Origin of the sequence: Ruminobacter sp. RM87, assembly GCF_000701925.1 — a bacterium.
Lineage (GTDB): Bacteria > Pseudomonadota > Gammaproteobacteria > Enterobacterales > Succinivibrionaceae > Ruminobacter > Ruminobacter amylophilus.
Map to the genome: position 1 here is coordinate 1 of NZ_JNKD01000018.1, position 52,591 is coordinate 52,591.

30 protein-coding genes are annotated in these 52,591 nt (G+C 41.7%); 22 read left to right on the forward strand and 8 right to left on the reverse strand.

The annotated features are described in order from the left end of the window. The 3 genes from T489_RS0105515 to T489_RS0105525 form a co-directional block, all read left to right on the forward strand. Positions 1 to 427, forward strand: a 427-nt coding sequence (locus T489_RS0105515) for an SIS domain-containing protein (protein WP_031579053.1), incomplete at its 5' end; no start/stop codon positions are given. A gap of 53 nt (positions 428 to 480) precedes the next feature. Next, complete coding sequence (locus T489_RS14150) at positions 481 to 2,640, forward strand: glycosyltransferase family 8 protein (RefSeq protein ID WP_051621816.1); 2,160 nt, start codon at positions 481 to 483, stop codon at positions 2,638 to 2,640. A 254-nt stretch (positions 2,641 to 2,894) separates the two neighbouring features. Beyond that, positions 2,895 to 5,216, forward strand: a complete 2,322-nt coding sequence (locus T489_RS0105525; protein ID WP_031579055.1) for a class I SAM-dependent methyltransferase — start codon at positions 2,895 to 2,897, stop codon at positions 5,214 to 5,216. Between the two features lie 113 nt (positions 5,217 to 5,329). Here the strand turns inward: T489_RS0105525 and T489_RS0105530 are convergent, their stop codons facing one another. From T489_RS0105530 to minC, 4 genes are all read right to left on the reverse strand, one after another. After that, positions 5,330 to 6,073, reverse strand: a complete 744-nt coding sequence (locus T489_RS0105530; protein WP_157608071.1) for an outer membrane protein — start codon at positions 6,071 to 6,073, stop codon at positions 5,330 to 5,332. A 551-nt stretch (positions 6,074 to 6,624) separates the two neighbouring features. Next, positions 6,625 to 6,960, reverse strand: coding sequence for a cell division topological specificity factor MinE (gene minE / locus T489_RS0105535; RefSeq protein ID WP_031579057.1), 336 nt, complete (start codon positions 6,958 to 6,960; stop codon positions 6,625 to 6,627). 2 nt (positions 6,961 to 6,962) lie between these two features. Beyond that, complete coding sequence (gene minD / locus T489_RS0105540; protein WP_084155418.1) at positions 6,963 to 7,928, reverse strand: septum site-determining protein MinD; 966 nt, start codon at positions 7,926 to 7,928, stop codon at positions 6,963 to 6,965. Between the two features lie 359 nt (positions 7,929 to 8,287). Continuing rightward, the gene (gene minC, locus T489_RS14155; RefSeq protein WP_051621817.1) at positions 8,288 to 9,439 is read right to left on the reverse strand and encodes a septum site-determining protein MinC; all 1,152 of its coding nucleotides are present in this window, start codon (positions 9,437 to 9,439) and stop codon (positions 8,288 to 8,290) included. A 350-nt stretch (positions 9,440 to 9,789) separates the two neighbouring features. On the opposite strand from minC, the gene T489_RS0105550 reads away from it, so the two are divergent. Then, positions 9,790 to 10,470: an outer membrane protein gene (locus T489_RS0105550; protein WP_157608073.1), complete on the forward strand. Its 681-nt coding sequence runs from the start codon at positions 9,790 to 9,792 to the stop codon at positions 10,468 to 10,470. Between the two features lie 106 nt (positions 10,471 to 10,576). On the opposite strand, the gene galU is transcribed toward T489_RS0105550, so the two are convergent. Then, positions 10,577 to 11,491: a UTP--glucose-1-phosphate uridylyltransferase GalU gene (galU, locus tag T489_RS0105555; RefSeq protein ID WP_031579062.1), complete on the reverse strand. Its 915-nt coding sequence runs from the start codon at positions 11,489 to 11,491 to the stop codon at positions 10,577 to 10,579. A gap of 290 nt (positions 11,492 to 11,781) precedes the next feature. Here galU and T489_RS0105560 point away from each other — a divergent pair, with 290 nt between their 5' ends. The 18 genes from T489_RS0105560 (at position 11,782) to T489_RS0105650 (ending at position 49,921) form a co-directional block, all read left to right on the forward strand. Next, entirely contained in the window at positions 11,782 to 12,813 is a 1,032-nt protein-coding gene (locus T489_RS0105560) for a hypothetical protein (protein WP_031579063.1), read from the forward strand. A gap of 132 nt (positions 12,814 to 12,945) precedes the next feature. After that, positions 12,946 to 15,705 carry a glycosyltransferase gene (locus tag T489_RS14160; RefSeq protein WP_051621818.1) on the forward strand — a complete coding sequence of 920 codons (2,760 nt, stop codon included), beginning with the start codon at positions 12,946 to 12,948 and terminating at the stop codon, positions 15,703 to 15,705. Between the two features lie 111 nt (positions 15,706 to 15,816). Continuing rightward, positions 15,817 to 19,833, forward strand: a complete 4,017-nt coding sequence (locus tag T489_RS0105570; RefSeq protein WP_031579066.1) for a glycosyltransferase — start codon at positions 15,817 to 15,819, stop codon at positions 19,831 to 19,833. 425 nt (positions 19,834 to 20,258) lie between these two features. Continuing rightward, entirely contained in the window at positions 20,259 to 21,434 is a 1,176-nt protein-coding gene (locus T489_RS0105575; RefSeq protein WP_031579067.1) for a nucleotide sugar dehydrogenase, read from the forward strand. A 294-nt stretch (positions 21,435 to 21,728) separates the two neighbouring features. After that, entirely contained in the window at positions 21,729 to 22,874 is a 1,146-nt protein-coding gene (gene wecB, locus T489_RS0105580; RefSeq protein WP_037318871.1) for a non-hydrolyzing UDP-N-acetylglucosamine 2-epimerase, read from the forward strand. Positions 22,875 to 23,005: 131 nt separating this feature from the next. Then, positions 23,006 to 24,244 (forward strand): UDP-N-acetyl-D-mannosamine dehydrogenase, encoded by a 1,239-nt coding sequence (wecC, locus tag T489_RS0105585; protein WP_031579069.1) that lies wholly within the window; start codon positions 23,006 to 23,008, stop codon positions 24,242 to 24,244. 86 nt (positions 24,245 to 24,330) lie between these two features. Continuing rightward, a complete protein-coding gene (locus tag T489_RS0105590; RefSeq protein WP_157608075.1) occupies positions 24,331 to 31,920 on the forward strand; it encodes a type I polyketide synthase in 7,590 nt (2,529 codons plus the stop codon). Further along, positions 31,920 to 33,251: an aminotransferase class I/II-fold pyridoxal phosphate-dependent enzyme gene (locus T489_RS0105595; RefSeq protein ID WP_051621819.1), complete on the forward strand. Its 1,332-nt coding sequence runs from the start codon at positions 31,920 to 31,922 to the stop codon at positions 33,249 to 33,251. Before T489_RS0105590 ends, T489_RS0105595 begins: the two co-directional genes overlap by 1 nt. Continuing rightward, on the forward strand, positions 33,252 to 34,511 hold the full coding sequence (locus T489_RS13505; RefSeq protein WP_051621820.1) for a polysaccharide biosynthesis/export family protein: 1,260 nt from the start codon (positions 33,252 to 33,254) through the stop codon (positions 34,509 to 34,511). It begins immediately after the preceding gene. Between the two features lie 16 nt (positions 34,512 to 34,527). Next, positions 34,528 to 35,304 carry an ABC transporter permease gene (locus tag T489_RS0105605; RefSeq protein ID WP_031579074.1) on the forward strand — a complete coding sequence of 259 codons (777 nt, stop codon included), beginning with the start codon at positions 34,528 to 34,530 and terminating at the stop codon, positions 35,302 to 35,304. Then, a complete protein-coding gene (locus T489_RS0105610) occupies positions 35,304 to 35,966 on the forward strand; it encodes an ABC transporter ATP-binding protein (protein WP_031579075.1) in 663 nt (220 codons plus the stop codon). Before T489_RS0105605 ends, T489_RS0105610 begins: the two co-directional genes overlap by 1 nt. After that, complete coding sequence (locus T489_RS0105615) at positions 35,963 to 37,114, forward strand: KpsE/RkpR family capsule polysaccharide export protein (protein WP_031579076.1); 1,152 nt, start codon at positions 35,963 to 35,965, stop codon at positions 37,112 to 37,114. Before T489_RS0105610 ends, T489_RS0105615 begins: the two co-directional genes overlap by 4 nt. 289 nt (positions 37,115 to 37,403) lie before the next feature. Further along, complete coding sequence (locus T489_RS14165) at positions 37,404 to 39,650, forward strand: polysaccharide deacetylase family protein (protein WP_051621821.1); 2,247 nt, start codon at positions 37,404 to 37,406, stop codon at positions 39,648 to 39,650. Between the two features lie 164 nt (positions 39,651 to 39,814). Then, on the forward strand, positions 39,815 to 43,090 hold the full coding sequence (locus T489_RS0105625) for a glycosyltransferase family protein (protein ID WP_051621822.1): 3,276 nt from the start codon (positions 39,815 to 39,817) through the stop codon (positions 43,088 to 43,090). Between the two features lie 129 nt (positions 43,091 to 43,219). Next, positions 43,220 to 44,563, forward strand: a complete 1,344-nt coding sequence (locus T489_RS0105630; protein WP_051621823.1) for a glycosyltransferase — start codon at positions 43,220 to 43,222, stop codon at positions 44,561 to 44,563. Beyond that, entirely contained in the window at positions 44,563 to 45,669 is a 1,107-nt protein-coding gene (locus tag T489_RS0105635; RefSeq protein WP_031579080.1) for a CgeB family protein, read from the forward strand. Before T489_RS0105630 ends, T489_RS0105635 begins: the two co-directional genes overlap by 1 nt. Before the next feature lie 274 nt (positions 45,670 to 45,943). After that, entirely contained in the window at positions 45,944 to 48,352 is a 2,409-nt protein-coding gene (locus tag T489_RS14575; protein ID WP_198020426.1) for an SDR family NAD(P)-dependent oxidoreductase, read from the forward strand. Then, positions 48,353 to 49,921, forward strand: a complete 1,569-nt coding sequence (locus T489_RS0105650; RefSeq protein ID WP_051621824.1) for an LTA synthase family protein — start codon at positions 48,353 to 48,355, stop codon at positions 49,919 to 49,921. It begins immediately after the preceding gene. 203 nt (positions 49,922 to 50,124) lie between these two features. Here the strand turns inward: T489_RS0105650 and T489_RS15150 are convergent, their stop codons facing one another. The 3 genes from T489_RS15150 to istA form a co-directional block, all read right to left on the reverse strand. Next, the gene (locus T489_RS15150; RefSeq protein WP_232218288.1) at positions 50,125 to 50,376 is read right to left on the reverse strand and encodes a hypothetical protein; all 252 of its coding nucleotides are present in this window, start codon (positions 50,374 to 50,376) and stop codon (positions 50,125 to 50,127) included. A 64-nt stretch (positions 50,377 to 50,440) separates the two neighbouring features. After that, positions 50,441 to 51,211 (reverse strand): IS21-like element helper ATPase IstB, encoded by a 771-nt coding sequence (gene istB / locus T489_RS0105660; RefSeq protein ID WP_031579084.1) that lies wholly within the window; start codon positions 51,209 to 51,211, stop codon positions 50,441 to 50,443. Then, the gene (gene istA, locus T489_RS0105665; protein ID WP_232218289.1) at positions 51,211 to 52,443 is read right to left on the reverse strand and encodes an IS21 family transposase; all 1,233 of its coding nucleotides are present in this window, start codon (positions 52,441 to 52,443) and stop codon (positions 51,211 to 51,213) included. Before istA ends, istB begins: the two co-directional genes overlap by 1 nt. Positions 52,444 to 52,591 lie beyond the last annotated feature (148 nt).

The window sequence follows — 52,591 nt, forward strand, 5'->3', positions numbered from 1 at the left end:
AAGAGGCATCAACTGGCCCGTTGCCATGGAAGGAGCGCTAAAGTTAAAGGAAATAAGCTACATCCATGCTGAAGCATATGCCGGAGGGGAACTGAAACACGGTCCTATAGCATTGATTGATGAGAACATGCCTACGGTAATAGTTGCTCCGTCAAACGGACTGCTGGACAAGCTTCGCTCAAACATTGAATCTGTTAAGGCCAGAAAGGGATTTGTATATCTCATCAGCGATGAGAAGTCCGCAGTTTCATTCTCAGCTTCAGGTATACCGGAAAACAGTTATTTTGTAATACCGAAGGTTGAGGAAGTGATTGAGCCGATAGTTTATACGGTACCACTGCAGCTTATAGCGTATAAGGTTGCGGTACTCAAGGGAACTGACGTGGATAAGCCTAGAAATCTGGCTAAAAGCGTAACAGTTGAATAAAACACATAATAAACATCTAATGACGATAATTTGTTATCTTTGAAGGGATTATAATGTTAAAAGGAAAGATTGATTCTTCCTCAGGAAGAAAAAATATCTACGGATATTTGCTTGATACGGATAAGAGTGAAAGTAGAAATTGTACGCTTTCAATTGACAATGGAGCTCATAGGATTGTTTGTAAATGTGATAACGATATTTTTACGAATTATACTCAGAATAAATTCGGTCACGGATATCACGGATTCAGAGCTGCTGTTCCCGATGCGTTAAAAGACGGAAAAGAACATGTAGTTGAACTGATTGATGAGGAAACCGGTTCAGTTGTTGATACTAAATCACTGGTATTCAGAAAAGACAAGGAATTGGAAGCAGTCAAAACAGTAATAAACAGTGTAAAGAAAAAGGAAGTCAGCAAACCTTATACTTCCTACAGCACTGATTTGACAAATATTCCCGACGGAGTGAATATTGCGTACATCCTGGATGATAAATACGTAATTCCTACATGCGTTTCTGCAATTTCAGCCATATCGAATAAACACAGTTCTTCCGTATATAATTTCTTTTTTATTACCAACGAAATTTCCGAGCATTGTGCATCTCTTCTGAACAGTCTTTCCAGCAGCACAGTTAATGTATATATAGTTCAAACGGAATTAAACGAGCTTAAGGATCTTCATGTTTTCAGCAGCAGGTCATACTGTGTTGCTACTGAATCCGCTCTGCTCAAATTCAAGCTTCCGAGTTATCTCTCAACACTCAGTAAGGTTTTATACCTTGACGGCGATATTATAATCAGAACTGATCTCAGTGAATTATTCAGTACTGATGTGTCTGATTATTATCTTGCAGCTGTAGAAGATTCAGGAACTCTTTATTCCCAGAATCCGATTGTTTTAAAATATGAAAGGTATTTTAACAGTGGCGTGATGCTGTTGAATCTGGATTTGCTGAGAAAGGAAAATAAACAGCAGGTTTTAATTGAAACCAAGAAAAACAGCAATGATTCAACTCTGATGGATCAGAATGTGTTTAATGAAGTTCTGCAGTCTAAAGTTAAATATCTGTCCATTAAATACAACTGTCTGTTTGTAAATTTAATCCGTGCCTGTCAAAAATTCGAGATGGAGGCACTTAACAAAAAATATAATGAGCAGTTCAGCTCGCTTCCGGAGCTTGCCGAAAAAGCCCTTCTGGTACATTACTCCTCCAAAGACAAACCATGGAAGTTTTCAAATACTCCGCTGGCAGGTGAATGGTATTCATATTATTTAAAGATGTGTCTTGAGTTGGGGCTTCCTAAAGATTCCATCAAGAGGGAATGTTCACTGTTATCTAAAAATGATACGGTATACATAGAGCCTGACAGACCTCGTATTATTGTTTCTATGACGACTTTCCCGGCAAGAATTGGAATTGTACATATTCCATTACAGGAAATTCTGTCTCAATCCGTTCGTCCCGACAAGGTTTTATTGTGGCTTGCAGAACCTCAGTTTCCAAACAGAGAGAAGGATTTGCCGGATGAGCTGCTGAAATTGCAGGAAAAGGGCGTTACCATCTGCTGGGCTAAAGAAGATATAAAGGCTCATAAAAAGTATTTTTATACAATGCAGAAGTACCCTCATGATCTGGTTATCACCGTTGATGACGATCTTCATTACTCTCATTACATGATTGAAAGACTGCTGGATTCCTACAAGCGCAACCCTCATTGCGTCTCTGCATCAAGAGTTCATTTAATGCTGGCTAATAGTGGTGAAGACTCATCACGTATGATCAGACCGTATAAAACATGGAAGCATGAGTATGATAAGTGGGTTAACCAGCCTTCCATGCAGCTGTTTCCGACATGTGGAGCAGGAACATTGTTTCCTCCGTATTCTCTGAGAAAAGAAACTTTTAATATTGAAAAAATCAAAAGAGAGTGTCTTGATGCGGATGACGTCTGGTTAAAGATGAATATGGTTTTATCCGGAACATCTGTTGTTTTGTGTGATGTGCGCCAGAGACTGAGATATGTAGAAAATTCTCAGGATGTTGCCTTATGGAAAACAAATGTGATTGAAGGCAATAATGATGTTCAGATTAATACCTTAATCAGTAACAGCGATCATGCCGACACCATCATTTCTAAGATTTTTGAATATGCTCCTTATCCTAATAAGGAGGCTAAACAGCAGGCCAAAACTTCCCGTGCCAAAAAATAGTTGAGGAAATCATATCCCGTAATCTGACGGTGATGAATTTTATATCTCATACACCTTTCTGTTTAAACAGAAAGGTGTATTCATTATCAGACACATCTCGAGAAATGTTTTATTACTGATTAAAACTGTCAGTCATTCGGTTTTATAACTGTTTTCATGTGATCAGCGTGATATGAACGTTTAAGTTTTGTATATATGTTGCGAATATACTGCTACAATCAGTATATTCCGTAAGTTCGTGTTGGATAATTATAATGGTTGATAGTAACAAAAACAGATTTATCGGTTCTGTCGAGAATGACGGGAAATATACTTTATATTTTTGCTGGGTTCCCGTATACAGATCCATTTTCAGATCGACATATAAAACCGGTGACGGCATCAATAAAATACAGTATCAGAAAAAGTCTGTTTTAGGTGTTCCCGTATATTCTGAAAACATTGAGGATTACGTAAGAACCCGAAAAATTTTAGGTCTGAGTTTTTCTGAGCATTTGGCTTTGGATAGAATTACAGATCTGATAAAACTTCAGGAACAGGGGCTGAATAATTCTTCCAGAGAACTGAAGGAACAGCTTGATTATCTTTCTAATCGCGTTACCGGAATCGAGTCTTCATTATTAAGCAGAATAGAGAAATGTGACAGTTCGTATCAGTCACTGGTTAAGCTCAATTCAGAATCTTCGGATACACTATGCCGTTATTTTAAGGAAATAAAGGATAATGTTGACAGAAGTGTCGGTGAGCTGTCAAAAAGCGTTGCTGATTCAAGAAAGGAGAGTGTTCTTTCAGGTCAGAAGACCATTGAAGAACTTGGCAGAAAAGTACATTCATGCTTCGCAGAGATGAATGATAAGCTAAAGGGAATAAATAAAACCGTAAAGAATAGCAGTGATATGGCATACGCCGATATACTGAAGGCTTTTGAGATAAAGTTTAAAGCAGTACTCGATTATCTGTCTGACAGTGTTCTTGGCACTGAATTGAAACTGTTAAAAAAAGTGGAAGAATATAACAGTAACTGTCTGTATTTTTCGAAACAAGGTTCCGAGTCTTTTGAGAAAATAACAAGGGGAGTAACTGAACTTCAGGAAGTTTTGGAAAGAAGTGTTGACGAATTGTCGGGGAGCATTGTCGATTCTAAAGTTCAGCTGGATGATCTTCACAGGAATCATTCTTCAGATATGGAAGATCTCAAAAATAAACTGAATTCAGGGTTATCTCAGGTTAAGTCCGTTTTGGATAACGTTAACAGTGGCAGGGAGTCAGTATATAAAGACCTTGTCAGCTTGTTTGAAGAAAAGGTTCAGCAGATAACATCAGAGTATTGCAAAAATACTGAAGATATCTCAGCGACTGTCAGAGATTTGGTGACCATGGTTGATGATGCCAGAAAGCAGATAGGTGACAGCAGTAAGAGTTCCTCTGAAGCGTTTGTTAAGGTCGGAGATGAACTTGTCAGGACAAAGAAACTGCTTAATAGCGTTTTTGAAGACTCTGTCAGAAAAATGGGTAACGAATTGAAGGCAGAAATTCAGGGACTAGAAAGTATCTATTCCGACAGGATTCAGACAGGTATGTCTTCCATTGACGAAAAACTTTGTTCAGCAAATAATCACAGATTAGATTTTGCTGATTCACTGCATAAAAGTCTTGATGGTATCAGCGACAGAATCAGCAGTCTGCAGTCATGGTGTGCTTCAGAACTTCATAACGCTTCAACCACCTGCATTGACAGAATAAAATCACTGGAAAGCACCTGCGGTGAATATATTGAACAGCATAAAGAGGCAGATGCCGAGGTTAAAAAAATATCAGACAGAATTGACGAGATAAATGTTGAATCCCTGAATAAGTCCAATGATATGATTGTTAATGTCATTGCAAAGAGGGTGAATGACAGTGTTGACGTGGCCAGAGAAAATGAATGGGCTGCCATATTCAATAATACCATTTATAACAGTTCATGGTTAAACGATAGAAGCTTTTCTCCCGGAAGATGGGCTGTAGGTTATCAGTTCCTGTATGTGATGTACAGAATTCTCAATGAGGTAAAACCAAAGAGTATTCTGGAAATGGGGCTGGGACAGTCTACCCGAATGATTGCGCAGTATGTCAGGGCTTCGTCTGACGTAAATCATTACGTGGTAGAGCATGATCCCGGCTGGATAGAGTTTTTCAGCAACAATTTTGCGGTACCTGAATCCACAACCATTGTTCAGCTTCCTTGGGATTTCAGACCTTATAAAGAAGCTGAAAGGGTTCGCTGCTATAAGGATTTTGCCGCCAATTTTAAAGATAAGGTTTTTGACTTCATATCAATTGACGGGCCTTTGGGCGGAGATATGCATCAGTATGCACGAATTGATACACTGTCCATTGTCCCTGAATCTCTTGCGGAGAATTTTGTGATTATGATTGATGATACTGAACGTTCCGGAGAGATAGGAATGATTGCTGAACTTCTGGCCAAACTCGATGCCGCAGGAATTAAATATAAGGTTGGCCGCTACAGAGGTGAAAAGCAGGCAACTGTTATCTGTTCACTGGCTTGGGGATTTTTATCATCAATGTAACGGATGACATCTGAATGCGGTAAAAGAAATGGCAGAAGTTTTATACTTCTGCCATTTTGGTTTAAGTGCTAACTTACCGTAAAGATAAGATGGCGGTATTATGTGATTTTCTTTTAGAAAGAAACTCTTAAACCGGCGTCCAGGTTAAATGAATTTAAAACCTGCTTATACTGGGTAGTTGGATTCTTGATAGTTCCTAAATAGTAGTAGGTGGCACCCAGATCCAGAGCAAAATGTTCATTGAAGTTGATGGCGGTACCTGCTGATGCGCTAACTGCCAGTCTGTCGGTGGTAGTTTTGCCGCTGCTAAGGGTGTACTTGCTGCCATCTTCAGTTGCATAGCTATAAAGGGAGTATTTATTTGAATGCTTTGCCCAGCCTAAACCCAGACCAACATATGGAGTAAACAGTTCGCTGGTGTAGAAATCCGCATAGGTGTTAAACATTACAGCCTGAGACTGAATCTTGTTTCTTTCATAACCTGGAGCGTATAACTGTTCTCCTGTTTCTTCATCAGTTCCGGCAGGAATCAAAACATCGTTAACAAATTTTGCACGATTAGTATTGTACCATTCAACTTCAACTCTGCCTCCGACATAACTTTCACCGGCAAACTGTAAACCAATGGCTGGTCTCATGTTAAAGACGGTTTCATGATCAAGGCCGCAATCGTATACGGTTTTGGTTGTTCCGGAAATTTCATCATGGCATCTGGCATCAAGATCCTGGAAACCGGCACCTGCCTTAAAGCTTATATATGGTCTAACGCCAACAACCTTTGAATCTGCTGCAGATGCGGTTGATGATAAGACAGTTGCAGTTAAAACGGCTAAACCGATAAGACTTTTTTTAATCATTATATTTTCTCTCAAAATCAGTATTCTTATTTCTGAATAAGAATTGTTTTTATTTATGAAAAGCAATTTGATTCTGCGTAACAAAAATGCTCAGCGTTTTATTTTGGTCTCTGAGCGAAAAGTTATTGCCAACATACAGAACTTTAAAAGTAATAGTAAGTTATAATAAGTGCGATTGAATGTCAAGAAATATTAAGCATTATGTTATAAAAAAGTTATAAAAATAGCAATTTTGTTGTATTGACGTATTGAATGAATGCTGATGAAATTATGGAGGAAAAGAGATGAAAATTAAGTCAAACCTAGTGTGTTTAATGTATTTAAATCTGATGAAATTTCTGTCACATCAGGTGAACCATATTTGGGGGCGTAAAAGTTCGGCTTCGTATATTCTTCAATAAGTACCTGTTTTGGCTGCAGGGACAGAATAACAGAAGGCTGAATCAACTGATTCTGCCTTCTGATTTTGTTTATATGTTTATACGCGGATTTAATCCGTCATGACATAACTTCCTTTATTCAAGGGAAGAGGTAATCAGTCTGGATTTTTTTTACCTGTCATCAACGCTCTTGATATCGTTGATATCATTTTCGTCTGAATAACGTTCATGATATTCAGGAATCTTATCATCGTACTTAGGATCCAGAGATACGGAAACCTCCATCATTGAGGTATCATTCTTCTGAGATACGTTTACGTGAACCTGTTCATCATTGATTTGTACGTACTTCTTTATAGCATTGATGATATCAAGCTTCAGCTGAGGCAGAAAATCAGGACCGTCACGGTTTTCACGATCGTGAATGAGTACCAGCTGTAATCTGCTTTTGGCACTGCTGCTGGCGGTTTCTTTTTTTCTGTAAATAAGATCAGTTAACCATGACATAGTTATTTCTTCCCTAATAAACGTTTGAAAATGCCAACCTTCTGGGTGAATCTGAAGTCAACGTGCTGACCGAGAATACGCTTAACGGTATCCATGTAGGCCATGCCTGCGTCAGAACCCTTGATGTAAACGGTAGGCTTACCGAGGTTGGATGCTTCGAGTACGGACTTGGATTCAGGAATTACACCGATAAGTTCGATGCTTAGCAATTCAATTACTTCGTCCATGCTGAGCATGTGTCCGCCGTCAACTCTGTTAGGGTCGTAACGGGTGAGCAGCAGGTAAGGCTTGATTGGTTCAAGACCATATTCGGCTCTGCGGCTCTTTGAGTCAAGAATACCGATGATTCTGTCAGAGTCTCTTACTGATGAAACTTCCGGATTGGTGGTCACAATGGCGATGTCTGCAAAGTAGAGAGCCATGAGAGCACCGGTTTCGATACCTGCAGGAGAGTCACAGATAATGTATTCAAAACCCATGTCGTCAAGTTCGCGCAGAATACGGTGAACGCCTTCCTTTGAAAGTGCATCCTTGTCTCTGGTCTGGGAAGCTGGAAGAATATACAGGTTAGGGCAGTTCTTGTCCTTGATTAAAGCCTGTCTTAAGGTGGCTTCCTTCTTGATTACGTTTACCAGATCGTAAACTACACGACGTTCACAACCCATTACGAGGTCAAGATTTCTTAAACCTACGTCGAAGTCGATAACAGCGGTCTTCTTTCCTAGGAGAGCGAGACCTGAACTGATTGATGCGCTGGAAGTGGTTTTACCTACACCGCCTTTACCGGAGGTAACAACGATGATCTTTGCCTTGAAATCAGCCTTGTAATCAATTTCTTCCACTTCGGCTGCTTCAGTTGCTTCGCCGGCTTCATTTTCAACTTCCTGACTGATTTCTTCTGCTTCAGCTTCTGTTTCAGCCACTGTTGAGTTTTCCAACTCTACGTCTTTATTTAAATCACTTGCCATTTAGTGCAGTATCCTTGTTAATTAACTTGCGGATTCGGTTTCCTGAATCCTTTTATGAATTTGTGTTATGTTACAAACGTAAAACCTTATCGGACTCTTTCCGAATCTTTTGTAAAGCAGTCTGAACATACAGACATCTTCTCAAAAGTCAAGTTCAAAAGCCCGTTAAGGTTTCACCTCAATAGCATATGACTGTACGGTAATGCCCGCCTGTTATCAGGCGTCTGTACAGTCACCGTAAATATAACCTGTTTATCAGGTATATAGTAAGCAGTTTCCATTCATATTATGACGAACAACAGGTATGTTACATCATTTTAACGATGATTAGAAACTACTTTATCCATCTTTGCGGATTATCACTGAATTTTATATTCAAGAACCCCGTTTTTCAGTGAAACAAGTACTCCTTTGCCAATCACTTCCGGCGGCATGTTTTCAATGGTGGAGTAGATGCCTGCAACGGAAACCAGCTGAGGTTTGAAATCATTGCAGTAGATAATGCTTGTGGTGTTCCTGCGTCCGCCAGCCTGAATTCTGCCTCTGACGCTGCCGAATACGTAAATGCAGTCATCGGCCGCTATCTCGGCTCCGTCACCCACGTTTCCGATAATCACCAGGGATTTGTTCTTTGCGTACAGACTGTTGCCGCTGCGTACGTTACCCACATGAATCATGGTGGTTTCCGGATTGGCCGCAATCTGAGGAACAGATTGAGGCTGGTGTTCAGCCTGAGTGTTCTGAGCTTTTTCCTGTACAGGTTCCTTTACAGGAGTTGTTTCAGCGGTCTGTCTGATTTCCTGAGGCTGCTGGGCATGCTTTACCGGAGTTACCACAACTGTGGAAGGAGCAGGTCCCATGGACATTTTGTGTTCCACTGTTTTGATGTCAGGTGCGGAAGCGGTGGAAATTCTGTCGGTTAAGCTGCCTTTAATACCGGCGGAGAATACGGATCCGGAAGGTGCTTCCTCGTCGGTTCCGAAAGGATTCTCGATTATGATGTCGTTAGGTCTGTGGAGATTCGGTTCGTCATCTGAAACCACGGCCGTATTAATCTTTATGCCCTGTTCGGCAGGAGCTGCGGTTCTGGCTGAACCGACTATGATGCCGTTGCTGTTCGTAATATTGTTAACGGTATGAGCTGCCGGAGCCGCGTGAACAGGTGCTGCAGAGGTAGAACCTGATGATGCCGCCTGACTGTTTCCTGAAATTCCGCCCGGTACGAAAACAGGGAGCTTCCATGTCTTTATGAAAAGGGCGATTTTAGGATTAAGGGTAGCACAGAGGCCGATAATGTTGAATCCGAGTTCAGCGGCGTATGCCTTGATTTTATGGAAGTCAAAGCCGTGAAGATCTCCGGCGTTTTCCAGAGCCAGAACGATGGGAGTTGATTTGAGAGATTCATTATCCTGACACTGATTGAAATATTCGCATACGAATGCCGTGTCACATCTGTCGAGATGCAGGGTGTTTATCAGATATCCTTCTGTTTTTAATGCAGGGCTGGTCATTGTCTTACCGATTATTGTTATAACTTATTGTCTACACAAACATGTTAAAAAATTTTAGCACATTTTGTAATTATTAGGATTTTTTTTGCCTGCACAGTTCACACAATAACCAAAAACATAAGGAGTTCCGGGGATGTCCTGAGCATTGCAAACAGAGATAAGCTTTGTGCAGGTTAAAAATATGAATAATCATTGTACGTTTTTTCCGCATTTGTGGTATATATAGGAGGCCACGTGATGATAATCTCATCGTGACCGTTTTGGTTTTCCGGTGGACTGCGGCTGACACGGCAGTCCGTCAGAAACAGGTATGTTTTAAATTCATTGTCTGTCTGCAGACGAGGTTTGATATGAAAAATATGTTACTTAAGGTCGTTCCCTGTGCGGTTCTTCTTGCTGCTGGTGCTTCTGCTTATGCTGCCGATGGTTATCAGGATGACACTTCCGCGAGGGGATTCAGAATAAGACCTTATATCGGCGGTACCGCAGGAGTTGCCTTTACAAATCTGGATTATACTCATGATGATCACCATCATCATGATAATCATGAGCATAATGTTGATGACGGTGCTTCTTTTATTGTCAATCCTCATGTCGGTCTTGATTTTGAACATTCATCCGGTATGGGATTCAAGGTCGAGGCTGAAGGATTCTTCCTTAATAATGATGACTATTCCATGGATGTATGGGGTGATGACCATACTGTCTACAGGGATACAATGACGGTGAAGTCTTCAGGCATGTTTGTCAACGTAATAGGTAACTATCACATCAACAGTGTTGTAGTACCATATGTGGGAACAGGTCTGGGTTTTGCCAGAAACAGATCTTCAATCAGTGGTTTCACCGAACACAACACCGAACTGGCCATAAACGTCAAGGCAGGTACCGAACTGATGCTTAATGATCACTTCGGCTTTGATGTGGGCTTGAGATATGCTGATTACGGTGAAGTTTCCAAAGACTATTTCTATGAAAAACTGCAGCTTGATTCCTTTGATCTGTATGCCGGGTTCAATCTGAAGTTCTAGGAGAATTCATCGGTTTACAGCATGTGAATGAAATAAAAACCCATTGCTGCCAATGGGTTTTAACGAGGTTAATAAAAAATAATCAGAGATTATTTCTTCGTGATGATTAGTTTAATTTCGGAAAAACTTCATCAAGAAGGTAGTGTCTGACTTCTTCCTGAAGCTTTGGATGGCGCAGGGCGTATTCAATGAATGCTTTCACATATCCGAATTTTGAACCGCAGTCCAGTCTTCTTCCCTTAAGCACAAAAGCTTCAATCTCTTCCTGTCTGAGCAGGAGTTTTAAGGCGTCAGTCAGCTGAATTTCATCGCCGGCACCGATAGGTGTTTCGTCAAGCAGATTCCAGATTGCAGGAGAAAGAACATATCTGCCCACAATGGCAAGATTTGAAGGAGCTTCCTCAACCTTAGGCTTTTCGCTGAATCCTTTGATGGTGATGTCTGTTTCCGGTTCAATGACTCTGTTCTTGAATTCTTCAGGAACGTCGATAACACCATAGGATGATGTATCTTCCACAGGAACCTGTTCAACCATGATCTGGCTTTTCCCGGTTTCTTCATAGCGGGAGATCATTTTTTTGAGATTGTCCTTTGAGTAGTCTGAACTGTACTCATCAATCAGATCGTCCGGAAGAATTACCGCAAAAGGTTCACCGTTAACCAGTGATTTTGCGCAGGAAATAGCATGTCCGAGCCCTTTGGCTATACCCTGTCTTACGTGCATAATGGTTACGTCGTGAGGACAGATTGACTGTATTTCGTCAAGAAGCTGGCGTTTAACACGCTTTTCAAGGGTTGCTTCAAGCTCGAAGCTTCTGTCAAAATGATTTTCTATGGCATTTTTGGATGAGTGGGTAACCAGAATTATATCCTTGATACCTGCAGCCACGGCTTCGTTAACCACGTACTGAATAAGAGGTTTGTCGACTATAGGCAGCATTTCCTTCGGTATTGCTTTGGTGGCAGGAAGCATTCTGGTGCCTAAACCTGCCACCGGTATAACGGCTTTAGTGATCTTCATTTTTTGTGTTGTCTCCGCAACTTGCTATTATATGATTATAATTTAATCCTTAATGTTGAATAATGTTAGATTGATTTCCTGAATTTTCTGTAGGCGTACATTATTGATGAAATGTTCTGTAAATGCCATTAAATGATAACCCGTTTTTAACATTTTTTTAATACTTGTCACGTTATCACAAAAAAAATAATTATTTGTCCTTTACAGTCTCATCTTTTATGATGATTTAGTATTATAGGCATGGGGATTAATCTGTAGTTTGAATAAGATAGGGTTATTTGGAAAAACACATGAGTTACAACAGCAAGTTTGAGGAAGTTTTTAAAAAGGTTTCGATAGACAGCTATGCTGATTTCAGCAAGGAGATGAAGCTTCAGTGGAACAGACTGAAGAATCAGCACTACGATATGGAAAAAAGCTGTCAGTTTTATGACTGTAAGGATCTGGTTCGTGAAAATCTGAAAAACAGATTTTCGGTGTATCTGGGGAATGTGCTTTTTGATCTTCTTTTGAAGGAACCTGAACAGAGTGAAGACAAGAAGAATCTTTTTGTTATTTTTACTGCGTCAAGAGAACCATCTGAAGCTATCCCCGTTTTCAAAAGAAATTCATACATGCCTTTCTGTCCGGGATATGTTCTCAATGTGTCGGATCCGATGCTGTCAATGTATAAACAGTTGCGAAGGGGATGGTTTTACGGTACTCGGAAGGAAGCTTATATTGAATATCTTGCCGTTATTGTAAACAGAATAAGAGAACTTCTCGGCATTGAAAACCGCAATGTGTACTTTTTCGGCTCCTCTGCCGGCGGATATGCTTCACTGCAGATATCCAATTATCTTGACGGAACCAACCATATAGCGGTAAATCCGCAGATTGACCTGAAGCAGACTTCCGCAAATTCGATGCTAAGCAAGCTTTTAGGTACGACAGTGGATGAAAAGGATCCTTTCAGAAGGAATGAAACCTCAGACATAATCAAAGAAAACATCTCGACAAACAGATATCTCATCATTCAGAATCTTACTGACGAAAATCACTGCAGCAAGCATCTTTTTCCTATGCTGAAGAATTTAAACGTCAGTGAGCTGAATTACGGTCTTAATCAGGTTCATGACAATATGCTTGTCTGGATTTATGATGTCATAGGCGGTCATGTGGCCCAGGGAGATCGTCTGATTTTTTCTCAGGCCGTCTATATGGCAATGCGTTTAAGTTCACCTGATTTCAGGATGGAAGCCCAGGATAATTTCCTTTTCCAGAATTTTTCATGTGTTTGGAGAATGAGAGACTGGTATAAGAATGTAATTGATACCAAGTAACAGTTACTTCCGACACAACAGATGTGTTCACATGAACTGCATTTCCGCATCGGGGAGATAAACATTATTTTCAGCTCAGAAATTTGAAAATTTTTTCTGAATGGAGTCTGAGTTGTATTTGAGTTGAGATTTATGAGTTTTATAAAAAAAATCGTTAATAAACTTAATGAACATTATAAGGTATGCGATGAACTTCGGATGATTTCAGAATCAGGCTATTTTGATGCTGACTGGTACCGCAGGGAGTATGGCCTGAACAGTCTTTCAGAAGAAAAACTGTTAGAGCATTTCTACAGAAGCGGCTGGAAAAAAGGTTTTTCATCAGGATGGCTGTTTGACGGTTCGGCATATCTTGAAGAGCATGAGTATTTAAAGACTTATGATCGAAATTCTCTTATAGATTATCTCTGTTCGAACAAGGAAATAAGGAATTTTTTTCTTCCTGAAAGACAGCAGGTCTCTTTTGATTATTCCGTAAAAAACCAGAGATGTATATATACCTGTTTTTTGAGAAATGACAGGGGCGTCTATACTGTTCAGATTCCTCTGATTAAGGATAAAGCTCCTAAATGGGACTACATCTGCATAACCGATAATGAGGAACTGCTGTCTATCGGCAGATACAACGGATGGCGTTTTGTAAGGTATGCCGGTGGAAAACTTTCTTATGAAATGAAAATCAGAATGGTCAGATATGACGTCTCATACCTGTCAGGTTACAGGTATGCCTGCTGGCTGTCTCCTTATGTCGAGGTGACCAATTTTTCATTTCATAAAATGGTGTTTAATCCGCTGTACCGGGGTAGTGATTTCTGGGTAATGCATGAAGATGAAAGAATCAGTCTGCAGGATAAATATGATCTGTCAGGACTGAAAGATAAACCTTCGGTAACCGAAAATCTGAAAGAAGTTCGGTTTGACGTGATGTTCTTTGACCTTACTCATTCCAAAACCAGAAAATTCATGGATTTCAGCCGCAAGTCCTGTCTTGAGGAAATTCCTGAACAGGTGGCTTTTCATCTTTTTGCTCAGAAATACGCACCGGAAGTTAAATATCTGAGATCCGCAGTGCTGATGGACAGAGTATGTCGCAGACTTGAGGTGGATGAAGAAAAAAGACCTATGGTTCAGAGACTTGATCGTCATTTTTTCCTGGATCGAGTGTTTGCCGAAAAGGTTATTAGGGGGCGACTCAATAAAAACAATCTGAATCTTTCTGAAAAGACTGTTCCGAAACTTATTGTATCTCTGACCACGTTCGGACCGAGAATCGGCGATCTTGTCTACGTAGTTTTTTCTCTTCTGCTGAATTCTGTTCTGCCTGAAAAAATTGTTATTTCCGTATCAGAAGAGGATTTTCCCGGTAGGGAAAAAGATTTTCCTGACCTCCTTAACGAGATTATAAGACTTTCAGGATTGGTGGAAATTATCTGGACTGCGAATACCAGATCGTACAAGAAACTTGTTCCTGTTCTGCAGAAGTATCCTGGTTATACGATAATAACCGTCGATGATGATATTTTTTATCCTGCAGGACTTATAGGAGATCTCTACGAAGAACATCTGATGTACCCGGATGTCGTGATTGCGGCCAGAGCACACCTGATTGATTCAGAGGAACATTGTCTTAAACCTTACCGGGAATGGAAACGGGATACCAGACTGTCATTCCCGTCTTTCAGAGTTCTGCCTACCGGATGCGGTGGAGTTCTGTATCCTCCGAATTGTTTCAGTGAAGATGTATCCGACGTTTCTCTTTTTACCAGACTGGCTCCAACCACTGATGATCTGTGGTTCTGGGCCATGAGTACCATGAAGGGGGTTAAGAAGAAGGTTCTCCGCAGGCGTATTGATCTGGTTCACGTAGACCTGGCAACGGAAATCGGAGCCAATGATAAACCTACGCTGATGAAGATAAACTATGTGGAAGGTGATAACAATAATGCTCAGCTCAGCGGCATTTTTGCTCATTACCCTGAACTCTGGAACATCATGGAGAATGGTGAGAAGGATGTGCCGTATGTTTCCGTTATCGTGCCGGTATATAATGCGGAGAACATGGTGCGACACTGTCTGGACAGTCTGATGGCTCAGACTCTGCGCAATATAGAGATAATCGTCATCAATGACGGTTCTACCGATGGTACCGGCGCTGTGTTAAAGGATTATGAAAAGGCTGATTCCAGAATCGTGATAGTTGAACAGCAGAATCAGGGATGTAATGTCGCAAGAAACAGAGGCATCGGAATGTCAAAGGGTAATTACGTCGGCTTTGTCGATTCTGATGATACCGTCTCAGCTGATTATTTTGAAGAACTGTATAAAACCGCTGTTGCCGGTGAGGCTGATATTGCCGCTACTCCTAATGCCCGCTGGTTCAGCGAGAACGGTTCTACTCTGAAGAATTTCGGTATACCGTTCACAGACGGTACCTTTAAGGACAGAAAGATAATTGCCGTAAGAAGCGGTACGGTATGGAACAAGATATACAGCAGGGATCTTATAACAAGAAACGGTATCAGATTCTGTGAAATTCCAAAGGTGATAGGAGGTGATAATAAATTCACCTTCGGTGCCATGATGTACTGCAACAGAATAGAGATTAACTGTAAGCCGGAATATCTGTATTATAAAAACGATAAATCCATAACCAACAAGGTAAAATCGAAGGATGATGTCAGAATTTTCAGCCTGTACAGGGAAATATATACAGATATTGAAAATTCATCTCTGTCAGACGTGGAAAAACAGTCATGGAAGGATACCGTAATGAAACGGCTGGAAAGGGATCTGGGTTTTTATCTTCGTGGAATGACCGATGATGACAGGGAATATTTTCTTGCAAAAGCCAGAGAGTTTTTCCCGGATTTTGTCATGAGTGAGCAGCCTTGATTTTGTTTTTGGTAAACCGGAAAATTCAGAACTGTTAGAAATGTAAGTTTATTTATCAGATCGGTTTAAGATTCTGGATAAGATTGGATAGAGGAAGGGAAGGAGTTTAGAATGATTTCTGTAATAATGCCTGTATACAAAGCTCAGCAGGGGATAACAAGAACGATTGAGTCACTGCTGAATCAGAGCTGTCAGGATTTTGAAATCATTTGCGTAGATGACTGTTCACCAGACGGTTCTCTCAAAATTCTGAAGGAACTCAGCGAAAGAGACAGTCGAATCAGAGTAATTCATAACACCATTAACAGAGGTGCAGGATATTGTCGCAATCTGGGGTTTTCTCATGCAAAGGGGGAATACTGTTTCTTCCTGGATTGTGATGACTTCTTTATGCCTGATTTTCTTGGTGACATGTACAGAAAAATAACTGAAACAGGAGCTGATATCTGTTTCTGTAATTATTCTTTCGTTACTTCGGACGGAACACTCATAAGTACCACCTCTTTCGGAGACGGAGCTGAGAATCCTTTTGTTCCCGGTGAGAATTACGACAGACTGTATCAGCTTTCTCATGCGGTACCGTGGAACAAAATATTCAGGACGGATTTTATAAGGCAGCATCACCTCATGTATGCCGAACTGTCTTCCTCAAATGATCTGTCATTTACTCTTCTGGCCTTTTCACTGGCTGAAAAAATAGCATATCTTGAAGGCAGTTATATTCAGTATACAAAGGGGGACAGGAAGTCAACCACCATGTCCCTTAAGGACTGTCATGTGGATAATGTTCTGAAGGCTTATGATATTCTTTTATCCAATATCATGAGACTTCCGAACAGACGTGATTATTTTGCAACCTTCAATACGGCACTGAACAGGTCTCTTAACTACAGACTGAAGCTCATGTCAAATTATAAGGTAAGTTATCAGCCTAATATGTCTGCAAATGAAGAATTCCTCGAGTTCAGAAAAAATTCCGGTATGGTAGGTGATCTTGTTTCTGCCTATGTGGAAGGTCAGCCTCTGATAACCGTGGTACTGACGGTTTCAACTGGAGCTGATTTTCTGCATGAAACGCTGGATTCTCTCATTACTCAGAGTTTTGAAAAAATCAGAATTATAGTCGTAAACAGTCAGTCTTCCTGTACTGGAGATCTTGACGGATACGGACAGCAGGATTCCCGAATTTCCATTGTTAATTCCGTCGGTATGGATCTTAACCGCAGTGTTGACAGAATAATCAGACAGATTGAATCTCCGTTTGTCATGTTCTGCAGATCCGGGGAAATACTGGATAAAGAAGCCTGCAGTAAGTATTTCTATGCTCTTGTAAAATCTGAAAAGGATATCTGCTACAGTGATTTTTCTCTGCTTGCCGGAGATTATGCTGATTATCAGGGAAATCAGCAGAAACTTGCTGAGAACAGCAGGTATGTAAGTGGCAGGGTAAATCTTCAGAAGCTTTTTTCCAAAGCATCCAACAAGATGTACAGAACTGAAATCATCAGAAAAAATAAACTTGTTTACGAATCTGAATCAAGATTTCTGTCAGCCTACTGCAGATGTATTGAGACCTTCAGTGAAATATTGGAAGCTCTTGTTACTGAAACCTTCTTCCGCAGAATAGAAGTTGTGGGACAGCCTCAGGTTTCAGTCATTATTCCCGTATACAACGTCAGAAAATTTATCGGTGATACTTTAAAGAGTGTCTGTAACCAGACTTTGAAGAATATTGAAATAATCTGCGTGGATGACTGCTCAACAGACGGTTCTGAAGGCATAATAAAGCTTTACCGGAAAATAGATTCCAGAATCAGGCTGATTAGTATGGAAAAGAATTCATCGGCTCAGATTTGCCGTCAGAATGGAGTTGCATCTTCTTCAGGTCAGTATGTCATGTTCCTGGACGGCGATGATGAGCTTTCCTCAAATGCATGTGAAACGGCATTTGAGGCAATCAGTAAAGCAAAAACCGATCTGCTGATGTTCGGCACTGACGTGGTCAATTACCGGAATCAGTGCGCATACAGACGTATTCGCCGTTTCGAGAGCTTTGTTGAGCCGTATACGCAGAAAATCGCATCAGACAATCTTCTGTCTGCAGCCTTTGTGGAACAGCTTTTTTCGTTTAATCTGTGGAATAAGATTTATTCCGGGGATTTGTGCCGTCAGGTTTTTGCTCAAATGCCTGAACACAGATTCTACAAGGCGAATGACATATATGCCATGGCATATATACTGGGCAGTTTTAAAAGCTACTGCGGAATTACCGATAAACTCTATCGCTATAAACTGGGATCAGGGGTAACCGGAACGGATCTGATGACTCAGGAAATGTTTGAGACAATGCTTACGGAACATGACGTGTTCATGGCGATAGATGAATACCTGCATACATTAAACGGTGATTACAGCGAGGTATCTGAAAATATCAGAAAGCGTCTGATGTCTGAAAGCGTGGTGAAATTCGTGAACTGTACCCAGAACATAAATAACGATGTTAATATGGCCTCCCTGGTAAATCTTTGGGGATATGATGATGTTGTAAAATGTCTCGCTGAAAAATTCTGGAACGAACCGAAAAAGGTTTCCGGCAGAATCTGCGGATATTTTAAATCCAAGCGTCCGCATAAGGATATCAGAACCATAGCTTTTTACTACAGAAGCATAAGCAACGGCGGAGCTCAGAGGGTTACACAGCTCCTCTGCAACAGATTTGCGGCAGTAAAAAATGCCGATGGTTCATATAAATACAGAGTCGTGCTTATTACTGATGACGTCAGGGACGGGGATGAGTACCCGCTGTCGGATATGGTAAGGCGTGAATTTCTGCCTAACAAGGATCTGTCTCATGAAGGTGCTTTTTCCGAAAGATACGGTCGCTGGCGTCAGATTATAGAGAGTAACGGTATCGATGCCGTTGTTTCAGGTCACTGGATGGACGAATGTTCATTCTGGGATATGCTTGCGGTGAAAGCAACGGGCGAAACCTATTATATTTCCCACTCTCATAACTTCTTTGCCGTTCCGTTTGTTCATAAACTTGCCTATAAAACTTCAGGCTCTGTTCTCGCGACATATGTGAACTGCGATGGTGTGGTAAATCTTTCCGAGTGTGACAGAAGGTATACCTCGCTGTACTGCAGAAATACAGCGGTAATACCGAACCCGCTTACCTTTAATCCTGATAATGTTCCTATGAATTTTCTGGATAACAGTACTATCTGCTGGGTAGGAAGAATATCGCACGAAAAAAATCCTGTCGATCTTATTAAGGCCATGGCTTTTGTTCATCAGTCTCTGCCGGAGGCAAGGCTTCTGATTGTCGGGGACGGTGATGAGTCAATAATGAAAAAAATGGTTCAGACAGCTGATGAGCTTGAAATCTCTGAATGTGTTGAGTTTGCCGGTTTTACTGAAAAAGTGGAAAAGTATTATTCTCAGGCTTCAGTGTTCGTCAATACATCAAAATATGAAGGTTTCTCCATGACTTTTGCCGAAGCCATGAGTCACGGACTTCCTGTCGTAACCTACGATATGCCGTGGCTTACATTCATTGAGGACGGCAGGGGAATTGTCACGGTTAATCAGAATGATTACATAGAGCTGGGTAACCGGCTGGTTAAAATTCTGTCAGACAGAAAATACATGAAGAAACTTGGCAGTGAGGCTCGTGCAAATGTCGTTTCCATGGCCTCTGCTTCAGTAGAATCAATGTGGGAGGATTTTCTGCATAACATTGTTTCAGAGCGGGAAGGAGGGCTTAATCAGCAGCAGAATGAATACAGATTCATGCTGGATTATCTCAATGATTATGCTGAAGAAAGATACTCAATGACGGAAGATTATTATAAGAGAGCTGTTGATAAGCTGTCACAGTCCAATTCAGTGCTTAAGACCAGAAACAATGGGATTTATGAGGCTTTAATGAGCAGGGTTCTGAAGGAACTTCGTTCTGAAACGTCTCACCTTGAGTCATCTTCTCCGTTGGAAGACGGTAGTAATACCGGAAGGACGGATGATACGGACAAAACGGAAAAAGAGCATGTAAGTCTGCATAAGCGTCTTTCCGATAAGGTTCTGAGTAAGGGAAAAACACTTGCCGGCTTCTTCGGCAAAAACAGATAATCCGTTGTTAATCTGAAAGCTTTTGTCTTCTGCGGTCATGGTGTGATTCTGCATCATGGCCGTTTTTGTACAATATTTAAGGTAAACCTGAAGACCGCCGGTTTTACGGGTAATGTTTGAATTTTCAGTAAAATAAAAACAGTAAAAAACATGAAAATGTTACCACTGAAAAATCAGGTTGAATACTAAATAATCATTAGCTAAAATCAGTTAAATTTTTTTAACAATCAATGTGAACGACCTCACAATATAATCTGTAAAAATCCTTTGTCTCTAATAAAGAGCCTTGATTACCTTGTAGAATAAATACGGGTTTTTATCGCTTTTTTGGTGTAGATTGGCTTTTTGTAAAAGTTTGTGGCGCCTGGTCGACGTGTTGATTCGATGTTAAGGTGTTGTTGTTTTTTTTATAGGTGAATAAATAAATGAAAATAGCAGTTGTTGGTGCAGGATATGTAGGCCTGTCAGTTTCAGTAATGTTGTCAACCAAGTATCAGGTTGGCCTGCTTGAAATTACAGAAGACAGAGTAAACAAGTTGAAGGCAAAGGTATCTCCAATCAAGGATGAATACATCAGTGATTATCTTGCAAACAAGAATCTTAATCTGACCATTTCAACAGATCCAAACGAAATTTTAACCGGCAGTGATATTGTATTCATTGCTACCCCGACCAATTATGACCCTGATTTGAACTACTTCAATGTAGATTCAGTTCTCAGTGTTATCGAACAGGTTAAGGTATATGCTCCTGAAGCTGATATTGTTGTTAAGAGTACACTTCCTGTAGGTTTTACCGAAAAGACCAAGAAGGATCTTTCAGTTTCCAAGCTTCACTTCTCACCTGAATTTTTAAGAGAAGGTCGTGCTCTTTACGATAATCTTTATCCTTCAAGAATCATTATCGGTACCAACGATAAGGCTTTCGGTGAAAAGTATATTGAAATCCTTAAGAGCGTGGCTCTTACTCCGGCTGAAAAGATCCCTTCACTCATTCTTCCTCCAACCGAAGCAGAAAGTGTTAAGCTGTTCTCCAATACCTACCTCGCTATGAGAGTGGCATTCTTCAATGAACTTGATACCTACGCTTCTCTGAAGGGGCTGAACACCAAGAATATTATTCAGGGTGTTTCAATGGATCCTCGTATCGGTGATTTCTATAACAATCCTTCATTCGGTTACGGCGGTTACTGTCTGCCTAAGGACACCAAGCAGCTTCTGGCAAACTACAAGGATGTTCCAAATACCATTATCAAGGCCATCGTAGATTCAAATACCGTAAGAAAGGATTTCATTGCTTCTGATATTCTTTCAAGAAAGCCTTCTACAGTTGGTATTTACAGACTGGTTATGAAGTCAGGTTCTGACAATTTCAGATCATCTTCAATTCAGGGTATCATGAAGAGAATCAAGGCTAAGGGCATTAACGTTGTTGTTTATGAACCGATGCTTAATGATGAAACCTTCTTCAATTCAAAGGTTGAGAAGGATCTTCAGACATTCAAATCTCAGTCAGACGTTATTATCTGTAACCGTATGAGTGAAGAACTTGCCGACGTGGCAGAAAAGATTTACACCAGAGATATCTTCAATAAGGAATAAGGTGTAATTATTTATATTGCAGGTTAACCTCCTGAAAAAATTTTATAACTGTGTAGGAGGTTAACTTTTTAACAAATATTGCAATGGATTTCTGATCATAAATGCAGATTCCCTTTATTATGATAAAACGGAAAAAGAGATTCAGATATTAAAGTATCGATGCTCGTTGTGTTTGTGATGATTTTGAATATATTTGCACAAAAACATAACTGAATGCTTAAGTTACTGTTTTTTGTATAGGTGATGTTTTTGTGAAAATATGATTACTTAAGACAGGGATTGTACAGTAGTTATATGAAGATTATAGTGATTGCGGGAACCAGACCGGAAGCTGTAAAACTGGCTCCTGTAGTTATGGAGTTAAGGAGACATCCGGAGATTACCACTCTTTTATGTAATTCCGGTCAGCATCAGCAGATGATCGATGATACGTTTGCTGACTTCAAGATCGTTCCGGATATTTCTCTCAACGTGATGAGTCACGGACAGTCACTTGCTGTTCTTACCTCAAAGCTTTATGTGGCTATTGATGAGGTTTTTGAAAAGGAAAAACCTGACTGGGTGATTGTACAGGGTGATACCACAACCGTTATGGTTGGAGCCATGTGTGCGTTCTACAGACATATAAAGGTGGCTCATATTGAGGCCGGTCTCAGAAGCTATGATAAATTTGCTCCGTTCCCGGAAGAGGTGAACCGTCAGATAGTGACCCGTGTTGCCGATCTCCATTTTGCACCTACAAGACTGTCTTATGCCAACCTGATTAAGGAAGGTATACCTCCGGAACAGGTTTTTGTTACCGGAAATACCGTAATTGATGCTCTTCTCTGGGTAAGAGATTTTGTGAAGGGCAAGAATGATTTTCTGCATATTGACGTGCAGAAAGCTCTGGAACAGGGAAAGAAGATTATTCTTATAACCGGTCACAGACGTGAGAATCTTGGTGACGGGCTGGTAGATATCTGCAACGCCATAAAGGAACTTTCATATAAGTATATGGACTGCCTTTTTGTGTATCCTGTGCACCTGAATCCTCTGGTTCAGAGAACGGTAAGGTCTATTCTCAGCAATCATGCAAGAGTTCTGCTTCTGCCTCCTCTTTCCTATCTGCATTTCCAGGCTCTCCTTAATGCATCATATCTGGTACTTACTGATTCAGGAGGTATTCAGGAAGAAGCTCCGGCTCTGTCAAAGCCTGTTCTGGTTATGCGTGATGTTACGGAAAGACCTGAAGGCGTTAAGACTGGATGTGCGAAACTTGTAGGCTCGGATTCGTCAGCCATCGTAAAGGGGGTATCCGAGCTTTTAGATAATCATGATGCTTACATTAAAATGAAGAATGCAAAGAATCCGTACGGACACGGACATTCTTCAGAAAGAATTGTAAGAGCCATTATGGATGCTTCAGGTTTGGATATTGGGGATGCTGAAGCGGTCTGATGACATGATTTTTTATGTCATCAGGAATATACTGAGGTTTGAGGCTGCTGAATATGAGAATCGGCTGCATGCCGTAAGAAAAAAATATAAATCAGAATGGATACTGATATAAGATAAGTATAGGATAAAAGATGAAACTTTGTATATGTGGTTTAGGATATATCGGATTACCAACTGCAGCCATGTTTGCATCACATGGCGTTGAAGTCCATGGAGTCGACGTCAATAAACATGCGGTTGATATTATAAATCAGGGGAAAATCCACATTGTGGAACCGGGACTCGGTGAAGTGGTAAAGCAGGCTGTTGAAAAAGGCATGCTTAAGGCTTCGTGCAGTGCCTGTGAAGCAGACGGTTTTATTATCTGCGTACCAACTCCTTTTAAAGGCTCATCACATGAACCTGATATCAGTTATGTCGAGGCTGCGGCAAAAGAGATTGCTCCTTATCTTAAGAAGGGGAATACCGTGATTCTGGAGTCTACTTCTCCGGTAGGTACAACCGAGAGGGTCGCTGAAATATTCAGTGAACTGCGTCCGGATCTTGCTGTTGCCGATGAAAATAATGATGTATGCGACATCTATCTTGCATACTGTCCGGAAAGAGTACTTCCAGGCAGAATCATGTATGAACTTATTGATAATGACCGTATTATCGGCGGTATTAATCGTGTATCAGCTGACATGGCGGCTGATATCTATGCGGTATTTGTGAAAGGTGAGCTGTTAAAGACCAATTCAAGAACAGCGGAAATGTCAAAGCTTACCGAAAATTCATTCAGAGACGTGAATATCGCCTTTGCTAATGAATTATCCTTAATCTGTGATCGTCTGAATATCGACGTGTGGGAGCTTATTTCCCTTGCAAATCACCATCCGCGTGTAAATATCCTGAATCCGGGACCGGGTGTCGGCGGACACTGCATTGCCGTTGATCCATGGTTCATTGTGAGCAAGACTCCTGATCTTGCAAAAATAATCGGAACCGCCAGAAATGTTAATGACGGCAAGCCGGAATGGGTTAAACAGCAGGTAAGGAATGCCATTGCAAAATTAAACAGACACTGTACCATTGCCTGTCTGGGGCTGGCTTTCAAGCCGGATATTGATGACCTCAGAGAGAGTCCTTCTGTTTTCATTACCAGGGATCTGGCTCAGGAATATCCTGACTGCGTAGTTGCTGTGGAACCTAATATTACCGAACTGCCGGTTTCTTTAGCGGATAAGCCTCTGAAACTGGTTGATCTTGATGAGGCTCTTAAGGCCGATGTCATACTTCTCCTGGTTGATCATAAGGAATTTAAGGAAATTCATCCGGTATTCAGTGACAGTCAGATTCTCATTGATACCAGAGGTTTGTGGAAGAGATAATCGGACAAAACTCTAACGTGAACAAAACCTCGTAAATTTAACGGATTATTAGAAGAATACAAAAGAAAAAATATATAGGCGTGTTAGTGAGTAATAATAAAGATATAGCTGTTATAGGCATGGCCTTCAGGTTTCCTGGAGGGATAAAAAACGAAGAGCAGTTCTGGTCATTAATCAGTAGTGGCACCTGTGCCATTACCAGGATTCCGTCATCAAGATGGCCAACCGATTTATATCAGGATGACAATAAGCAGGTTCCGGGCAGAAGCGTGTCCTTCAATGCCGGGGTGCTTGATTCATTTAAATATTTTGAGCCGTCTTTTTTCGGGATTTCTCCTAAGGAAGCCGAATGGATGGATCCTCAGCAGCGTCTTCTGCTTAAGGTTACTCACGAATGCCTAGAAAATGCCAATATCCGCATTGAAGATTTCAGAGGTACGGACTGTGGCGTGTATACCGGTATATCATCTCTTGATTACGGTCTTCAGGCTGATGAGGATATGCCGTCAATATCACCTTATACCATGACCGGTAATACTTTGAGCATTGCCTCTAACCGTATTTCCTACGTATTTGACCTTCATGGTCCGTCCGTGTCAATGGACACTGCATGTTCATCCTCTCTGGTTACCCTGCATCACGCCTGTCAGGCCATCAGAAGCGGTGAAGTGCCGTGTGCCATTGTTGCCGGCGCCCATTTACTGCAGAATCCTTATTCATTCGTAGGTTTCAGTAAGGCTTCAATGCTTTCACCGACCGGAACCTGTCGTCCTTTTGATGAAAGGGCAAACGGTTATGTCCGTTCGGAAGGTGTGGCTGCTTTACTTCTGAAGCCTCTTGAAGATGCGGTAAGGGATCACAACAGAATTCATGCCGTTATCAAGGCTTCAGGCGTGAACACCGACGGTTCACGCAAGAGCGGTCTGACCATTCCGTCTGAAATCGCCCAGACCCAGCTGATGCATCAGGTTCTCGAACGAAGCGGTGTTTCAGTAAATGATGTTGACTTTATTGAAGCTCACGGAACCGGTACTCCTGTAGGCGACCCTATTGAAGTTCGTTCAATTTCATCAGTTTACGCAAAGGAAAGAAACGAACGTCTGCCTGTTTCTTCCGTAAAGGCCAATCTCGGTCACATGGAACCGATGTCCGGTCTTGCCGGGTTCGTGAAAACCGTGCTGGTACTGAAGCACGGCGTAGTTCCTCCTATTCCGTTTGATTTCAGACCGAGTCCGAAAATTGATTTTGCAGGGCTCAACATTCTCTGTTCTCAGCAGGGGGTAAAGCTTACCGACAAGAACGTCCGTACCGGTGCTCTCAATTCATTCGGTTTCGGCGGGGCCAATGCACACGTAATAATTCAGTCATATCCTGAGAATTCGGATTCAGCAGCTGATTCAGAATCTGTATCTGCGGTTCCTCCTCTTTTTGTTTCCGCAAAGACCAAAGAATCACTTCAGGATATGTGCGGTGCCTATGCATCCCTGATAAGAAGCAATAAGTATCGTTATTATGATGTCGCTTATACTGCGGTAAATGCCAGGGATGAATACGAACACAGACTGGCTGTGGCCGCGGAAAGCAGGGAAGCTCTTCTTGCTTCTCTTGACGGCTACGCATCAGGTTCATCTGACGATAATGTATTTTATGCCTGTACCAAGAAGCCTTATCATCGTGTGGCTTTCGTATTTAACGGTAACGGTTCTCAGTACGTCGGTATGGGACGCACTCTGTATGCGGAAAACAGACTTTTTGCCGATTGCTTTGATTCCTTATCAGACAAGATTAAACCTTATCTCAACATTTCACTTAAGGACGTTGTTTTAGGAAAGGCCGCAGAAGAATTATCAGTAAATGAAGCCGAACTTATTCAGGATACCAAGATTGCTCAGACTCTGATTTTTGCCATTCAGGTGTCTCTTGCTTCTGTTCTCGGACAGGGCGGTCTTAAGCCTGAAGCCGTGGTAGGTCACAGCATGGGTGAAATTGCCGCTGCCTATGTGGCGGGACTTCTTACCATAGACGAAGCGGTTAAGGTAATCTGCATCCGCAGTATGCTTCAGGACAGAACCCGCGGTCACGGCAAGATGGCTGCAGTTTCCGTATCAGAAGCCGATTTCAATGCGGTTAAGACCGAATTGGGCTTTACGGACGTTGATGTGGCTGCTGTTAACTCATCAGACAATATTACCGTTTCCGGCAGTGAGGCAACCATCAGAAAGCTCAGGGAGTATTTCTCATCAAAGAGCGTGTTCTTTAAGATTCTTGATGTTGACTATCCGTTCCACAGTTCGTTCATGAATATCATTGAGAATGATGTCGTAAGCATGCTTGCCGACGTTGGCAGTATCAGCGCTTCTTCAGAAGGTGTTGCCTACTACTCCGCGGTTCTCGGCCGTAAGCTTGAAAAAGGATATTCACTTAAGAACAATTACTGGTGGCACAACATCAGAGACAAGGTTCAGTTCTATCAGTCCGTAAAAGCCATGGTGGAAGACGGATTTGACTATGTGCTGGAAATCGGTTCTAATGCCATTCTTCAGCGTTATCTCCGTGACATCTGCAGGAAATCAGGTGTTGATGCCAGAATCGGATCTACGCTTCTCGTTAATAATGACAGTAGTCAGCGTATTACTCATGTTGTAATGGATTACCATCTGTCCGTTGCAGAACCTGATCGCAGCGTATTCTTCCCGGTGAAAGTGGACTACGTTGATCTGCCTCATTATCAGTGGCATGAAAAGTTTTATGAATGTAAGGAATCCTCTGAAAAGCAGCCAAAGCAGTTCCGCATATTCCCTCTTTTAGGCTGGAATATTCATTCCGCCGACAGAACCTGGCAGAATGTTTTGGAGCCTTCCAAGTTCAGCCTGCTTCGCGATCATGTCGTCGACGGAGAGTACGTATATGCAGCCGCCGACTTTATTGAAACGGTTCTTGAAGGAGCCTCATGCGTAAATAACGGTGAGTGCCTTAATATTGAACATCTGGATATTCTGAGTTCACTGGTTTTCGACAGGGAAAACTACAAGTCTCTTAGACTCAGAATTGTTCCTGAAACCATGTCTTTTGACATCTACAGCAGAGACTATCTGTCTTTTGACGAATGGAGCAGAAACGTTAAGGGACGTCTGCTGACGACAGACGATGCCGCCATCAGCTCCGCCGTTAATCTCTACAGTGAAAAAACAGCTTCCGCCGCTTCACAGACTCCTGTGGTCGTGAACAGAGATGAAATTTATGAAATAACTGAAAGTCTCGGCCTTGTTTACGGTGAACAGTTCGCCATTGTTGATCACGTTGAGATTCTCGATGACGTGCTCAGAATTTCTCTTAACCGTGAAGCTCTGGCAAAGCATGATGAAAAATACATTATCCATCCGGGAATTCTGGATGCAGGTTTCCATTCACTGTTTGCCTTAAAGCAGCTGAGTTCTGCAAATTCCGCTTATCTGCCGGTGAAATTCGGTCGTATTTCCATAATGAAAAATGCCGAAGTTGCCAGCATTGTGGCAAAGATTGAAAGAATAGCTTCAAGAAGCATTCTGGCTTCATTCTGTCTGTTTGATGAAAATGACAGATGTGTAGGTATCATGGACAACTGCCGATTCAACATGATGCCGAAATCCGATACCTCCGCTTCAGATGCGACAGTTGCTTCATGGCATTATGAGGCCTTATCCGCTCCGCATGCTCTTTCCTCCGGTCTGACATCAGCAGCCTCCGCTTCAGATCTGGTTAAGTCTCTTGCTGAATCTTCAGCGGACACCTCCGATCGCAGAAAGTGGTACGGTCAGGTTATGCCGATGATGGAACAGTCTGTTCTCGCATATGCGGTTTCCGCTGTAAGAGAACTTGCCGCTGAAGGTCAGGACATGCAGAAGATTGCGGAAAATCCGTTATATGCATATCTTGTTGAACTTCTGGCAAAGCACGGTCTTGTTAAGCTTGATAACGGGGTACCTTCAGAATTCATCAGTCAGGAGGAAATCGGTTCAGGCAACGATGTTATTCAGTATGCCTATCATATCTGTCCTGAAGCTTTACCTGATCTGCTTCCTGTTTATCGCGTGGGTAACAGATTAAAGAATCTTATGAAGGGGGAGATTTCCGAAAATGACGGTGATTTATCAGGTTCCGAAAGAAACGGATACTCACTCCTCTATACCGGCATGCGAAATGCCATGTCCGACTTTATTGAAAAGCTTGGAAACGGCAGAAATTCCTCTAAACTCAGAGTACTTGAGATCGGCAGTAACAGTCTCAAGGTCGGAGAGCTTTTAGCAGACAGTCTCGGCAGCGACAGCTATGTGGAAGTTCTTGCTCTCAATGATGAGGATATGGCTGAAATAAATCCTTCAGACAATGTCAAAAAGGCAAAATTCAATGCCGATACCCTGACTGTAGAAACAGATCGCAATGATCCGACAGTTCCTGCCGCATATGATCTTATCGTGGTTCAGGAAGCCTTGTTTAAGGCTTCAGCTCAGATTGCCGCCATTGAAAATCTCAGGGATATGCTGGCTCCTGGCGGTATTATTGCGGTTCTTGAAAGATACTCAGACTGGTCTGCCAATATGTGTCACGGATTCTGTGACGGCTGGTGGTCAAAGAGAAATGACGAAGGTTTTGCAAGTCCTCTTAAGAGTCCTGATTACTGGCAGACTCTTTTTGAAAAATACTTTAAGGATATTTCCGTATATCAGGAAAAGTCTGCAGACGGTTATCAGGGAGGTGCCTATCTTCTCTTCGTGAAGAAGGAAGAAGATGTTTCACTTAAGGATGCTGCTCTGGGGGTTACTCATTCCTATGCAGTGATTTCAGCAGGTGCCGACAGCGGTCTTGTGAAGACGATTGTTTCACGTTTAAGTGATGCCGGTGTTTCTGCCGAGGTCGCTTCATCTGATGATGTTCCTGCTGCAGGAAAATACGACAGCTATGTCTATGTTTCAGACTGCGGTCTGAACAGTCATGAAGGCCTTGCCGAAAGATTCGGATATTCAGCAGAATGTTCAGAAATCAGTCATTCTCTTGATGTTCTGACCACTGTGGCCAACAGACTCAACACCTATGCGGAAAAGAACGGTCTTAAAGGGGCTGTTTCTCTGACCGTTGTTACCATTAACGGTTCTTCCGTACGTAATGAGAATACTGCTCACGATGTTGTTCCGGAACAGTCCGCTCTTATCGGTCTTTCCCGTGTTATCAGAAGTGAGGCCGGAGCCGTGGCAGTAAGAAGCATTGATCTTTCATCTGTTTCAGACAGTGATGCATCAGCTCTTACCGACGGGCTTGTTAAGGATCTGCTCGCCGCTGACGGAACCGATGAAGTTATTCTTACTGAAAACGGTCGTTTCCGTACCGTGGTGAGAACCGGAGAGTTCGGTACTGCTTCTGAATCGGCAAAACGTGATTCAGTTACTTCCGGATACGATATTGCCGGCAATTATTATCTTGATTTCTCAAGCCCGGGCAGACTCAGAAATCTCTGCTGGAAGCCTAAGACTGTCTGCGAACCTGCCCCTAATGAAGTGGAAGTTGAGGTTAAGGTTACAGGTCTTAATTTCCGCGATATCATGCTTACCATGGGACTTGTTCCTGATGATGCGCTGGAAAACGGCTTCTCAGGTCCGGCTCTCGGTCTGGAATTTGCCGGTGTCGTGTCAAAGGTTGGTTCTGATGTTACTGAATACGTTCCGGGAGACAGAGTTTTAGGTTTCGGTTCCGCATGTTTTGCGGACAGACTTACCGTACCTGAATATGCAGTAGCAAAAGTACCTGATGAATGGTCGTTTGATGCCGCCGCCACTGCTCCGATTGTATTCTTTACCGCCTGGTATGCAATCCGTTATCTGTCCAGAATGGAAGAAGGTGAAAGCATCCTGATTCACGGTGCGGCAGGTGGTGTCGGTATAGCCGCCATTCAGATTGCAAGACATCTCGGTCTCAGGGTTTATGCAACTGCGGGAAGTCCTGAAAAGCGTGATTTCCTGAAGATGCTCGGTGTTGAGCATACCTACAATTCACGTAATCTTGATTTCCATGACGAAATTATGAGAGATACTGACGGTGAAGGCGTAAATGCCGTACTGAACTGTCTGTCAGGTGAAGCCATGCGCTGCAGTATGTCAATTCTCAGGCCGTTCGGCAGATTTATGGAACTCGGTAAGCGAGACTTCGTTGAGAATACTACAGTAGGTTTACGTGCCCTTAAGGAAAACATCAGCTACTTCGCCATTGACGTTGATCAGCTGTTCAAGGTTTATCCAAAGCGTGCCAAGGAACTGTTCCATGAGGTAATCAGTCTGTTTGCCGAAGGCGAATTTACTCCGCTGCCGTTTACCAGATTCAACGACCGCGACGTTGTTAAGGCTTTCAAGTTTATGCAGCAGGGCGGTCAGATCGGTAAGATTACCGTTGAACGAACCGTTCACGGCGTTGACGCGGCTGCAGAATCTGCCGGGGCTGTTTCTGAAAAATCACCGGCATGCGTATTCAGTGCTGATGACACATGGATGGTTACAGGCGGTACCGGCGGTTTCGGTTTCGCAACTGCCCGTTATCTGATAAGTCAGGGAATCAGAAAACTGGTTCTGGTTTCAAGAAGCGGTATTAAGGATGAAAACGTACAGTCTGAACTTAACGGACTTGTCTCATCATTAAATCTGAGCGTAACTGTTGAAAAGTGCGACGTTTCCGCTGCGGATGACGTACTGTCCTTAAAGGAAAGACTTGATAAGGCCGGAATAACCGTAAACGGTATTATTCATGCCGCTGCAGTGTTTGCCGATACCATGCTTCAGGGTATGAATGAAGAACTTTATGCAAAGGTTATTAATCCTAAGTTCCTGGGGGCGTACAACCTTCACAGGGTATTTACCTCAGCTGAACTCAGAAACTTCGTGGTCTATTCTTCAATTTCCGTAGCCATTGGTAATATCGGACAGGCAAACTACGTATCTGCAAACTCAGGTCTTGAAGGCCTCACCGCAATGCGTCTTAACGCCGGTCTCCCTTCATGCTGTATTGAATGGGGCCCAATCAGTGATACCGGTTATCTGAGCTCGAGAACCCAGATTAAGAAGTCCCTTGAATCCGTTCTCGGAGCTGAAGCATTATCAAGTGAAGATGCTCTTGCCCTGCTTCCTGCGGCAATCAGTCGCGGCGGTGTCAATATATTTGCCAACCTGAACTGGGCCGGGGTTGCCGATACTTCCGGCAGGGTTTCATCAAGAGTTTATGAACTGGTTCAGAGTGATAAGCTCAAGCTTAAGAATTTCGGCAATGACGATCTGCTTTCAGTTATTGAAGGTCGTGACAGAAATGATGCCATTTCCGTGATTTCCGACATGCTGGTTTCAGAAATAGCGGATACCATGGGCTTAAGTGCAGACCAGATCGCCAAGGATCTGAATCTGCAGAGTATAGGTCTGGATTCCCTCATGGCAATGGAACTTATTGTCAGCATCGAGAAAAAGACCAGAATCAAGCTTTCAGTAATGGCATTCCAGGATAATCCTACCGTATTAAAGCTTGCTGAAAAGATTTACATGAAGATTACCGGCAGTGAATCAGGTGAAAATGAAGAAATCAATTCCGTTCAGCAGGTTATTTTATCTCACGTGGATGCCGAGGAACGTGAAGCTCTGAAGAATATGACAGGGGGAGACCAGTAATGTTTAATCCGCCTAAATTTTCCGGAATACTGAATTCAATCATCAAGGAAAAGTCTGAGAAGTCAGGAGATGACTCTGAGGCGAGAGATCTGATAGCAGAGGACAGTCAGCCAAAGGTGAACAGAAAGTTCACCACCTTCAGTGAACATCCCCTGTTTCAGAAAATCAGTACCATGAGAACTCTGGCTAAAACTTTCCATGTTGAGGATCCGTTTTTCAGACAGCATGAACTGCTGACCGGAGCCATGACCAGAATTGACGGCAGGGACTATATCAACTATTCAAGTTATAACTACCTTGGTTTGAATAACTCTAAAGAAGTTAATGAGGCGGTTATAAAAGCTGTTGAAACCCACGGAACCTCCGTAGGTGCCAGCCGTCTGGTGGCCGGAGAAAGACCGTTTCAGAGAACTCTTGAAAAGAAGCTTGCCGAGGTTTATCAGGCTGAAGACGCTGTTGTATTCGTGAGCGGTCACGCTACCAATATAAGCGTTATCAGTACCCTGTTCGGCGCAAAGGATCTGATTATCTATGATGCCCTGGTGCATAACAGTATCATTGAAGGCATCAAGCTTTCAGGTTCAGCTCATTTTCCGTATCTTCATAACGATTGTACTTCTCTTGAAAACCTCCTGAAAAAGAACAGACAGAACTACGAAAGAGTTCTGGTGGTAACGGAAGGTCTTTTCAGCATGGACGGTGATGTTCCGGATCTTCCTGAACTCATTCGAATCAAAAAGAAGTACGGCTGCTTCCTGATGATTGATGAAGCACATTCTCTCGGTGTTCTCGGTAAGACCGGCAGGGGCGTTTATGAATATTACGGAGTAAATCCTAATGACGTTGATCTCTGGATGGGGACTCTCAGCAAAACTCTTGCAAGCTGCGGGGGGTATATTGCAGGTTCGCAGGACATAATCGACATTTTAAAGTATAATGCTCCTGGTTTTGTATTCAGCGTGGGCATGTCTGCTCCAATGGCAGCAGCCGCTGAGACTTCTCTCAGCCTTATGCTGGAAAATCCTGAAAGTGTGGAGAGACTGCAGAAGAACGGCAGACTCTTTCTGGAAACTGCCAGAAGCTTTAATCTTAATACCGGTAAATCAATCGGATATTCAGTTGTACCGATTATAACCGGAAGCTCCAGAAAAGCCGTATGGCTGTCCGCCGCCATGTTTAAGGAAGGCGTGAACGTACAGCCTATTATTCATCCTGCTGTGGAGGAACAGCAGGCAAGACTGAGATTTTTCATAACCTCAGAACATACTAAAGAACAGATAGTGAAGACCTGTGAAATTCTGTCTTCACTATGCAAGAATGAAGGGATTTAAATGATTTCCAAATTAGCAGATTGCATTAAAACAGCATTACTTATTTCTCTCGTTTCAGCACCTGTAGCCTTAACCGGCTGCAGTCTGCCTCATGCAGGTCCAAGCTATGGCGATATAAAAGATCAGAAAAAGCAGCAGACTCCGGTTTCTCTGGTGATGGTTGATGAGAATGTAACGGATCTTCTTAACAGTGGTAATGAAAAATCCACATTCTTTGACGTGTTCGGGGACACAAAACCTGAGGCATACAAGATTTCCCGTGGCGATACCCTTGATATTTACATCTGGGAAAGTGCTCCGGCTCTTCTCTTTGGAACCAGTAGTGTAAACAGCGAAAATCTGGCGGTTACTTCTCAGAAGCTTCCTACCCAGATTATTGAGAGTGACGGTAAGATTTCCGTTCCGTTTGTAGGCATGATTTCCGTTGTCGGTAAGACTGTTCGTGAAGTGGAAAAGGAAATTATCAGAAATCTTGATGGAAAAGCCAATAATCCTCAGGTGATGATAAATGTTCTGACCAAACCGACCGATAATGTCACCATCTTAGGAGACGTCAAGGGAGGCAGTAAGGTCTCTTTAAGTCCTAAAGGAGAAAGAATACTTGATGCCATCGCTTCTTCAGCAGGTGTTGCCAACAGCTTCAATAAAATCACCATAAGTCTTACTCGTAACGGTAAGACTGTTGATATGCCTCTGGAGACAGTTATCAAGGATCCTAAGCAGAATATCTATCTTAACGCCGGTGATGTTATGATTGCAATGTATCAGCCATGGTCATTCTCTGTAATGGGAGCCAACGGCGGCGCTGCAAGAGAAATTAATTTTGAATCTACCGGAATTAATCTTGTTCAGGCTCTGTCCCGCGCAGGTGGATTGAATGATAATATGGCTGATCCGGCTGGTGTTTTTGTATTCAGATTTGAAGATAAGGACACATATAAAAAACTTTCTGATGAGTTTAATTCCATAGAGAATGCTTCAGCGCAGAATAACAGCGGTTCATCTACTAAATCATGGGTATATCCGATGGAACAGATGGATAAGTACAACAAGCTTCAGTCAATTCCGGTGGTATATCAGATTGACTTCAGTCAGCCTGGAGCGTTTTTTTCCTCACAGAATTTCAGTGTGAAAAACGGCGACGTTATTTATGTTGCTACAGCTTCAAGCTATGAACTGTCCAAGTTCCTGCGTATAGTTGGTCTGATTGTTAATCCTGCGCTTTCATGGGGAAATACCGTCAATAAAATGACTGACTAATTCAAGATAGACTGTTATGAGTGGAAATCCCGTAAAAAACACCCTTATGGTGTGGAAGGCTCTTTTTTTAAAAGATGCCCTGAGTCGTTTTTTTGGAAGCCGTGGCGCCTGGGCCTGGCTTTTCATTGAACCATGTATTCACATTTGGGTCATGGTTGTTATTTTTACTGTGATTAGGACAAAAGTTGTTGGTGGTGTTGATGTTGCCACATGGATCATGGTTGGAATGATTGGCTTTTTCCTGTTCAGAAGAACATCGGTGCAGGGTATCCATGCTTTAGATTGCAACAGGGCTTTTTTTGCTTTCAGACAGGTGAGACCTTTTGATACGGCATTAACCAGTGCTGTTGTTGAATTGTTTACAATGTTCTGGACATTTGTCATCCTTTTAATCGTCTTTGCTTTGTTTGGTTTTTCTGTTATTCCCGAAAATGCGCTGATGGTTTTATTCGGAGCTTTGGGATTATGGCTGTTAGGTTTGGGATACGGTCTGATATCATCAGTCTGTATGAGAATTGTCCGAGACAGCGGACATTTTTTGCAGATTCTGATGATGCCTATGTATTTTATTTCCGGTGTGATTATTCCCATGAATACAGTTCCGGAACCGTACAGATCATATGTGGCGTTAAATCCTGTTCTGCACGGACTTGAATGTATGAGACTGGGATTCTGGCCTGATTATCATACCTTGGATGTATCTTTGTGGTACCTTTATGGGGTTGCTTTAGTATTTCTGGTTATTGGTATGGGATTATACAGAAGTCTTGAGACAAGGCTGGTGGCACAGTAATGATTATTGTAAAAGATATATATAAAAGATATACCACCACTAAAGGAGTTGGAGACTGGGTACTGAAAGGTATTAACCTGGTTATTCCCAAAAACAGGAGTGTTGGCATAGTAGGTGGCAATGGCGCCGGCAAATCAACCCTTTTGCGTATTATGTGCGGGGCGGATTACGCTACTTATGGTTCGGTTCAGCGTCTCTGTCGTGTGTCCTGGCCTATGGGCAACGGTGGTGTAGAGGCAACTATGACAGGTCGTCAGAATGCCAAATTTATCTGCAGAGCCCACGGTTTTGAAGATGAAATGGAGGAACGTATAGCCAGAATTCAGGAATTCGCAGATTTGGGAGCGTCGTTTGACAAACCGGTTAACACATATTCTGCGGGTATGCGTTCACGTCTCCAGTTTGCTTTGTCTCTGGCATTTGATTTTGATGTGTATGTGTCAGACGAAGTAACTGCAGCGGGGGACGCGGCTTTTAGAGCAAAAGCGCAGAAAGCTTTTGAGGATCTGGTGGGAAAATCAAGCATTATTATGGTGGCTCACAGTGATTCAACTTTAAAGAATTTCTGTGATTCAGGAATATTTTTATACAAAGGGCATGCAACCTGGTACGACAAATTGGATGATGCACTGTATGCATACAAGGAAACAATAAAGGTATGAGTGAAAATAATATCAAAAACGTTAGTTCTATGCCCAAGGATATGGGAAGATCATCAAGAATCGTAAATCGTATTTTTAAATATGTTTTCAGATGTATTTACATCCTTGCACTTGTTTCCATGGTTTATTGGGGATTTGCTTCTGATCGTTATGTTTCAGAAGCTGTGGTGATGGTGCAGAATACTGATAGTGCGAGTTCTTCTAATAGTCTGGATCTTCTCAGTATGATTAGCGGTACGGCGGGAAATGCCAGTGACCAGCTGATCCTTACTGATTATCTTACTTCTCTGGATATGCTAAAAAAACTAGATGCAAAATATGATTTAAGAAGTCATTATGCTGACAGGGAACACGACATAATTTCCAGAATGTGGGACAGGGATATAGAGATTGAATGGTTCTATGGTTATTTTAAGGATCATGTAACCGTAAAATACGATGACTATACCGGTGTTGTAAGAATAAATGCACAGGCTTTCACTCCTGAAATGGCAAAAAATATTTCATCATTCCTGGTTGATGAAGGTGAAATATTCATGAACTCCATGAGTCATGCCATAGCCAATGAACAGGTTTTATTCCTGGAAAAGGAAGTTGAGACTGCCAGACAGGATCTTCAGACTGCAAGTGATAATCTGCTGAATTTCCAGAATCAGAAGAATATGGCTTCTCCAACCATTGAAGTGGAAAATTATCAGAAAATAATTGCCGATCTGGAAGCACAGAAGAGTGCTCTGGTTATTAAACTGCAGTCACTGCCTTCTTCCATTGGTTCTGACAATCAGATAAAGCAGTCTTTAAGCAAGAATATTGCTGCGATTGACGGACAGATTAAAAAAGTTCGTTCAATCCTTACATCTGACAAGAGAACTTCTCTCAATGAACTGGTTGACAGGGAACAGATCCTTAAAATGGATTTGGAATTTAAAAAGGATATTTATTCATCAGCTCTTACCGGTCTGGTTAAGGGTAAGATGAATGCTGCCCGACTGATTAAGCATGTGTCTGTGGTGCAGAATCCTTCAATGCCGGAATATGCAATGAAGCCTGAGAGAATTTATAATGCACTGGTTACTTTCTTCGTTACATTACTGTTCCTCGGAATGCTTCAGTTACTGAAGTCCATTATTCTGGATCATGTTGATTAATCATTAACTGACGTGATTGAGCAGTGTTTTAAAGTTCCGTCATATTGTATAGGCGGAACTTTTTTTGTATGTTTTTAGAACAGAAACAGAAAGACTGACTTATTTTCTCGTGTATTTTGCCGGTATGCGTGAATATTTTCGGCGTTTAGTGTTAATATAAAGAAAGAATGTTAGAGATGAGTAACATAATTTAAAAACTGTATATTAACTTTGAATCCAGTTTTTTAGTTATACGGGCGTATACCTGTACTGATTTGATACATATTGCATATTTTTCGTTATAGAAGTTATGAACAGATACTGTATTTTAACCAATGATACTGAAGCATTACCTAACAGAGCTACTGAAGATCATGTAAATCGTCTGATGCTGGGGCAGTTTAAGGAAGGAAAGGCCGGTGTTCAGGAAATGGCTTCAATCGCCAGCGAATTCAGTGGAAAAATTACCTTTTTCGTGGATTTATGCGGGGCGTATGATCGTAAAGATGAAATTCTTGAAGTGGTGAAATGGCTGGATACTCACGGACAGGATGTTGAACTGCATCTTCATCCGGAATATCTGCCTGACAGCTTCTGGGAAAAGGAAGGTTTCAGCAAAAATCCCCGTTTCCTTAATATGTATCAGGAAGGGGATAAGGAAAAACTGAAATTCATTTTTACCAAATTTGCAGGAGATCTGGAAAGCGTTCTTAACCGGAAAATAAATGCATACAGAGCAGGTTCATTCAGATGGAATTCATTGACTCTCGAAATGCTTAAGGATCTGGACATTCCCATGGCGTTCAACAATACCGTGGCTTCCAGGGTACTCGGACAGTGTCCGTATGCGATTCCTTATCAGAAACCTTTCAGATGGTCCAACGGCATTATTGAAGTGCCGGTAACCGAAAAGAATTTCTTTTCAAGGTTCAGGGACAACTGGTGGGTAAGATTTCAGTATCCTCTGTGCAGTCTGGTTAAATACCGTTCTTCTCTCGGTTCCATTATTCCGTACAGCGTGTCCCCTAAGGATGAGTTTCTTGTCTGTCTGATGCATTCCTGGTCCTTCCTGTATCGTGATAAGGAAGGATTTCAGTACTATAAGGATGATCGTCTTCAGGAAGGCTTCAGAACCATGCTGAAAAAGATGAGTCAGGATTTTGACATTATTGACTCAAGGGATCTCAAATACTTAATTGATTCCGGTAAATTCCAGATTGAAAGAACTGAAGATGTTTCTAAAGCTGTTTATGTACCTGATAATATAATCAGTCTTGAAAGCCTTGATAACGAAGCACAGAAGATCAATGAATTTGACAATGTATCCGGTGATACGGCAGGTCTTTCCAGTGAACTTTCTGATGTCTATACAGATGCCGGAAACGATTCAGGGATTGATATCCGAAGAATTCACAGAGGACCGAAATATTTCTTCTCAGGTTCTTTTTTACATAAGAATATAGAACAGGATCAGTTTAAAGGCCTGTTAAAATTTCATGAAACACCTTCAGGTTTGAAGATAACCTCCACGAATAAAATCAGTAAACACATGTATATTCCTTTGGCCTCAAGATTCATGCTGAAGGATTTTGTTCATGATGAAAGACTGCCGTTGTATTTCGGTGTGGATTCATCTGAAGAAATGAATTTTGGTATTTATTTTTATGATGAGCATGGCAATAGACTGGGAAGCAGATTGCTGAAGTGCAATCGTAATATATATCTCAATCTTCCAAAGAATACGTACTTTGTGACTTTTTCATTTAGAATACCTGCTGGATTTAAGTTCGCTACGTTGAGGTATCTGGCGTTTTCTTTTGTAGATACATATTCTACTCATGTATTTGATTTTAGACCAGAAATCGATTCAAAGGAAACATCTGCTCAGGACATACCGGAAGCGCAGAAAAATAAAGTGAACCTCCGTCTGATAGTGAAAAACTCTGAAAAGAGGAAAAATGGTGTGGTTATTGTTTTTCCTTCTTTTGAAGTCGTTACTAAAGAAAATGTGGTCAATTATCCTTTTTATGCCAAAAGACTCTTTTCACTGCAGGATGTAGACTGTACGGTTATTTATTTAAGCGAACTGCTTGATGACAATGATTTACTCTCTAATACTCAGTGTTTTAATGCAGCAGGCAATGATACTGTATTATCATTTATTATGGATAAGATAAAAACCGTTATAGGCGATGATTACGGGGAAACTGTATGTGTGGGGGCAAGTGCCGGCGGTTTTGTGGCTTTGAATTTTGCCGCTGTAAATGGTATCCGTCACTGTATATCTTCAGCTTTGAAATTTAACTGCAGGATTCCAGCCTCCTTTGTTGCTATTAAAGAAGTTTTAAATAATAGCAAGGGACTTGAGGATGTCGAATTTATCAGTTTCCCAAACAGCATTCGTAGAGAATTAAGAAATCTGGACTGGGTTAAAGACTGCAGGGTAAAAATAAAACACATAACTGAAAGTTGTAATTTAGTAGGTAATCCAAGGATGAATAGAATTTCTTCCTGCGAAGTGGAGTATATCAGGAACAGTTTAAGACAGAAAAAGTAAAATATTTGTTAAAACTGCGATTAATCTCTATTAGACAGGCGATGATTTAAGATAAATGATCGCTTTGATTTATTTATGTTGGATAATGTACTTCGTATTGGTCGATACTGGCTGATAATGGTAAATTATGGGTTTAGTTGATAGGTCGTAATCAGGAAGATAAGATGTCTGTGGAAGAAAATAAAAATAAGGTAAATTCATTCAGGACTGTCAGAATTGCAGCTATAATGGATGATTTTACCTGGAACAGCTACTCTCCTGAAGCAGACATGTATCAGCTTAAGCCGGATAATGTTATAAGTCAGCTTGAGGAAAATGTTCCTGAGCTACTGTTTGTTGAATCAGCATGGCATGGCGCTGACGGCCTCTGGTACAGAAAGATATCCAACTGTTCTGCTGAACTGATGCAGGCGGTTAAATGGTGTAAATCAAGAAACATACCTACTGTATTCTGGAACAAGGAAGATCCCGTTCATTTTTCAACGTTCAGGGAAACTGCTCTTAATTTTGATTATATCTTTACCTATGATTTCAACTGTGTTGAAAAGTATAAATCTCTGACCGGAAAGCACAATGCGTTTTACCTTCCCATGGGAGTGCAGCCAAAGCTGTTTAATCCCATAGAAAAATATCAGCGTCTGGATAAGTTCTGTTTTGCCGGTTCCTACTATGTAAGGTACAGGGAAAGAACGGAAGATCTGGATGATTATATAAAGTATCTGCCGGACTATAAGGATATAGATATTTACGACAGACAGTTCGGAAAAAATGATCCCAACTATATGTTTCCTGAAAACTATCAGAAATATATTAGAGGATGTCTGTCATATACAGAAGTAGACAAAGCCTATAAGGGCTACAATTATTCCATCAATCTGAATTCAATCAAACAGGCGCAGTCATGTGCAAGGCGCGTGTTTGAACTTTTTGCCTGCAATACCTTTATTGTTTCCAATTACTGCATCGGCGTGAAGACTCTGTTCGGAGATCTGATGCTTGTAAGTGACAGCGGCAAGGACATTGTCAGACGCCTGCGAAATCTGGATAGGGATCCGCTGACTACGGACAGACTGAGACTTCTTGGACTCAGGAAGGTTTTTACAGAGTCTACATATGAAGATCGTCTGGCTTACATTCTGCATAAAACAGGAATAATAAAGGAGCATTATGCATGGCAGCCGGAAGTCACCGTCTGGAGCCGTGTCCGCGACAGAAAAGAATATTCTGACATACTGAAGATGTTCCGTAATCAGAGTTACGGCAGAAAACGTCTTGTCATACTATCGGATTCAGCCGATGTTACGGCATCTTCAACAGGGGATGGAGATACTGTTTTTGTTAAAACAGCGGATGAGCTTCCTAAGCAGTCTGAATCAGGCTTCTTTGCCTGTTTTTCCGCTCAGAATTTCTATGACAGAAATTACCTTCTGGATCTGATGCTTGCAACAAGATATGACGATACCGGCAATTACGTCAAGTCATCGGTTTTTGAAAGCAGAAATCAGAAAATTGAGAGAACTGCAGTTTCTGACAGACCGTATACGTATACTGATTCCGTTATTCCAGATGAAGCGGTTTTAAACAGACGGAGTTTCCTGAATCATCTTGCTGAGATTGTGGCTGATTCTCATAAAGCAGTCAGCGAAAAGGGCTTAAGAACGGATTCATTTAATTACTGCAGAAACCTTCGTGCGGACGATATTACTTCTGAACTGAGAAATGTTTTTTCAGACAATGAGGAAACGACTGATTGCGGTTATTCCGTTACCGAACTTCAGCAGATAGCAGAAAAACAGCCGATAAAGAAGCAGAAATCTGATGAAAATATGAAAAAACTTTCTGCCGCATTTATTTACGAGGAAATTGAGAAGTCTTTAGCCGCGAAAAAGAGAACATCGCTGTTTGACAGGTTCGCTTCTCTTCTTGGAAAGAAAAAACAGCCGGAAAGAAACATTGTACTCAGAAATGAAAAAGACGGTTTAGCCCTGGATTATGAGCTTCCTGCTACGGAGCATGATTACCTTCTGCTGAAGAAAAAATTCGAGGTTTCCGAACTTACGGATTCCAGAGAGTTACGTCTGTATCTCAGAAACCGCGGTACAAGAGTGGGACTTGCCTATTATCTTTACGAAAACGGTAAAAAGATTTCCAGTAAACTCTGTCAGCCGAACACTAATGTCACTGCTGATCTTCCGGATAATGTTACTCATGTAAGACTGGGACTCAGAATTGCCGAAAAAGGAAATTCGGTAGTAGAAAACATTTATCTTGAAGAATGCAGGGATTTATTCACTCTTCCGGGAAAAATATTCAATAAGCACAAAACAGTTATTGTAGTGCATCATTATCCGTCATATAAGGATATCTACAGATACGGTTTTGTGCACAGTCGTGTCAGGGGATATATAAGAAAAGGGGAAAAGCCTCTGGTATTTGTTCTGGTTCAGAACAGTGCGGAGCTTATATTCTCTGAATATGAAGGTGTCGATGTAATTACCGGCAACAATGAGGCTCTGGATAAAATCCTTAATGACGGTGTTGATACCGTACTGACGCATTTCATGACACCGGCTATCTGGGAAAGTCTTGGAAAACTTCCGGAAAACATCAAAATATTTGTATGGTGCCACGGGGCTGACGTGCTGCTTTTTGACAGAAGAAGCTACAATTACGTGACTGAGGATGAAATCAGAAAAGGGCATATCACGAGTGATGGCATCAGGGATTTCTGGACTCCGATATTCAAGAATCTGCCTGCAAATCTGCATTTTGTTTTTGTATCGGAATTTCTGGCAGAGGTGGTGATGCAGGATTTGGGAATAAGACTTCCTGAAGGAAGGTATTCCATCATTCATAATCCTATAGATACTTCGATTTTCAAGTATCATGAAAAGAAGCCTGAAGACAGATACAGAATTCTTTCAATAAGACCGTTCGCTACCAGAATGTACGCAAACGATCAGACAATGAATGCCATTAATCTGCTTGCTAAGAGACCTGATTTCAGCAGATTTGAGATTCTTCTGGTAGGAGACGGCAAACTTTTTGATGAGACGGTGGCTATCCTGAATGATTATCCTAACGTGAAAATCAGAAGATGTTTCCTGAATCATTATGAAATAGCCGAACTGCATTCTCAGTATGGCGTGTTCCTGTGTCCATCACGTTATGATACGCAGGGAGTGTCACGTGATGAAGCCAGAGCGTCAGGACTTGTTCCCGTAACCACTTCCATTGCGGCGATACCTGAATTCGTGAACAGTGAAACGGCTATGCTCGCGGAACCTGAAAATCCGACATCCTTAGCAAAAGCAATAGGTACTCTGGCGGATAATCCTGATATGTTTGTTAAAATGAGCAGAAAGACTTCTGAAGAAGCCGTAAAGCGACTTTCAATGGATGAAATCATTGAGCAGGAATTAAGTTTGTTTAGAAAGTAGGTGACTTTTTATTAAAGGTTAATGATAAGACCGGAGGCGTCTTATCCGAATAATTGTAATCTGTTGTTATAAAAGAACTGTTTAATATTATTTAGATAAACAGCATAAGTTTTGTAAATTGTTGAATAAATGAATATAAGTTGTCTTCACAGCTGGTATACCATTCATGAATTAACCAGACTGTTAAAAAAAGCCGAAAAAGGCACTGATAAGAGTTATCAGGGAGAGCCGGGAAACTTTCTGTACGTTCCTGCGAGCTGTCTTCCTTTTCACATTAGCGGATATACCACCAGAACTCATGAGATTCTGAAATCTCTTAATGCCGGGTTTGAACGTGACAACGCTTCATCAGAGCATAAGAAAAAGCTGTTTGTGCTGACAAGAACCGGGTATCCTTGGGATCGCAGGGATGCTCTTGAGTATCCTGAAGAATCTGATTTTAATATTCTTGACGGTATAAAATACGAGCATTTGAGAAAGCCTGATAATAATTCACTTACGGTTTTTTACGTTAAGAAGGCAGCTCTTGCTCTGGAAAAATACATTGTTGAAAACGGAATTTCATGCGTTCATGCTGCTTCCAATCACGTAAACGCCTTACCGGCACTCCTGGCTGCCAAACGTCTGGGCATTCCGTTTCAGTATGAAATGAGAGGACTGTGGGAGCTTACCAGAATTTCCCGTGACCCTAAATTTGCCAAATCACATAATTTCAGACTGGGACTGGATCTTGAGGCTCTGGTGGCCACTCATGCTGACAGGGTTTTTGTAATATCAGAACAGCTGTCTCAGTACATTCAGAAAAACTGGGGTGTTAAACCTTCAGCCATAAAACTTCTGCCGAACTGTGCCGACGTGGAAAGAATCAGGCCGGCGGAAAAGAAAGCAATTACTGAGCCGGCTGACAGAAAAGATTCTTCTGATGCTGCACCCGTGACCATTGTTTATGCCGGTTCGCTGATTGTTTATGAAGGTATTCAGACTCTGCTTAAAGCCATTTCGGTGCTGGTTTATGAAGAACACCTGCCGGTAAAGCTTGAGATTCTCGGAGACGGTGAATACCGTAAAACACTTGAAGCCCTGTCAAAAGAACTTAAGCTGGAAAGTTATGTTTCCTTCCTTGGAAGAGTATCTCCTGAAGAGGCGAAGAGAAAACAGGATGACTGTTCTCTGGTATGTATACCGAGAGAACCGTTTGATGTATGCAAGATTATTCCGCCTATTAAAATGGTGGAAGCCATGGCCAAGGAAAAGTGTGTTATTGTACCGGATCTCCCGGTATTCAAAGACGAACTCAGTGAGGGCGATTCAGGATGTCTTTTCTTTAAATCCGGTGATTACAGGGATCTGGCATCGGTTCTGAAAAACAACATATACGATTCTGAAGGTCTCAGGGAAAAAGGAATCAGGGCAAGGCAGTATGTGATAGCTCACAGACAGTGGAAACAGTTTACGGATGAGGTGTTTCGATAATGCTCGGTAAAATTGTCAGATTAACGCGTTCCGTAATGTATGACTATCCGGTGATTCATGAAGATGTTACCGGTGACGGCAGATTCGGAAAATTAAAAATCGCACTGCTTACGGACTATCTTACGGCAGTTAATCTATCCATGGAATGCAGGATCAGAAATCTTACTCCGACAAATTTCAGGGAAGTTCTGACTGAATGGAAACCTGATCTTGTATTCGTTGAATCCGCTTTTCACGGCTATCAGTGGAAATGGAGCTACAAGCTGGTTAAGCATTCCGTTCTTTTCGGGAGTAATGACCTTTCGGAGTTTTCCGCATTAATCAGGCTTGCGAATGAACTTCATATTCCGACCGTATTCTGGAACAAGGATGACGGGGCTTATTTTGAGCCGTTTATTGAAGTGGCCAAAAAATGTGATTTTATCTATACCACTGATAAAAACTGCGTACCTAAATATCAGGAAAGGGTGGCGCAGATTTCTCCGTCCGGAAAGTGTGACAGACATGTTTCGGTAATGCAGATTGCCTATCAGCCGAGAATTCATAATTTTACCGGTTTTAATTTCAAAAAGAACAGAATGTGTTTTGTGGGGTCTTATTACCGTAAGATTCTTAATTCCCGAAGGATGTTTCTGGATGCCGTTTTTGACGTCTGCAACCGCAAATCACTGATGCTGGATGCATATGATCGTAACAGTACCAGACTTTCAGGTTATTTTGAATTCAGATTTCCGAAAAGTGAATTCATAAACGTTTATCCGAGTCTCAGCAATCCTCAGACTGCGGAAATATACAAAGAGTATAACGTCTGCCTGAACGTTAATTCCGTTACTGATTCCGAAACCATGTATTCCAGAAGACTTATCGAAATCCTTGCCTGCGGAGGAATAATGGTAACCAACAGTTCAAAGGCCGTGGAAAGTCATTTCAAGGATTTCTGCACTGCGGTGTCAAGTCCTGATGAACTGATGGATATTCTTCCGGCTATGGTGGACGAGCCGTCAAAACAGAATATGGAAAAAGCAGAGGCCGGAAGTATTTACGTAAAGAACAATCACAGCTGGGAGCGCCGTCTTGAGCAGATGAGCGAAGATATAAAGTTCTAGATAATGAACCGGTCACAGGTTTTTTACTGCTATTTAAGATAAAATACTCTTTTGGTATTTAGGTAATATGGTCATTCAACTGATAAGCTGAATGACTTTTGTAATAATTTATTAATAATCAGACAGATTCCGCATGACACTGTCGGCGGAAAGAATTAATAATCGGGTATTTAAGAATTGCTTTATTACCCGGAGACAGTCTGCATTAAAACAGAATCTGTTTTCCCGGATGGTAATCCTTAAATACCGGATTGATTTACGGAGGATCTTTAGAATGATTTTTTCCATAATTGTTCAGGTTTTACTGTTTATTTTAGTGGCCTTTTTTGTGACTTTTACCTGCTACGAAATTATTGAAGGTCAGAAGAAAGTGAAGCAGTCATCAGATGACGGCAAGGACAGCAGCAGTTCAGATAAGGTATCTGAAGAGCATACTGAAAAATCAGATACTGAAGAATATGACATAAAGGATGTTCCCACCGTATCCATTCTGCTCCCGGTATGCAATGAGGTTGCAGTGGTAGGTCAGCTTATAAAGGCCGTTTCTGAAATTGAATATGTGGACGGGGCTTATGAAATTCTTCTTCTGGATGATTCCAATGAGGAAAATGCCACTGCTGTAAAGAGAATTGTTGAAGAATTCAACAGTACCCGAAATCACGCTGATTCTGAAAAGAATGAAAATGATTCAGAAGGTTTCAGATCCGGTGTTGTTCAGTATTATTCCAGAGAATCAAAGGAAGGTTTCAAGGCAGGAAACATCAACTACGGTCTGATGATTGCGAAAGGGGACTTTGTGGTGGTGTTTGATGCTGACTGCGTACCGCCTTCAGATTTTCTTATCAGAACCATTCCCTGTTTCCATGACAGTTCTCTCGGATTCCTGCAGACAGCCATTGATTTCAGAAACCGTAATGAAAACTTTATTACCAGATTCCTGGTAACAGAAATCGGTCATAAGGACAAAATGACTGCAAATTTCAATGAGGAACAGGATCTTGCGAATTTGACCGGTTCATCCAGTGTATGGCGCAGAAAGTGTCTCGATGATATCGGCGGTTTCAGCGACAGAACTCTTACCGAAGATATTGATTTATGCTACAGAGCACAGCTTAAGGGCTGGCATTACTGCTATCTTTCAGAAGTCGTTTCTCATGAAGAACTTCCTGATACCATTTCAGCAGTAAGACTTCAGAGACACAGATGGGCATACGGTCTGGTCAAGAATACCTTCCTGCATATCTGCGGTTTTGCCGGAAAATCCGACTTTACTTTAGGTCAGAAGCTTAATGCGTTTATGATGATGTCTCAGACATTTCTGCTGGCCTCATTCTATGCTCTGCTTCTTATCGCCGTTCCCGCAATTTTTGTAACCGAAGATCTCGGATGGATATTCAGAATCATATGTACCGTATTCCTCATAACGGCAATTGTCTGGGGATATAACAATATCTGCGGAATCAATCTTACCTGTCAGACTGATTCTGATGATAACGGCAGAAAAAACGATGATGCTGCAAAAGAAGCCGCTCCGCAGAAAACACAGGAAAGCTCAAAGACTGCCGCCGGGGACAGAACTGAAAACACCGGCTGTTCCTTCCCTGAATCCGTAGCTTATGTTTTAATGTATCTTCCTCTTTCTCTCTATTACTTCCTTGCAGTGATAGAGGTTCTTCTGGGAATTAATGTTTCTTTTGTTCCGACTCCGAAAGGCGGGGCAGTGATGCAGCGTAACAGACTGGCAACAGTGATATTCTGGCTGGAAGTCGTGTCATTTATCTATGCATTATCCGGCATGGTTTTCAGTATCTGCTACTTTAATCTCTGGACTCTGCTTTACACCACTATCTGTACCTGCGGTTTCGGTATATCTCTTGCACTCAGTGCTGTTGAAGGTCAGCGCAGATATTTTGAAAATCTTAAGCATGTGGTTATTACCGGAGCTACCGGTGAAATCGGCGGAGCGCTTGCCAGAAAGTTTGCACGTCGCGGTATGCATATGACTTTAAGCGGTAGAAATGAGGCTAAGCTTAATGAAATAAAGGCTCAGTGCGAAAAGCAGGGGGCTGAGGTTGATATCAGGATCCTTGATTTAAGAAATGTTGATGAATTAAGGGCATGGGGGGCAAGTCTTGCCGATAAAATGCCTGTGGATCTTCTGATTGCCAACGCAGGTCTTAACACCAACATCGGTGAGGATCTGGAAGGGGAGCCTTTTGAAGAGGCGAGAGCTCTGGTAGAAGTCAATCTGCTGTCAGATATCGCTCTTATTGATTCTGTTCTTCCAGCCATGCGCAAGAGAGGCAGGGGACAGATTGCCATTCTGTCATCATTGGCTTCATACTATGGTCTTGTTTATACTCCTACATACTGTGCTACCAAGGCCGCCTTAAGAAATTACGGTAACTCTCTGCGTGCCTGGTTAAAGCCTGACGGAATAAAGATCAATGTGATTCTTCCCGGGTATATTGATTCTCCAATGTGCAGAGCCATGCCGGGGCCTAAGCCTTTCCTTATGAAGTCTGACAGGGCTGCAGGAATCATTACCCGAGGTCTTTATCTGAATCTTGCCCGTATTTCATTCCCGTTCCCTCTTAATCTCGGGATCTGGTCTCTGTCATTCCTGCCACACTGTCTGGCTGCTCCGATAGCTGCGCTTTTCGGCTACGGGAGAATGAAGTAAATGGTTCTGCCATACATTGTCGGAGCCGGTGTTCTCTGTGCTGCGGTCTGTTTTATGGGTGAATTTCTGGTTAAACCGGGAATTCACCATAAAATGTTCGGTATCAGGCTTCTGCTGATTCATCTGTCCATATTTTATTTCCTGTATGGACTGATGCTTCTTTTTACCGGAAGAATTGTTTTTTCCGCTGCAGTAACAGTGCTGGTTTATTTCATTCTGATAGTAATCAATAATGCCAAGTATCTGAGCTTAAGAGAACCACTGGTTTTTTCTGACTATGACTATTTCACCGATGCCTTCAGATTTCCGAGACTGTATTTTCCGTTTCTCGGAGTAACCGGAATTCTGGGAATAATAGTGGCTGCCGCCATTATTATTTTAGGTTTCTGCATTGATTCCTCTTATGTTGACAGGTTCGGAGATCCTGTGGCTGCAGCCACGATTATCGGTGGGGAATTCTTATGTCTTCTGATTCTGTTTCTTTTAAGAGACATAAAAAAACAGAACACCTTCTGTATCAGAACCGATATAGACAATATGGGGTTTGCCGTATTCCTGTGGAGTTATTTTCTGGCCTACCTTGATAAGCCTCAGGTTAAATCTCCTTTTGAAATGTCGGGAGAAGAAAACGAAAAGCTGGAACGGAACAATAGAGCCGATGATTCAGATATTGCGGTTCAGCCTAATCTCATAGCCATCCAGAGTGAATCTTTTTTTGACCCGAGAAAGTGGAATCCAAACATCAGAGAAGACATTCTCAAGGATTTTGATGAAATCTGCGGTGAAAGTGAGAGTTTCGGAAAAATGGAGGTTCCTGCATGGGGTGCCAACACCATCAGAACCGAATTTTCTTTTCTGACCGGTATCAGTCCTGAGGACATGAAGGGACACAGATTCAGTCCTTATCAGATTTCTTCAACCGGATGGCCGGTAGCCTCATTTGTGAATATGCTTAAGCGCAAGGGGTATCATACAGTCTGCATTCATCCTTATTATTCCGGTTTTTATCATCGTGACGTGATATTCAGAAAATGGGAATTCGATGAATTTCTGGATATCACGTCTTTCGGTGATGCGGAAAGATTCGGGCCGTATGTTGCAGATTCTGCCATTGCGAATAAATTAATGGAACTCTGTGATGAATGGAACGGCAGACAGCCTCTTTTTGTATTCATGATTACTATGGAAAACCACGGTCCGCTTAATCTTGAGTCTATCACTGAACCAGAGTGTCAGAAGTATTTCAAAGAGCCTGTTTCTTTTCATGACTATAAGGATCTGGCTGTTTATTTAAGGCATCTTGCCAATGAAAATTCCATGCTTAAGACACTAAAGGATAATTTTGAAAAGAAGAATTATCCCGTATCAATGGTGTTTTACGGAGATCATGTTCCTATTCTTCCAAAAGCTTATGAGCTTATGGGGGAACCGGAAGGGCGAGTACCATATTTTATATGGAACAGTTCTTCAAGCCATAAAGGTGAACGTGTGGATTCTATTGAACAAAAGAAAACGGATACGGTGGTTAGCAGTTTGGCTGTACGCTGGTTGAATCGGTTTAAAAAATAGCATTTTGTTCGAGCATGTGAAAATCTTTCTGTAAATAGAAAAATATCCTGAGAAAATTTTTTAAGCAGTAACCAGAAGGTCACTGCTTTGGTGTTATTAATATTACCTGTTTGTTTTTATAAGTCAAGATTTATGTTTTATAAATAAAATAGTCAATTATTTCTATTGAAATTTAACTATTTTTATTAAAAACAAAATAATTCCTAGACGGAAGTTTCAGCTTCCGTTGTTAAACATTTGCCACGATTCTTCAGTTCCTTTCTAAACTGTTTGCAGAAAATCTGTAACCCTAGTAAATTAGCACTGCCATCATATGATTCCTTAAGTTTTCTCAGCAGAGGTACACAGTGTCCATTCATCTCGAGAAACAGCTCTTTAATTGTTTCTCTGTTGATCTTCAGATAGTTATTAAAACTGTCCTGCACACGTACCTTTGGTTTTTGAATACCATTCATGTTGTTAAACGAGTAAATTTGTTGACACTAAAAACGAGTAAAAGTTGACACCATGAGATTATACCTATTTATCGTTTTCTTCCAGTAATTTTTCTTTTCTTGCTGACATAAGTCTATAGCTGTCACCGTTAATGGTGAGTACACAGCTGTGATGAAGCAGCCGGTCCAAAATAGCGGTAGCAGCGGTTGAATCACCAAGAATAAGCCCCCAGTCTCGAACAGGTCGGTTGCTAGTAACAATTGTACTTCTTGATTCGTATCTTCTGTTGACTAGCTGAAAGAGTAGATGTGCTCCCTCAACTGTAACCGGGAAATAACCAAATTCATCTATTATCAGAACCTTAACTTTGGACAGTTTTTGAAGTTTCTGCTCAAGTTTACACTGAGCCTGAGCTTCAAGCAGTTCCTTGATTAAAGCTTCCGCAGTCCTGAACAGAACCGAGTATCCATTTTCAATGGCCGTCATTCCGAAGCCAATGGCCAAATGCGTTTTTCCGACACCGGGAGGACCGAGAAACAATATGTTGGAGCCACTTTCAACCCAACTGAGAGTTTTTAATTCTCTGATTATTGCCATATCAATACTGGGCTGCACATCAAAATCAAATGAGTTAAGAGTGCATCTGCGGGGAAAATGAGCCGACATTATTCCTAAGCGTATCCTGTTTTCTTCACGCCGTTCGATTTCCTTTTTAAACACGAACTGCAGTATCTCTCTAGAGTTCATTTTGCAGATGGATGTTTCACTTATAATCTCTTCAATGTGATCTCGCAGATAGGTCAGATTAAGTCTGTCTGCCATGGCCTTAAGGATATCGTCCGTACAGCTGTTCATTACCATGTACCTCCGATTGCTGATTCATATGTCTCAAGAGGCCTTGCAAGAGCATTTTTTCCCCACAACTCAAAATCAGAACTTACGCTGTTTTCTGATACAGGGGTTGATTTTTCCTGTGGTTTGGTTGTATAAACAGAAGTGGTCTTATCCATTCTGATGACTTTGTTGTCAGCTTCGTGGATGATGATATCCGTGTCTGTTATCTGAACAAATACGCTTTGGTTTGAGTACTGCTCAGGTAGCTTGTACAATCTGTTCTCGATGCGGATAAGACCACACTTATCTACCTTCCTCTTTTCTTCCCTAATGTTTGTAAACATCGTCTTTTCAAAAGGTCTCAGTTCTGATTTTTCCTCTTCAATGAACCGTTCTATGGGAAGCTTTGCTCCTGTTGTATGAGGAAGAGACAGTTCTCTGATATCCGAATATCGAACGAGCCACAGGTTTATCCAGTTCTGTAGACTCTCAAGTGAATCGAAATCTTTGCCGGACAAGGCATTTTCCTTGAAGTATCGTACCATGCGTTCGCATTTACCTTTTGAACGGGGAAGATACGGTGTACATACGACCGGTCTGATTTTCCAATAACGACAGAACGCCATGTATCTTTCATTTAATACCAGATTTTTTCCTGTATGACTCGTTACTAGGCATTTGGTATTATCGGATACCACTGACAATGGTACTCCTCCGAAGTGCCTGAATGCACTTTCTATTCCGTTCAGCCAGGCTTCCGTATTCTCTGAGGTAAATGCCTTCACATACATTCGCCTTGAATAACCAAGTACACATACAAAGAAATGGATCCTAATTTTTACTCCGCCTATAACCACGTCTTTTTCCCCGAAGTCTATCTGAAGCTGATCTCCTGGCTGAGTTTCATAACGTACAGGCGTTGAAGAACCTGCTTTCTTAAGCTCTTGCCTGTATTTCTTGCAGAACTGCTGCAGTGACCTGAGATTTGTACTTCCTTTGTAGAGTTCCTGTACTTTGCGTTGCATCGGTACGCAGTGCCCCTCAAAACGCATGAATAAAGACTTCACTGTACTCTCATTTTTTCTAAGCCAGCTATTGAAGCTCTCATGAGATCTTTGGGTATTTGCATTACTGATATTCATGTACTTACGGACAGTCTGTCTGGATATATAAAGTTTCGCCGCTATGCGTTTTATTGGCAGTCCCTGTTCATGAAGTTCACGAATTTGTTGCTGAGAAATTGAATCAAGCACTTTTTCTGAACATCCTTTTATAGTTAATCGATGCTTAATTCTCGTATGTTTTTTTGAAACTGTTATGAAACGACCTTTGTCAAGCAGAAATTTAGGCAAGACATTTTCCTCAGTGTAAGCACGGCATTGGCCACTCTGTTATACGGGG

Bases quoted from the DNA above. Each gene is read 5' to 3' on its own strand.
- T489_RS14150 (WP_051621816.1), top strand. From the start codon at position 481: ATGTTAAAAGGAAAGATTGATTCTTCCTCAGGAAGAAAAAATATCTAC.
- T489_RS0105525 (WP_031579055.1), top strand. From the start codon at position 2,895: ATGGTTGATAGTAACAAAAACAGATTTATCGGTTCTGTCGAGAATGAC.
- T489_RS0105530 (WP_157608071.1), bottom strand. From the start codon at position 6,073: ATGATTAAAAAAAGTCTTATCGGTTTAGCCGTTTTAACTGCAACTGTC.
- minE (WP_031579057.1), bottom strand. From the start codon at position 6,960: ATGTCATGGTTAACTGATCTTATTTACAGAAAAAAAGAAACCGCCAGC.
- minD (WP_084155418.1), bottom strand. From the start codon at position 7,928: ATGGCAAGTGATTTAAATAAAGACGTAGAGTTGGAAAACTCAACAGTG.
- minC (WP_051621817.1), bottom strand. From the start codon at position 9,439: ATGACCAGCCCTGCATTAAAAACAGAAGGATATCTGATAAACACCCTG.
- T489_RS0105550 (WP_157608073.1), top strand. From the start codon at position 9,790: ATGAAAAATATGTTACTTAAGGTCGTTCCCTGTGCGGTTCTTCTTGCT.
- galU (WP_031579062.1), bottom strand. From the start codon at position 11,491: ATGAAGATCACTAAAGCCGTTATACCGGTGGCAGGTTTAGGCACCAGA.
- T489_RS0105560 (WP_031579063.1), top strand. From the start codon at position 11,782: ATGAGTTACAACAGCAAGTTTGAGGAAGTTTTTAAAAAGGTTTCGATA.
- T489_RS14160 (WP_051621818.1), top strand. From the start codon at position 12,946: ATGAGTTTTATAAAAAAAATCGTTAATAAACTTAATGAACATTATAAG.
- T489_RS0105570 (WP_031579066.1), top strand. From the start codon at position 15,817: ATGATTTCTGTAATAATGCCTGTATACAAAGCTCAGCAGGGGATAACA.
- T489_RS0105575 (WP_031579067.1), top strand. From the start codon at position 20,259: ATGAAAATAGCAGTTGTTGGTGCAGGATATGTAGGCCTGTCAGTTTCA.
- wecB (WP_037318871.1), top strand. From the start codon at position 21,729: ATGAAGATTATAGTGATTGCGGGAACCAGACCGGAAGCTGTAAAACTG.
- wecC (WP_031579069.1), top strand. From the start codon at position 23,006: ATGAAACTTTGTATATGTGGTTTAGGATATATCGGATTACCAACTGCA.
- T489_RS0105595 (WP_051621819.1), top strand. From the start codon at position 31,920: ATGTTTAATCCGCCTAAATTTTCCGGAATACTGAATTCAATCATCAAG.
- T489_RS13505 (WP_051621820.1), top strand. From the start codon at position 33,252: ATGATTTCCAAATTAGCAGATTGCATTAAAACAGCATTACTTATTTCT.
- T489_RS0105605 (WP_031579074.1), top strand. From the start codon at position 34,528: ATGAGTGGAAATCCCGTAAAAAACACCCTTATGGTGTGGAAGGCTCTT.
- T489_RS0105610 (WP_031579075.1), top strand. From the start codon at position 35,304: ATGATTATTGTAAAAGATATATATAAAAGATATACCACCACTAAAGGA.
- T489_RS0105615 (WP_031579076.1), top strand. From the start codon at position 35,963: ATGAGTGAAAATAATATCAAAAACGTTAGTTCTATGCCCAAGGATATG.
- T489_RS14165 (WP_051621821.1), top strand. From the start codon at position 37,404: ATGAACAGATACTGTATTTTAACCAATGATACTGAAGCATTACCTAAC.
- T489_RS0105625 (WP_051621822.1), top strand. From the start codon at position 39,815: ATGTCTGTGGAAGAAAATAAAAATAAGGTAAATTCATTCAGGACTGTC.
- T489_RS0105630 (WP_051621823.1), top strand. From the start codon at position 43,220: ATGAATATAAGTTGTCTTCACAGCTGGTATACCATTCATGAATTAACC.
- T489_RS0105635 (WP_031579080.1), top strand. From the start codon at position 44,563: ATGCTCGGTAAAATTGTCAGATTAACGCGTTCCGTAATGTATGACTAT.
- T489_RS14575 (WP_198020426.1), top strand. From the start codon at position 45,944: ATGATTTTTTCCATAATTGTTCAGGTTTTACTGTTTATTTTAGTGGCC.
- T489_RS0105650 (WP_051621824.1), top strand. From the start codon at position 48,353: ATGGTTCTGCCATACATTGTCGGAGCCGGTGTTCTCTGTGCTGCGGTC.
- T489_RS15150 (WP_232218288.1), bottom strand. From the start codon at position 50,376: ATGAATGGTATTCAAAAACCAAAGGTACGTGTGCAGGACAGTTTTAAT.
- istB (WP_031579084.1), bottom strand. From the start codon at position 51,211: ATGAACAGCTGTACGGACGATATCCTTAAGGCCATGGCAGACAGACTT.